The organism is Rhizobium sp. WSM409, from assembly GCF_057653825.1.
This window is the reverse complement of sequence record NZ_CM172794.1, coordinates 2,970,694-3,027,483: the sequence shown is the minus strand read 5'-3', so window position 1 is coordinate 3,027,483 and position 56,790 is coordinate 2,970,694. Positions and strand designations below refer to the sequence as shown.

Sequence of the window (56,790 nt, the reverse complement as noted above, 5' to 3'; positions counted from 1 at the left end):
GCATTTTCAGCGCGTCAACGGCGGAATTGTCCGGCAGCGGAAAGACGTAGGTGCCTTCGACCCAACCCTGGCTCGGATTCTGGAAGCGCTGCGTCACCTTCACCCTGGCGATCGGGCCGGAGACATCGATGGCGACATCGGTCTTCAGCCGCGGCGCTTCGACATAGAAGCCAGGCTCCTTCGACGGAAAGAGCAGCGAGCCGCTATTGACGTCGTTCGGCCGGACAAGCGCTGCGAGCTGTGCGGATGCCTGCGGCTCGGCGGCGCGGGCGGCGGAGGCAAGCGCCAGCATCGCGGCGATGCAGGCTGCAAAGGCGGTGACGGCAACAAGGACTGAAACGGAAATTCGGCGCGCACGAATGCGCCCTATGATAAACTCATCTTCCAGAAACATTGGCATACCCTCAATAACCAATTTCGGATGCCGGATGATGCGGCTTCGATCTCGGCGCGCTCGCGACCGAATTGCGGCGTGGCGCGGCATTTGTTGCGGCTTATTCGTGGCAATGGCCGAATTCGACGATGCCACTGATTTCAGGGTATAAATCCGGATGGCTTCAGAGTTTGATTCAAGATCTGCGCATGGCGTTTCGACCGCGTGACGCAAGCCTCTCCGAAGCGGACGGCATGCCAGGCTGGTGGCGCGGCGAACCGATCAATAAGAATCATGCCATCATGACGCCTTTCCGCTTGAAATGCCGTCATACATTGGACATAGAGCTAACCGCAGAACTCCGGTCCCGGCTTTCTGCCCGTTTCAACCATTAGGACCGTTATCATGGCTTTCCTTGCCGATGCTCTTTCCCGTGTGAAGCCTTCAGCCACCATCGCCGTCTCCCAGAAAGCGCGCGAGCTGAAAGCAAAAGGACGTGACGTCATCGGCCTCGGCGCGGGTGAGCCGGATTTCGATACGCCGGATAATATCAAGACGGCCGCCATCGACGCGATCAACCGCGGCGAAACGAAGTATACCCCGGTTTCCGGCATTCCCGAGCTGCGCAAGGCGATCGCCGCCAAGTTCAAGCGCGAGAACGGCCTCGACTATTCCTGGGAGCAGACGATCGTCGGCACCGGCGGCAAGCAGATCCTTTTCAACGCCTTCATGGCAACGCTGAACCCCGGCGACGAAGTCGTCATCCCGGCGCCTTACTGGGTTTCCTATCCTGAGATGGTGGCGCTGTGCGGCGGCACGCCGGTTTTCGTTTCGGCCACCCAGGAGCATAACTTCAAGCTCCAGGCGTCCGATCTCGAAAAGGCGATCACGCCGAAGACCAAGTGGTTCATCTTCAACTCGCCGTCCAACCCGACGGGGGCGGCCTATACGCAGGCCGAGCTGAAAGCGCTGACGGACGTGCTGATGAAGCATCCGCAGGTCTGGGTGTTAACCGACGACATGTACGAGCACCTGACCTATGGCGACTTCAAGTTCGTCACGCCTGTGGAAGTCGAGCCGAAGCTCTACGACCGCACGCTGACGATGAATGGCGTCTCCAAGGCCTATGCGATGACCGGTTGGCGTATCGGCTATGCGGCCGGCCCGATCCAGCTCATCAAGGCCATGGACATGATCCAGGGGCAGCAGACCTCGGGTGCGACGTCGATCGCCCAGTGGGCGGCTGTCGAAGCGCTGAACGGCACGCAGGACTTCATACCTGCGAACAAGAAGATCTTCGAAGGCCGTCGCGATCTCGTCGTTTCGATGCTGAACCAGGCCAAGGGCATTGTCTGCCCGGTGCCGGAAGGCGCCTTCTATGTCTATCCGTCCTGCGCCGGCCTGATCGGCAAGACGGCTCCGTCGGGCAAGGTCATCGAGACGGACGAGGATTTCGTTTCCGAGCTTCTGGAAACGGAAGGCGTTGCCGTCGTTCACGGTTCGGCCTTCGGTCTCGGCCCGAATTTCCGCATCTCCTACGCGACTTCGGAAGAGCAGCTCGAGGAAGCCTGCCGCCGCATCCAGCGCTTCTGCGGCGCCTGCAAGTAAGCGGGTTTTCAAAAACACCAATCGAAGGCCTGCCGGCGACGGCGGGCCTTTTTTGTTGGCGGCGTTGACGATGTGGCTGCATGTAGCTACATTTTCCGTCATGAAGACCGTTTCGATCCGTGATGCGAAGAACCGCCTGACCGAACTCGCCCGTGAGGTCGAGGAAGGTGAAACCATTGTCGTGACACGCAACGGTCGGCCGGTGTTCGATCTCGTGCCGCATCAAAAACGCGGCGGTTTGAACCTGGAGGCCGGCGAAGCCTATCTTCGTTCCAAGGGTATCACGCGGACGGAGATGTATATCGCCGACGACTTCGACGATCCTTTGCCGGAAGATTTTCTTCTCAAACCGCTGCCGTGATCATGCGTGTGCTACTCGACACGCATATGATCATCGCAATCGTCCAACGAAAGTTGACCGACCGTTTTCCTGATGTCCAACGCGTGCTTTTGCACGCTACGACCAAAGGTTTCGTCAGCGTCGCGAGCCTTTGGGAAATCGCGATCAAGACACGACTTGGCAAGTTGCAGCCGGGACTAACCCTGGACGTTATTCCAGCCTACCTGCAGGGCACGGGGCTGACGATCCTGCCCATCGATATCGCGCACGTCATCACCGCCGCCGACCCCGAACCGGAGACGCGCGATCCCTTCGATCGCTTGCTGCTCGCTCAGTGCAAGGTCGAGGGACTGCAGCTTGCGACAGTCGACCGACTGCTCGTCGATCATCCATTGGCGCTGCGGCTCTAAGTTCACGTTCCGATTCAATATGCTCCTCATCTGAATCCGCTTTGCCTCGCAAGTCGTTGAATTCCGATTCAAAACGTGACGCAGAGTGACGGTCCGGCGGGTGATCTGCGGTTGCGGGTTGGCATCAAACCAACTAGATATCCGGCATTAAGTCTAAGTTGCCGCTTCGGGAGGCCGGGATTTTGCAGCAGAGTGCCGTCATCGTCTGTTCGGATGTCAACATGCTGCCGGCCGCCTGCTGCACCCTGCTTTCCGTCAAGCGCAATCTCTCAGGTCCTGCGGTGGAATTTCTGCTTCTCGGCATCGACCTCAAGCCGAACGAGATCGCCGAGGTCAGAAATTTCGCGCGTCTGCACGGCATGACAATCAAGGTGCTGCCCTACAATACGCCGGATACGCTGCAGGCGCGGGGCCGCTGGTCGGGCGCGACGCTGGCGCGGCTCTACATGGATCTGTACATTCCCGATCATGTCGAGCGGCTGCTCTATCTCGATGCCGATGTGCTTGCGGTTGCGCCGGTCGACGACCTCTTCGCCATGGATTTGCAGGGCAAGGCGCTTGCCGCCATAGACGATTATGTCATGGCCTTTCCCGAGAAGGCCGGTGCACGGCAGCGGAAGATCGGCATGCGCGAGGGTGGTCGTTATTTCAATGCCGGCGTGCTGCTGTTCGACTGGTCAGCCTGCCGGGCGAGGGGGCTTTTTGCCAGGACACGGGAGATTTTCGAGGAGCGGTCGTATCTTTTCGAGAATAACGACCAGGATGCGCTGAACGTCACTTTCGATGGCGACTGGCTGGTGCTCGACCCGCGCTGGAACACGCAGACCGGCCTCCTGCCTTTCGTCGGCCAGCCGGCGATCATCCATTTCACCGGCCGGAAAAAACCGTGGCAGGCGACTGTGCCGTGGGTGCATCGCCGGATGGCCAAGCGTTATGTCGAGGATCTCGCCAATACGCCGTGGGCTTCCTTCTGCAGGCAGCCGTCGATGACGGGCCGGATGGCGGGGTTCCTTTCGCATTTGGGAAAGCGGATCGGCGGGCTGGCGCGGCTGGCACGAACACGCGCTTATTTCAGCAACAGCTAGTCGGGCGGCAGAGCGCATCGTCCTTGGAAAGTGCATGTGAGCCGATATGGAAGCAATCCCCAGCGACACGCAGACCATGGCCGCCTCGGATAGCGGCTTCAATTCTCCGACGCCGGAGGCGTGGAAAGCGCTGTTGTCGCACTATTCCCACATTGTGCTGGTGGCCAACAGCGAGGCCGTCGATTTCAAACGGCTGCGAAGCGAATTGCCGGAGACGGCGCTCTACGTCTTCTTCAACAATGTCTATAAGGTGCTCGACGAGCCCTTCGCCGGCCATGCGGTGCTGTTTGCCCGCAGCGGCGTGATGGGCGCCAATATCGTCCACCGGCGCGAGGCGGCGGAAGTCCTACGCTTTTTTGCCGGCGACGATTTTTTGGGCGTCGTCAACATTCGAGTCTCTCCGGAGGAAAACTTCAGCGAGGAGGGCCGCTTCGAAGGCGCTGAAACCCGTCACCTTGATCTGACGAAAATGCTCGTCGATCTCTATCCGGTGGGCAAGATCGCGACGAGTGGTTTTGCGGTGGCGCTGTGGCTCGCCGAGCTGCAACTGCCGGGCAAGATCCTGCTTGCCGGTTTTTCGGCGAAGAGGAGCGAGAAGTGGAAGGTCTTCGACGTGCACGACTGGACGTTCGAGCAGATTTTCCTGCGTCTCTTTGCACGGATGGGCACGATATCGATGATGGGCGGTGTGGATGCCAGCCCCTATGCGGCAATTGCCAGACGGTTTCCACAGGTGCCGCCGATCGAGATCGCGATGACGGCGGCCGAAGTCCTGTCGGAACGGCTCCACAACGCAAATAGCCAGATCGACAGGCTCATGTCCGTCACCAAATCCATCCGCGCCATCGAGGGTTTCTTCCGGCGCTTCAAGCCGAAAACCCGCAAGCAGCGTTTCCTCGAAAAGTCGAAGGAATGACTGTCGAAAGCTCTCCTCAAAAGGTGGGCTGTCAGGCTGCTCTGTGAGTTGACGTTACGCGTGCGGATAACTGCTCTCCGTCCCCTGTCGGGAAGACGAAGCCTTCAAAGCCCCAGCGCGGTCAGCATGACGAAGGTGGCGAAGAGGATGAAATGCGTCATGCCCTCGATGGCGTTGGTCTCGCCGTCGTTGAGGTTGATCGCCGCGGCAATCAGCGTGATAGCCACCATCACCGTCTGTACCGGGGTCATCGCCATGATGAAGGGCTGGCCGGTATAGAGCGCGATCACCTCCATGACGGGCACCGTCAGGATGACCGTCGACAGCGAGGCGCCCATGGCGATATTGACCGTCGCCTGCATGCGGTTCCTGAGTGCCGCCCTCAACGCGGTCAGGATTTCGGGGGCGGCCGAAATCGCTGCGACGACCACGGCGGTGACGGCGATCGGCGCACCGCTGTCGCGCAGGCCTTCGGTCATGAAGGCGGCCATGAACTCTGCGAGCAGGCCGATGATGACGACGCCGACGAGAATGGTGGCGATCGAGATCGCCGCCGACTCGTCGGGGCCATGCTCGTCCGGACTTTCTTTCTTCCGTTCGGAGCGCGGATAGCTGTAACTGAAGAAATAGCTGTGCTGGCCGACCTGCATGCGCAGAAAGAGGCCATAAAGCGCGATCATTGCGACGATGGTGAAGGCGGAATAATAGTGCCATTTGTCGCTGGGCACGAATTCCGGCACGATCATCGAAATGCCCATGGCGGTGAGGATCATCACGCCATAGGTCTTGCCGGAATTGTCGTTATAGGGCTGTTCGCCGTGCTTGAGACCGCCGAGCAGGGCGGCCAGGCCGAGAATGCCGTTGATATCCAGCATCAAGGCCGAATAGATCGTGTCGCGCACCAGCGTCGGCGAGCTTTCGCCGCTCATCATGATGGCGAGGATGATGACTTCGACGGCGACGGCCGAGAGCGTCAGGATCATCGTGCCATAGGGATCGCCGACCTTGACGGCGATCAGCTCGGCATGATGGGCAACGCGGATCGAGGCGAGCACGATCGTGCCGACCAGGCCAGCGGCGGCAATCAGCGCGACGCCGCGCCCCATCCCGATCACCGCGTGTTCCAAGAGATAGGCGATCGCTGCAACGACAAGTGCGGCGACCAGAAACTTTTCCTCTTTAAAGCGTGACGCGATCCTCAAGCCTTAGCTCCTGTCCCGATTCATGCGTTCTATCTAAGTCACTGATTTCGCCTATCAAGCAAGTGCTGGTCGAGTGCCATTTGCAGTCTTCGGCGTTTAATGGAATACTGAACCTCATCGGGGCCGGAAAGCAGATCGCGGCGTCCTCGAATTCTCGTCAAGCGGCCGCGATGATCCGGATCTTTTCCGGAAGCGTGCGAATGCGCAACAAGAAGATGAGGAGACGGATGCATGATCAAGGTGGTCTACGAAGTCGTGCCGCATGACGGCGGCTGGGCCTACAGGCTGGGAGGTGTCTATTCCGAGGCATTCCCGACCCATGCCGACGCGCTTGAAGCTGCGCGCATCGTCGCGGCCGAACAGCAGGTCGGCGGCGATTCCGCCGAGATCAGTTGGCAGGACGAGAACGGCAAGTGGCATGAGGAATATGCCGAAGGCGGCGACAGGCCGGAAACCGAGGTGGTGGACGGCCAGTGGAAGGATCGCCCGGCCGAGGCCTCGCAAGGCATCGGCAGCTAACTATCTCCCGCCACTGCCCGTGCGACGATCGCATCGACGAATTCGCGCTTATGCGCAGTATAGCCGTCGCCGTCCATCCGGAATTCGGCCGCCAGTCTGCGTTTGAGAGCGGCATAATCGGCCGCCGCCAGTGGATGTGCGATGAGATAATCCCGGAAAGCCAGCCTGTTTCGATGCGTGCCGTTGCCGGAAGGGCAAAGGTAGACCCGTTCTGCCGGCACCGAACCTTTCGATAGAAACGCCCAGACCTCGTCGTCATAGCGATTGCCGCGTGGCTCGTAGCCTTCGGCCAGAAGCACGCCTGTGGCGTCCTCGATGTGCTCGAGGCCGGGAAGAACGATGTCGATATCGATGAGCGGCTTGGCGATCATGCCCGGTATGGATGTGCTGCCGATGTGATCGATGAAAAGCGCCTGCGGCAGCAAGGCCAGCAACCTGTTGCGGATTCGCCGGAAGGATTGCGGCCATTGCGGATCGTTGGGTACGAGTTCAACCGGATTGTGTATTCTCATTTCCCGTCCCGCTCGAGCGCCGCCCGTCCGATAGGATGCGCTCAGAACGCTCCGCTATTCTGTAGTTTGCGCATGATTCTTTCCGAAAATCGATTTCGATTTTCGCGGTCACGCACTGGTCGAATATCGATGATAGTCCTGCAGGCCCTTGACCAGCGCGTCGAAAGTGGCGCGGCAGCGCGGCGAAGTCTTCAAGCTCTCATGCATCGCCACCCACGTGCCGAGCGGAATGGCGAAGGCATCGGGCAGGACGTGCACCAGGTCAGGGTTCCCCCGGGCAAGTCCGATCTGGCAGAGACCGATGCCGACGCCGGCGCGGATCGCCGAGAGTTGGGCAAGATTGCTGTCGGTCCGGTAAGAGAATTTGATGTCAGGCACTGCATAGCGTTTCATCGCCATGCGCACATAGGCCGTCTGCCGGTCGAAGCCGATGAGCCGGTGGTTTGTGAGGTCAGCCAGGGTTTGCGGAATGCCGTGTCGTTCGAGATAGCGGCGATGAGCATGAAAGCCGAGGGGGATATCGCCGATGCGGCGCACGACGAGTGCAGCCTGCTGCGGTTCGGCCATGCGCACGGCAATATCGGCCTCGCGATTCATCAGGTCCTCGATCATATCGGATGCCGAGAGCTCGATCTGCAGTTCGGGATAGGTCTCCTGTAGCGGTCCGAGAATCGCCGGCAGCACTTCGACGGCGATGACCTCGCTGGCGCTGACCCTGACCGTTCCTGCCACGTGCTCGCGCTGGCCGGATGCGGTACGCAAAAGCGCGGCCGCGGTTGCAGCCAGCGTCTCGGCATAGGGCTTCAGCGCCAGTGCGGCGTCGGTCGGCAGCAGGCCGTTCGGTGAGCGGGTGAAGAGTTCGGCGCCGATCGCCAGTTCCAGTGCATCGACATGGCGGCCTATGGTCGGCTGCGTCAGCCCCAGTTCGCGGGCGGCGGCCGAAAGCGACCCCTGCTGAAGCACGGTCAGAAAACTGCGGTAGAAATCCCAGCTCGGTTCCACGCTCATATATTTTTGTATAATAGATACATTTCTTTCGTCAATTTCGTTTATGCCATTCTGATGGCATGATCCTCTCATCCGATCGAAGGAGATGATTATCATGAGCAGCGAAATGAAGACGACCGCCCTCGTTCTCGGCGCGACCGGCGGTATCGGCAGCGCGGTTGCCCGCAAGCTGCTTGCGCGCGGCTGGAGCATCCGGGCGCTCAACCGTGACGTCGCCAAGGCGTCGAGGAGCGAGCCGGCGTTCGAATGGGTGCAGGGCGATGCGATGAATGCCGGTGACGTCCTGAGGGCGGCCGAAGGCGTCAGCCTGATCGTCCATGCCGTCAATCCGCCCGGCTACCGCGACTGGGAAACACTGGTGCTGCCGATGCTCGACAATACCATCGCGGCTGCTCGCGCTGTCGGCGTGCGCATCGTGCTGCCGGGCAACGTCTATAATTTCGGTCCCGACGCCCTGCCGGCGCCGACGGAAGAAAGCCCGCAGCATCCGGTAACGAAGAAGGGGGCGATCCGGGTCGAAATGGAGAAGCGGCTGAAGGCGGCGTCACAGTCCGGTGCCGGCGTCATCATTGTCAGGGCGGGGGATTTCTTCGGCCCAGGCACGACGGCCAATAGCTGGTTTTCGTCTGGCCTCGTGACCCCAGGCAAGCCGGTCGGCACGATCAGGAACCCAGGTCGGCGCGGTGTCGGTCATCAATGGACCTACCTGCCAGACATGGCGGAAACCATCGCCCAGCTCATCGAGCGGGCCGATCTGCTGCCGGACTTCGCCGTCTATCACATGGAGGGCTTCTGGGATGCGGATGGCATGCAGATGGCCGAAGCGATCAAGCGCATTGCCGGCGGCAAGGCGAAGATCGGTGGCTTTCCCTGGTGGATCGTGCCGTTTGCCGCTCCTTTCGTTCCTGTGATGCGGGAGATCAAGGAGATGCGCTATCTCTGGAAGGTGCCGCTGCGGATGCGGAACGCCAGGCTTACGGCTGAACTCGGCAGGGAACCGCAGACACCGATCGACGAGGCGGTTCGGGCCTCGCTCGTGGCGCTTGGCTGCCTGCCCGAACTGCATCGCGAGACGACCGCTGCCTTGATCAGGCAGTTGCCTGAGAGCGCGGGTTAGGTCTGAAGTTCGGCCAGGGCGATCCGGGCGACCGTCAACGCCGTCTCGGCCTGCTGAATGTTCGGATCGCCGAGGAACCAGGCAGCGGAAAGGCCAGAATAGGCGGCGATCCATTGCAAAAGCCGCTTCGGCTCCAGCTTCGCCTCCGCCGAGACGACGGCGAGCTGGTGGCGGAAACGGGCGGGATCGGTGATGGTCGGCAGTTCCTCGTTGGCGAAGATATTGGCGAAATCGAAGCCTCGCTCGCCGTGGAGCCGCTTGGGATCGATCGCCAGCCAGCCGCGCGCCTCGAAATCGAGGATATTGTCGTGGTGGATGTCGCCGTGGAGGATGGTGAGATCACGCTGATCGGCAAGGAGGACGTTGGCTATCGCCGAGCAATCGGCAAGCGTGCCGCCATGCTTGCCTGCTGCCGGCTCCAGATCACGGAACCAACGGGTAAGGGAGATGGGATCGGGAAGCGGTTTTTCTCGCGGCGCATGCAGCCGGGCCGCGGTGCGGCAGAGGATGCGGCTTGCCTCATCGTCCGCGCCGTTCATCGCCATGGCAAGCAGCGAGCGTTTTCCCGTCGCCCTTTCGAGCAGCACGGCATCGCCTTCATGGGCATAGACATAGGCTGCGCCGTCACCGTCCCACCACTGCATCAGAAGCGCGCCGTATCGTTCGTCGATATCGGCCGCCACTTTCAGCATGGCAGGTCTGTCCTGCCAGAGGACCGGCAGCAGGCGGCTGGAATGGGTGATGATGGGCTCGCCGTCTGATATCAGCGACCAGCGATCAAGATAGGGAGCAAACATGGCGGCACCCTACAAAAACGCGTCGAAGATGGAAATCCCGCCTTTCGGCGGGATTTGCGTTCGCGTGAAGGTCAGGCGACCTTTTCGAGAATGGGATAGTCGATATAGCCCTTGCCGGTGCCGCCATAGAAAGTCGACTGGTCGGGCGTGTTGAGCGGCAGATTGTGTACCAGGCGCTCGACGAGATCGGGATTGGCGATGAAGGGCTTGCCGAAGGCGACGAGATCGGCGCGACCGCTTTCGACGGCGTCGATCGCCAGATTGCGATCGTAGCCGTTGTTGACCATCCAGTCGGCCTTACCGCCGGCCTTTTCATAGGTCTGGCGCAGCGCTTTGTAATCGAAGGCGGGATTGTCGCCCTGCTTGTAGTCGCGGTCGCCGCCGGTCTGGCCTTCGATGACATGGATATAGGCGAGATCGTATTTGGCCAGTCCTTCGACGACATTTGCGAAGGTCGCTTGCGGATTGGAATCGTAGCTTTCGCCTGATGGCGTCACCGGCGAGATGCGGATTGCAGTGCGGCCGGCGCCGATTTCCTTGACCACGGCATCGACGACTTCGAAGGTCAGACGGGTACGATTTTCGATCGAGCCGCCATATTGGTCTGTGCGGTCGTTGATACCGTCGCGGATGAACTGGTCGAGCAGATAGCCGTTGGCGCCGTGGATCTCGACACCGTCGAAGCCGGCGTCGATCGCCGCCCGGGCAGCCTTGCGGTAATCCTCGATGATGCCGGGGATTTCGGCGGTTTCGAGCGCGCGCGGCTCGGAGGTGTCGGCAAAGCTGCCGGTGCCGTCGGCATTGACCAGATAGGTCTTGGCCTTGGCGATGCGGTTGGTCGAGGAAACCGGTTTGCCGTCGTTCGGCTGCAGCGTCGTGTGCGAGATACGGCCGACATGCCACATCTGGACGACGATCTTGCCGCCGGCTGCGTGAACGGCGTCGGTCACGCGCTTCCAGCCGTCGAGAGCCTCTTTGCTGTAGAGACCAGGCACGTTAGCATAACCCTGGCCCTGATGGGTGATCGCGGTTGCTTCGGTGATGATCAGGCCTGATGTGGCGCGCTGGCGGTAATATTCGACGTTGAGGTCGTTGGGGATTGCGCCCGGCGAGCGGTTACGGGTGAGTGGCGCCATGACGATGCGGTTCTTGACGGATATGTCGCCGACTTTCGTGGGTTCGAAAAGCTTGGCCATGATGGTCCTTTCTTTTGCGGGAGGATCACTCGGCAGGGGCGAGGGCAGCCCGGCCCCTGGCGGAGAGATAGGTGAGCGCCGTCGCCCCGAGGCCGATCAGGGCCATCAAGGCCGCGGCGAGCGGAACGCGGGTCAGATCGAAGCCGGCGTCGATGACCAAGCCACCCACCCATGCGCCGAGCGCATTGCCGGTGTTGAAGGCGCCGATGTTGATCGTCGAGACGAGGTTCGGGGCGTCCTTGCCGAAGCCGACGACGCCGACTTGCAGCGCCGGTACGGCGGCAAAGCTTGCCATCGCCCAGAGGAAGAGGGTGATTTCAGCCGGGATGAAGAAGCGGCTCGTATAGCTGAAGGCGATCGAAGTGATGGCGATCGCGGCAAAGACCCCGGCTAGCGTCGCGCCGAGCCGCCAATCGGCAAGCTTGCCGCCGACGAGGTTGCCGATGGTCAGCCCGAGGCCGATCAGGAACAGCGTCCAGGTGACGCCTTCCGGCGAAACGCCGGTGACGTCGCGCAGCAGCGGCGCGATATAGGTGAAGAGGGTGAACATAGAGGCGGCGAAGAAGACGGTGGTGGAGAGTGCTAACCACAGACCGCCATTCCTGAGTGCCGCAATCTCGCGCAGGATGCTGCCGTTTTCTTGCTGCTTGTCCCTGGGCAGGATGGCGATCAGGCCTGATATGGTGAAGATACCGATGACGGTGACGACGCCGAAGGTGGCGCGCCAGCCATAGGCCTGACCGATCGCGGTGCCGAGCGGCACGCCGAGAACGTTGGCGAGCGTCAGGCCAGTGAACATCAGCGCGACGGCTCGGGCCTTGCGGTCTTCGGCGACGAGGCCGGCGGCGACCACCGAGCCGATGCCGAAGAAGGCGCCGTGGCAGAGTGCTGTCACGACACGGGCGATCATCAGCACCCAGTAGTCGCTCGCCAGAGCGCACAGCAGGTTGCCGGCGATGAAGAAGGCCATCAGCGCAATCAGGGCGGTACGGCGCTTCAACTTCGCGGTCGAAATCGCCATCACAGGGGCGCCGATCGCGACCGCCAGGGCATAACCGGTCACCAGCCATCCGGCCTGCGGGATGCTGACCGAGAGATCGGCGGCGACCTCCGGCAACAGACCCATGATGACGAATTCAGTGGTGCCTATCGCAAATGAGCTCAAGGCAAGAACGAGGAGGGCGAGGGGCATTCTAAAGATCCTGCGTCAGTTGCTTGAGGAAGACGGCGATGGTTTCCTCGTTGCGCTTGTAAAAGATCCACTGGCCGACGCGTTTGGTGGTGACGAGGCCGGCGCGATGCAGCGTGCCGAGATGGGCCGAGACAGTCGACTGCGACAGGCCGCAGCGCTCGAACTGGCTGGCGCAGACGCCCATTTCGAAAGGATGCTCCTGCGAGGGGAAATGCTCCTCGGGATTTTTCAGCCAGTTGAGAATGTCCATCCGGGCGGGATGGGCGAGCGCCTTAATAATTTCGTCTTTGTCCATCGTCGTTTGCCGAATTATAAATCGTGTCTGACCGATATATCGATCGTCAGCCTTCGATATGCAAATCACGGAGGCGTGAGGCTGCGGTGTTTAGTGGGTGCGCAAATTTTAGGCAAAAAAAGAGGGCCACCGGAAAACCAGGGCCCTTGTAATTGTGAAGGTCAAAAACCTCCAGAGGGGAACAGCTAATGCGGTGGTACTGGGAGAGAAACCACAAGATGCATCAGCTGAGAGAGATATGGTGCTTCCTTGAGCAGGTTTCAATGCTTTTTTGTGCATGTCTGCTATGCGTCGCACAATTTTTTTGCGGTGCGGCATTTATCGAGGGAGCAAGGGCAAAAAAAGAGGGCCACTGGAAAACCAGGGCCCTTATAAGTGTGAAGGTCAAAAACCTCCAGAGGGGAACAGCTAATGCGGTGGAACTGGGAGGAAAAGCCACCATGTGCATCAGCTATGTGCGATATGGTGGTTTAATGGGCAAACGGCAACCCTCATTTGTGCATGCCAGTCATGCGTGTTCTGCATAGTCGGCAATTCATCAATAAAACCAAGCTTAAAAGTTCCAGTTTCTGGCCTTGCTGACGATGAAATCGCGGAAGGCTTTCAGCTTGGCGGCGTTCTTGATCTCGTCGGGATAGCAGAAATAGGTGTCGAAGGAGGGTACGTCGGCATTGATCGCCAGCTGAATCAGGCCGGGGTCGCGGCCGACGATGTAATCCGGCAGGCAGGCGACGCCGATGCCGAGCAGGGCGGCGCGCTTGATCGAGGTCTGGCTGTTGATCTGCAGATGCGGAATACGCTTGTTGTCGGACGAGCGGCCGGCGACCTCAAGCCAGTTGACATCGAGCAGGTAACTCGGCGCCGGCTCACCGAAAGTGATGATGCGGTGATTGTCGAGATCCTCGACCTTCTGCGGCTCGCCGTGGCGGTTGATGTAGGACGGGGCCGCATAGACATGCATGTGCACGGTGAAGAGCTTGCGCTGGATGAGGTCGGACTGTTGCGGCTGGCGCAGGCGGATCGCGCAGTCGGCATGACGCATGTTCACATCCACTTCCTCATTGTCGAGGATCAGCTGGATCTGCACATCGGGATAAAGCTGCAGGAATTCCTGGATCTTGTCGGTCAGCCAGCCCTGGCCGAGACCGACCGTCGTGGTGACGCGCAGTTTGCCAGACGGAGTTTCCGTCGTTTCTGTAAGCTGCATCTTCACGGTTTCGAGCTTCAGCAGCACGTCATGGGCGGTGCGGTAAAGCAACTCGCCCTGTTCTGTCAGAATCAGGCCGCGCGCATGGCGGTGAAACAGCTTGGTGCCGACATCGTGCTCCAGCGCGCTGACCTGGCGGCTGATGGCGGATTGGGACAGATGCAGTTTATCCGCCGCATGCGTGAACGAACCCGCCTCGGCAGCTGCGTGAAAAATACGCAGCTTGTCCCAATCCAATGGCATTCCCCCACCCCTCATGCCGATCTTACTCCGCGGCCACGGCGACGGGCATGTGGCCCGTCAGATATCGCTCGGCTTCAAGCGCTGCCATGCACCCCAGGCCGGCAGCAGTGATCGCCTGGCGGAACGTATCATCCGTCACGTCGCCCGCGGCATAGACACCGTCCAGGCTGGTTGCAGTCGAATCCGGCGCGGTCCAGAGATAACCATTGTCCTTCAGCTTCAGCTTGTCCTTGAAGAGCTCGGTTGCCGGCGCATGGCCGATGGCGACGAAGACGCCATCGATCACCATGTCGGTGATCGTGCCGGTTCTGACGTCGCGCAGGCGCGCGCCGGATACGGATTGCGGCAGCGGCGGCTTGGCCGGCGTTCCTGTTATTTCGGCCACTTCGGTATTCCACAGAACCTTGACATTGTCCTTGGAGAACAGGCGCTCCTGCAGGATCTTCTCGGCTCGGAAGAAGTCGCGGCGGTGCACTAATGTGACCGACTTGGCGATGTTGGAGAGATAGAGCGCCTCCTCGACGGCGCTGTTGCCGCCGCCAACCACGATCACATCCTTGTTGCGATAGAAGAAACCGTCGCAAGTGGCGCAGGCCGAAACGCCGAAGCCCTGGAAATGCTGCTCGCTCTCGATGCCGAGCCACTTGGCCTTGGCGCCGGTGGCGATAATCAGCGTATCGGCGGTCCAGACCTGGCCGCTGTCGGTGCGGGCAACGAAAGGACGCTGATTCATGTCGACTTCGGTCACGAGGTCGTTGACGATCTCGGCGCCGACATGTTTTGCCTGCTGCAGCATCTGTTCCATCAACCAGGGACCCTGGATCGGATCGGCAAAGCCCGGATAGTTCTCGACATCGGTGGTGATCATCAACTGGCCGCCCTGTTCGAGACCGGCGATCAAAACCGGTTTCAGCATGGCGCGCGCGGCATAGACCGCGGCAGTATAGCCTGCAGGTCCGGAACCGATGATGAGCACCTTGGTGTGGCGGGCGGGCATGTCATTTCCTTTCGACTGGCAGAAGGGCGGCGGCTAAGTAGCGATTGCGGCCGTTTCGCGTCCCTGCGCCATTTATGAACGTCCAATGCTTTTATTCAAGGGCAGCCTTGCGTTACCAACAAGGCAAATCGCCCGGATATGCAAGAATCCGTCATCGGCGTGAAACTTTCTTGCGTATTCCGCGGCTTTATATAGAAGCTCCCCGCGGAGAATTAAAGAAAGGCAATGATGTGGGTCGTGCGGAACTCGACGTCATCGACATAAAGATCCTCCGGGAGCTGCAGGCCGACGGCCGCATGACCAATGTGGAGCTTGCCGATCGCGTCGGCATCTCGGCGCCGCCTTGCCTGCGCCGGGTGCGCAAGCTCGAGGAAGCCGGCATTATCGAGGGCTACCACGCGATGCTGAACAGCCCGAAGCTCGGCTTCGACCTCGTCGCTTTTTGTATGGTCGGCCTCAAGCACCAGTCGGAAGGCAATCTCAAGGCCTTCGCCGCCGCCACCACCGAATGGCCGCTGGTGCGGCAGGCCTGGATGGTCTCCGGCGACAGCGATTTCCTGTTGCATTGCGTGGCGGAGAACCTTACCCGCTTTCAGGATTTCGTCATCGAGGTGCTGACGGCGAACGAACATGTCGATACCGTGCGCACCATGCTGACGATCAGGCAGGTGAAGAAGCTGGGACTGGTAGAAGTCTAAGACCACTTCGACAGAGTAAACGTCATCGCCAACTACTTGCGCGAAATATAGCCGGCCCGATTGATGCCGTGGCGCTGGAGCTTGTCGTAAAACGTCTTTCTCGGAATGCCGAGCGCCTCGATGGTACGGCGCACGTCGCCGTCATTGGCCGACAGCGCGTCGCGAATGATTTCCGCCTCGTAGCGTTCCAGCCGTTCCGGAAGTGTCTCGCCTGTCGGATGCGGAGGGACCGCTGCCGCTCCGCCGCCTTCTACGCCAAGCACCACGCGCTCGGCATAATGTGAGAGCTCGCGGACATTGCCCGGCCATGTATGCGAGGCGAGATGCCGCCGCACTTCAGGTGAACGCGGCGGCACATCGCGACGGAAGCGCTCCGCGGCGCGAGCGGCGAAGTGGGAAAACAGCAGCGGAATATCGTCGCGGCGTTCTCTCAGCGGCGGAATGGAGATCGTCACGACATTCAGCCTGTAATAGAGATCCTCGCGAAAATCGCCGCGCACCGCGGGATCCCCGAGGTCGATCTTGGCAGCCGCGACGACGCGAAGATCGACAGGACGCACCTCGTTGGTGCCGAGCGGCGTGATTTCGCGCATCTCCAGCACTCTCAGCATCTTGACCTGCGTGGCGGCCGGCATGCTTTCGATCTCGTCGAGGAACAGCGTGCCGCCGCTTGCATGTTCGATGCGGCCCGTGCGGCGCTTCTGGGCACCGGTGAAGGCGCCGGCCTCGTGACCGAACAGTTCGCTTTCGATGACGGTTTCGGGCAGGGCGCCACAGTTCAGCGCCACGAAATTGCCCTTCCGGCGGTGGCTCCACTGATGCAGGAGCTGGGCAACCACTTCCTTGCCGCTGCCCGTTTCGCCGGCGACGAGCACGTCCACATCGGTATCGGCGATGTGGCGAAGAATGTTTCTGAGGTTTTCCATGACAGGCGTCTGGCCGATCAGCGGCAAATTCTCCTGCGCATCTTCGGCTGCCTTCCGCAGCATGCGGTTTTCCAGAACAAGCCGCCGCTTCTCGCTTGCGCGACGCACGCTCTGCACGAGCCGATCGGCTGCGAAGGGCTTGGCGATGAAATCATAGGCGCCGTCCTGGATCGCCTGAACGGCCATGGGAATATCGCCGTGGCCGGTCATCAGGATCACCGGCAAGTCGACATCCATACCTTGCAGCGTGGCGAAGAGTTGCAGTCCGTCGATCTCCGGCATGCGGATATCGGTGACGACGGGGCCGGCAAAGTCCGCCGGCAGGTCCGCCAGCGCGGCTTTCGCACCGTCATAGGCGGATACGGAAAATCCGGCGAGTTCGAGCGTCTGCGCGGTGGCACGGCGTAGATCCTTGTCGTCGTCGATCAGCGCAACGGGCATCAGTGTGTCCATGACCTCAAGCCTTCCTCAGCTGAACGATGAACCGGGTTCCACCGCTGTCGCTTGCAACCTCCATCCGGCCGCCATAGTCGCCGACGATATCCTTTGAGATGACGAGGCCAAGGCCGAGGCCGCTTTCCTTCGAGGTGTTGAATGGCGTGAACAAGCCTTTGCGGATCTCCGGCGGAATGCCGGGGCCGTTGTCGGCGACCGTCACCGTTACCATCCCCGCATCGGTTGATGTTCTGATCTCGACGCGACCCTCTCCGGCCTTCGGTGCCACCGCCTCCAGGGCATTCTGAAGCAGGTTGATGAGCACCTGCTCGAGGCGGATCCGGTTTCCCATCACCTGCAGTTCGTCGGGCGGCAGGTCGATGTCGAGCGTATCCATGCGGCCGGCAAACCGGCTGCGCAACAACATCACCGCCCCCTCGATGACGTCCTTCAATCCGGTTGGTTCGGCGCTGCCCCGGCCTTTGCGGGCAAAGGTCTTCAGCTCCTCGGTGATCGAACCTATGCGCTCCGTGAGCGCCGCGATGCTTTCGAGATTTTCGCCGGCAGGCGCCGTCTGGCCGCGATCGAGGAAGGTGCGGGCATTATCGGCATAGGCACGGATGGTCGCCACCGGCTGGTTGATCTCATGGGCAACGCCGGCGGCCACCTGACCCAGGATGGCCAACCGGTTGGCCTGCACCAGATCCTGTTGCACCGCCTGCAATTTCTGCTCCGTGCTCTTGTGGCCGATGATTTCAGCCTGCAGCCGATCCCGCGCCTGGCTGAGATCCAGTGTGCGCTCGCTCACACGCCGTTCCAGTTCCTCCCGCGCTTGCTGTTCTCGAGAGATCCGCAGGGTGATCGCATGGCGGCGGCGCAACAGGAAGGCTGCTCCGGCCAGCAGCGGCAGGAGTATGAGCAATGCCAGCATGCGGGATTCGCGAATTCCCGCATCGACGGATGGCCCGAGCGCCACGAGATGCTGCAACTGCCATCCAGTTGCGGGAACCGGCATCCCGACATCGAGAAACCTGGTTTTCCCTGCATCGCCGGGCATGACGATCTCAACGACATCAAGGCTGTCGCCGAGGTTCCTGATGGGGTCGAGCGGTAGAGGCTGAAGCGGCGCAGCGCCGAATTGAAGGCTTTCGCGGATCGCTGTCAGCCGGTCTTCGGCGATCCGGCCGATCGTCATGAACCGCCATGACGGAAGACTGGTTATGAGGACAATGCCGCGCTCGTCAACGACGTAGGACGGGGTCCCCGAGGCGTTCCAATCCGCCTCGACATCGTCGAATTCGACCTTGACTACAACGACACCCAGCAAGCCGTTGCTGCCCGAAATCCGCTGGGAGATATAGAGACCCGGTTTCTTGCTGACCGTGCCTAGCGCAAAGTGCTCGGCCTGTCCTCGTTCGACGGCCCCCTGAAAATACTCCCGGAAGCGGTAATCATTGCCGACGAAGCTCGTCGGTTCGCGCCAGTTGCTGGCCGAAACCGCCATGCCGTCCTTGTCGATGACATAGATGACGGCGGCCTTGGTGCCCGTTGCCAGCATTTCCAGCTTCTGACTGAGTCGGTCGAACGTGCCGACATCGCTACCTGCCAGTGCCGCGGCGATTGCGGTATCTTGCGACAGCACGAAGGGAAGCGCCCGGTATTTTTCAAGAACCGTGCGCAGCAACGCCGCATTCAGCCTCGCATCCATGCGGGCCTGTTCCTCGAGGGCGGCCTCCGCCCGGTGCCGGCCGATCTCGCCGCTGGTCCACAGGCTTGCGACGACAGCGACGAGGGCGAGCGCGGCATAGGCCCACCACATCCGGCGGATGCGGTGTTGCACGGGTAGGGAAGGCCACAATTTCTGCGACACGGACATGGCGGATCTGTGCATTTTTCTGCACGAAACGCAAATGGATTTGTGCGGATTTCCGCATTTTTTAATTAGTTATCAGCAGTCCTGTAAATTTTTCCTTAATAAATTCAACATGTTGGGTGGTGGCGTAAAACTGGCACGCCGATTGCGAAGGAGGTGGCAACAACGGCTGAGCTGTTGGACTTGAAGCGAACGGCTCGGGAGGCCGGAGTGTGTTCCGGACGAGCCATTAGGAGGACATCATGATCGCAGCACCACTCGATGCAGTCGCAGACAGCAAGGGCAAGAAGCCCTTTTATAGCCATCTTTACGTTCAGGTTCTCGCGGCTATCGCCGCGGGTATCCTTCTCGGCCATTTCTATCCTGAATTCGGCACCCAGCTGAAGCCGCTCGGCGATGCCTTTATCAAGCTCGTCAAGATGATCATCGCCCCCGTCATCTTCCTGACGGTTGCGACCGGCATTGCCGGCATGAGCGACCTGCAGAAGGTCGGCCGCGTCGCCGGTAAGGCGATGCTCTACTTCCTGACATTCTCGACATTGGCGCTCATCATTGGCCTGATCGTCGCCAATGTCGTCCAGCCCGGCGCCGGCATGAACATCGATCCTGCCTCGCTGGATCCGGCCGCCGTCGCCGGCTACGCTGCAAAGGCGCATGAGCAGAGCATCGTCGGTTTCCTGACCAACATCATCCCGACGACGATCGTCGGCGCCTTTGCCGATGGCGATATTCTGCAGGTGCTGTTCTTCTCGGTGCTCTTCGGCATCGCGCTCGCCATGGTCGGCGAAAAGAGCGAACCGGTCGTCAATTTCCTCAATGCCCTGACGGCGCCCGTGTTCAAGCTCGTCGCCATCCTGATGAAGGCTGCCCCGATCGGTGCCTTCGGCGCCATGGCATTCACCATCGGCAAGTACGGCGTCGGATCGATTGCCAATCTCGCCATGCTGATCGGCACCTTCTACCTCACCTCTCTGCTCTTCGTCCTCGTAGTCCTTGGTGCTGTTGCCCGTTACAACGGCTTCTCGATCGTGGCGCTGCTGCGCTACATCAAGGAAGAACTGCTGCTGGTCCTCGGCACCTCGTCTTCGGAGGCAGCACTTCCGGGGCTGATGAACAAGATGGAAAAGGCCGGCTGCAAGCGCTCGGTCGTCGGCCTCGTCATTCCGACAGGCTATTCCTTTAACCTCGACGGCACCAACATCTACATGACGCTGGCGGCCCTGTTCATTGCCCAGGCAACCGGCATCCATCTCTCCTGGGGTGATCAGATCCTGCTGCTCTTGGTGGCGATGCTGAGCTCCAAGGGTGCCGCAGGCATCACCGGCGCCGGCTTCATCACGCTTGCCGCGACGCTCTCCGTCGTTCCCTCCGTGCCGGTCGCCGGCATGGCGCTCATCCTCGGCATCGACCGATTCATGTCGGAATGCCGGGCGCTGACCAACCTCGTCGGCAATGCCGTGGCGACGATCGTCGTGGCACGTTGGGAAAATGAGCTGGATACGGCGCAGCTTGCTGCGGCGCTGGGCGGCCAGACTGGCGAGAGTGCTCCCGCTGCCGGGCTTCAGCCGGCTGAATAACTGACCGAACTGTCCGCAGTCCTAAAATTCTTGCAACGGCCCGTCATCCAACGGGCCGTTTCTCTTTTCTACCTCAGCTGCGATTGTCGCCGAGAAGGCTGTTGTAAATGGCGCCGATCGCGCTCGCTTCCTTCTCCAGCGCGAAATTCGCTCTGACATGCCGCAGCGCATTCTCGCCATGGGCGAGCGCCAGCGCGGGATCTGCGATATAGGGCGCGATTGCCCGCGTCAGCGCCTCGCCATCGCCGGCGGCGACGACCGAACCCGTCTCGCCCGTGACGAGGAGCTCGGCATAGGCACCCGCATCCGATGCCACCACCGCGGTGCGCGAGGCCATGGCTTCGAGCGGCGTCAGGCCGAAGCCTTCATTGCGGGAAGGGGCGACGTAAAGCGTCAGGCGGCGATACCAGACCTTGATGTCAGGCACTTCGCCGAGGAAGAGGATACGGTCGCTGAGCCCGGCGGCCGCGACATCCGCCTTAAGTTTGTCGCCAAATGCTGTGTGTTCGGCCGTCACCCGGCCGGAGACGATCGCCGTCCACTCAGTATGCTGCGGCAGCAGATCGACCATCGCCCTGACGAAAAGATCGGTGCCTTTCTGATGGCGCACACGGCCGAAGCAGCCGACGAGATGGCGGCCGGGCAGGCCGGTGGCGGCGATGCCGTCCTCTGCAGTTTCCGGCGGATGGAACAGGGCAAGGTCGACTCCGTGCTGGATCACCGTGTGCGGCACCTCGAGGAACGAGCCGGATCGATCGCTGGTCGCGATGACAGCGTCCATGCGACGGATCAGCCATTTCGTATAGGCGGTGTGCCGGCGTTGCGCGGCCGAGGTGAAGAGAAGCTTCAGCGGCATGCGCAACAGATGGCGCAGCAGGATGCCGACAGCCATCTCGTTGTTGCGGCGAGCGTGCCAGACACGCTGGCGCCGGCGCGCCGGTGGGCGCCAGAGGCCGAGGAGCTGCCGTCCCTTAAGTTTCGGCAGGCCGTCCGGCAGGCCGGGGCCGAGTGTCGCGATCTTGATACCGAGCCGGATCTGGCATGGGATGAGCTGAACGATAGTTGACGTGACGCCGGAGAGCCGGCGCTTGAAATTGGGCGCAATGATCTCGACGTCACGGATATCAGGCAAGGGAGGGGTCTCGCGGCTGGCGGGCGATCAGCCCCAGGAAACCTGGAGGATTTCGTAGGCCTTGGAGCCACCCGGCGCATTGACCTCGATGGAATCGCCGACTTCCTTTCCGATCAGCGCGCGGGCGATCGGCGAGGAGATGGAGATGCGGCCGGCCTTGACGTCGGCTTCCTGGTCGCCGACGATCTGATAGGTCTTTTCTTCGTCGGTGTCCTCGTCGATGAGCTTCACCTTGGCGCCGAACTTGATCTTGTCGCCCGACATCTTGGTGAGGTCGATGACCTCGGCGCGCGCCGTCAAGTCTTCCAGCTCACTGATGCGGCCTTCATTATGGCTCTGGGCTTCCTTGGCGGCGTGGTATTCGGCGTTTTCGGAAAGGTCGCCATGGGCACGGGCTTCGGCGATCGCCTCGATGATTCGGGGACGCTCCTCCTGCTGACGCCAGCGCAGCTCTTCCTGCAGCTTGACGAAACCGCCCGGTGTCATCGGTACCTTTTCAACCATTTTTCTGTCCTTCAATCCTTGTATCCGCATAATCAGCGGCGAACACAAAAGAAAACAGGTCCCGAAGGGGAGCTTCGGAACCGTGCCACAATCTTAGTCGGACGCTTATAGCAGATCGCCAAGCCCGATTTCCAGAAAATTCGCATGAAAGAAACGCGGCCTGCTCCAACAGCCGGTGATGCAGCTTGAAAATGGGCAGAAATCGGATCGCTCCGATTGACTTCAGGCGCAGGAACATATAGTGAACATACTAATGAAGAAGTCGCTAACAGAACGCTTGGCCATCCTTTCCGATGCCGCGAAATATGACGCTTCCTGCGCTTCCAGCGGCACGGTGAAACGTGATTCCCGCGCAAGTGGCGGGCTCGGTTCGACCGAGGGATCCGGCATCTGTCATGCCTATGCCCCGGACGGGCGGTGCATTTCGCTTTTGAAAATACTGCTGACCAATTTCTGCATCTACGACTGCGCCTATTGCGTCAATCGCTCGTCGAGCAATGTCGAACGGGCGCGCTTTACGCCCGAGGAGGTCATCTGGCTGACGCTGGAATTCTATCGCCGCAACTATATCGAGGGCCTGTTCCTTTCCTCCGGCATTATCCGTTCGTCCGATTACACAATGGAAGAGATGGTTCGCATCGTCCGCGAACTGCGTGTGACGCATAACTTCCGCGGCTATATCCATCTGAAGTCGATCCCTGAAGCATCGCCGCGTCTGATCGAGGAAGCGGGGCTTCATGCCGACAGGCTGTCGCTGAATATCGAGCTGCCGACCGATCACGGCATCACCCGTTTCGCGCCGGAAAAGAAGCCTGCCAATATCCGGCGATCGATGGGGGATCTGAGGCTGAAGATCGAGGCCGCCGGCGAACCGACGCTGCAGACGAAGAAGCGTCAGCGTTTCGTGCCGGCCGGCCAGAGCACACAGATGATCGTCGGCGCCGATGGTGCGAACGATGCGACGATCCTTGCGACCAGTGGCCGGCTTTACAGCAGCTACGGGCTGAGGCGCGTCTACTATTCCGCCTTCAGCCCGATCCCGGACTCGTCGAAAAACCTGCCGCTGATCAAGCCGCCGCTGATGCGGGAACACCGGCTCTACCAGGCTGACTGGCTCTATCGATTCTACGGTTTCGGCATCGACGAGATCACCGCGAACCAGGCGGATGGCATGCTTGATCTCACCCTCGACCCCAAACTTGCCTGGGCGCTCGCCAACCGGGCCGAGTTCCCCGTCGATATCAACAAGGCCGAGCGTGAACGGTTGCTGCGTGTGCCCGGCCTCGGCACCAAGACAGTCAAAGCGATCGTTTCGGCCCGTCGTTTTCGCCGCCTTCGGTTGGACGATCTTTCGCGGCTCGGCATTTCGATCAAGAAAGTCCAATCCTTCATCTCGGCGGACGGCTGGTCGCCGCGGCGATTGATCGAGCGCCCCGACCTTCGCGCCATGTTCGAACCGAAACCCGAACAATTGTCGTTGCTGTGATGCGCCGGGTCGTGCTTTCAGGACGCGGGGAGCTTGCCGAATGGCGTGACGCCGCGCGCGCTTTCGCGGCTGCCGGCATCCTGCCGGAAGAGATCGAGTGGCGCGAAAAACGCGCTGAGCCGGGTTTTGCGTTTCAACACGACGCCATGCCGCCTCCGTCTGCCGCAGCACGCAAGCCGATGACGGTGCCGCCCGCCTTCCTCGAGCTCGCGGAGACAGTTCTCTGCCATTCCGACCCGGCGCGCTTTTCCCTGCTTTACCGGCTGCTCTGGCGGCTGCAGCTGGACCGGCAACTGCTTGAAGTGGCCTCCGACGAGGATGTCGCCCGTGCCAGGCTGATGGCGAAAAACGTTCGACGCGACGCGCACAAGATGACGGCCTTCGTCCGCTTCAAGGAGGTTGGTGCGGTGTCGGCGGGCCGTCGAAAATTCCTCGCCTGGTTCGAGCCAGATCACCATATCGTCGGGCGCACAGCGCCCTTCTTCCAACGGCGCTTCACCGACATGGACTGGCTGATCGCGACGCCCAAGGGATCGGCCGCCTGGGACGGCGAGCGGCTGACGATGAGCGACGAACCGTGTGAAAAACCCAATCTCACAGATGCTACCGATGACCTCTGGCGCACTTACTACGCCAGCATTTTCAATCCGGCGCGGTTGAAGTTGAAGGCGATGCAGGCGGAGATGCCGAAAAAATACTGGAAGAACCTGCCGGAAGCCGATCTCATCCCTGGGCTGATTGCATCGGCGGAGAGCAAGGTGCGGGCCATGGCCGCCCGGGAGGCGACCCAATCGTTGCCCTTTCACGATCGCCTGCAGGAAGCCGCGCGCAGCATTCCAGCTGAACCCGAAGCGCCGGCGGGCACGCTGGAAGCACTGGGCGCGGAAGCTGCCGCCTGCACCCGCTGTCCGCTTCATGCGAAGGCGACGCAAACCGTATTCGGGGAGGGGCCGCGCGATGCCGAGGTGATGTTCGTCGGCGAACAGCCGGGCGACCAGGAGGATATATCAGGGCGCCCCTTCGTCGGTCCCGCCGGCAGGCTTCTCGATCAAGTGATCAGTGAAGCGGGCATCGACCGCTCAACGCTTTACGTCACTAATGCCGTCAAGCATTTCAAATATGAGCCGCGCGGCAAACGTCGCATCCATCAGAAGCCCAATATGGGTGAGGTGAAGCACTGCCGCTGGTGGCTCAATCTGGAGATGGCGCTGATCAAGCCGAAGCTGGTGGTTGCGATGGGGGCGACGGCGCTTTCGGCGCTGACCGACACGAAACAGCGGCTGCAGGACGTCAGGGGGAAAGCGATCGCGATCGACGAGAGGCGAACGCTCTTCGTAACGGTGCATCCATCCTATCTGCTGCGTATTCCCGACGAGCGGCTGAAAGCGGAGGAACTGGCACGATTTCGCGAAGATATGCTGACAGTTCAGCGCCTTATGCTGGCAGCTGCATAAACTGATTCAGAAGCCTCCGGCGATGCCCAATGGCAAGGCAGGTGCCATCGCTGATCGAGCGATGGCGTTCCGTATCTCAGGCGAAGTAGCTCTGCAACGGCCGCACTTCCAGATTGCCGGCTTTCAGCGCCTTGATCGCCTGGGCGGCGGCCTCGGCGCCTGCCATCGTCGTGTAGTAAGGCACCTTCTGCATCAGCGTCGCACGGCGCAACGACTTGGAGTCCGAGATCGCCTTGTTGCCATCGGTGGTGTTGATGACGAGCTGGACCTGGCGGTTGCGGATTGCGTCCTCGATGTGCGGACGGCCTTCGAGCACCTTGTTGATCTTCGTGGCGGTGATGCCGTTTTCGCCGAGGAAGCGGGCGGTGCCGCCGGTTGCCAGCACTTTGAAGCCCTGCTCGACGAGGATGTGGATCGCCGGCAGCACGCGCGGCTTGTCCGCGTCGCGGACGGAGACAAAGACCGTCCCGTCACGCGGCAGCTCGACGCCGGCGCCGAGCTGCGACTTGGCGAAGGCCAGCGCAAAATCGGTATCGAGGCCGATGACTTCACCGGTCGAGCGCATTTCCGGGCCGAGCAGCGTGTCGACGCCGGGGAAGCGGGCGAAGGGGAAGACGGCTTCCTTGACGGCGATGTGCTTCAGCTTGCGCGGATCGGGCTTCTCGCCGTAGGCGGCGAAGGTGGCATCGAGTTTCTCGCCGGCCATGACGCGGGCGGCGATCTTGGCGATCGGCGCGCCGATGGTCTTTGCGACGAAGGGCACGGTGCGCGAGGCGCGCGGATTGACTTCGAGCACGTAGACGACATCGTCCTTGATGGCGAACTGGACGTTCATCAGGCCGCCGACATTGAGGGCTTTGGCCATCGCCTTGGCCTGGCGCTCCAGCTCGTCTAGCATCTCGTTGGAGAGCGTGCGCGGCGGCAGCGAGCAGGCGCTGTCGCCGGAATGGATGCCGGCTTCCTCGATATGCTCCATGATGCCGGCGACATAGACGTCGGTGCCGTCCGAGAGGCAGTCGACATCGACTTCGATGGCGTGGCTGAGGTAGCTGTCGAAGAGCAGCGGGTTCTTGCCGAGCAGGGTGTTGATCTGGCCGGTCTTGTCGTTGGGGTAGCGCTGCTTGATATCCTCAGGTACCAGTTCAGGCACGGTATCGAGCAGGTAGCTCTGCAATTGTCCTTCCGAATGCAGGATCTGCATGGCGCGGCCGCCGAGCACGTAAGAGGGACGCACGACCAGCGGGAAGCCGATTTCGGTGGCGACCATGCGGGCCTGCTCAACCGAATAGGCGATGCCGTTGTTCGGCTGGTTGAGGTCGAGCTTCATCAACAGCTTCTGGAAGCGGTCGCGGTCCTCGGCAAGGTCGATCATGTCAGGCGCGGTACCGAGGATCGGGATGCCGTTCTTTTCCAGCGCCTCGGCAAGCTTCAGCGGCGTCTGGCCGCCGAACTGGACGATGACGCCGACGACTTCGCCCTTTTCCTGTTCTGCCCGCAGGATCTCGATCACGTCCTCGGCCGTCAGTGGCTCGAAATAGAGGCGGTCCGAGGTATCGTAGTCGGTCGAAACGGTTTCCGGGTTGCAGTTGATCATGATCGCTTCATAACCCGCATCCTTCAAGGCGAAGGCAGCGTGGCAGCAGCAATAATCGAACTCGATGCCCTGGCCGATGCGGTTCGGGCCACCGCCGAGGATGACAACCTTCTTGCGGTCGGAGACTTCAGCCTCGGAGCGGGCGGCGCCGACGAAAGGCGTCTCATAGGTCGAATACATGTAGGCGGTCGGCGAGGCGAATTCGGCCGCACAGGTGTCGATGCGCTTGAAGACGGGGCGGACATTCAGCTTGTTACGGAATTCGGCGACTTCCTTCGGGCGCTTGCCGGTCAGCGTCGCCAGGCGCGCGTCGGAGAAGCCCATGGCCTTCAGCATGCGCAGGTTTGTGGCATCCTGCGGCAGGCCGTGCTCGCGGATGCGGGCCTCCATCTCGACGATCGCCTTCAGTTCAGCGATGAACCAGGGATCGATCTTGCAGCCTTCGTGGACTTCAGCTTCGCTCATGCCCTGGCGTAGCGCCTGGGCGACCATGCGCAGGCGATCGGGCGTCGGTGTGCCGATTGCGGCGCGGATAGCGTTCTGGCTGGATTCGCCCTCTTCGAAGCCGGGGATCTCGATCTCGTCGAGGCCCGTCAGGCCGGTTTCCAAGCCACGCAGTGCCTTCTGCAGCGATTCGGCAAAGGTGCGGCCGATCGCCATGACTTCACCGACCGATTTCATCGCGGTCGTCAGCACCGGCGAGGCGCCGGGGAATTTCTCGAAGGCGAAACGCGGGATCTTGGTGACGACGTAGTCGATCGACGGTTCGAAGGAGGCAGGCGTTGCGCCGCCGGTGATGTCGTTATCCAGTTCGTCGAGCGTATAGCCGATCGCCAGCTTGGCGGCGATCTTGGCGATCGGGAAACCGGTGGCCTTGGAGGCGAGCGCCGACGAGCGCGAAACACGCGGGTTCATTTCGATGACGACGAGACGGCCGTCCTTCGGATTGACGGCGAACTGGACGTTCGAGCCGCCGGTCTCGACCCCAATCTCGCGCAGCACCGCGATCGAGGCGTTGCGCATGATCTGGTATTCCTTGTCCGTCAGCGTCAGCGCCGGCGCGACGGTGATCGAATCGCCAGTATGGACGCCCATCGGGTCGATGTTCTCGATCGAGCAGATGATGATGCAGTTGTCCGCCTTGTCGCGGACGACCTCCATTTCATATTCCTTCCAACCTAGCACCGATTCTTCGACCAGCACTTCGGTGGTCGGCGAGGCATCGAGGCCGCCGCCGACGATCTCGAAGAATTCCGAGCGGTTGTAGGCGATGCCGCCGCCAGTGCCGCCGAGCGTGAAGGAGGGACGGATGATGGCGGGCAGGCCGACATGGTCGATCGCCTGGGCGGCAATTGCCATGGCATGGCTCATGTAACGCTGCTTGCGGTCGCTCTCGCCGAGGTTCCACTGGTTTTCCAGCTCGTCCAGCGCCTTGTCGAGGTCGGATCCGGAGAGGCTTTCGCGCAGCTTGATGCGCTCGGCCTCGTGCGTCTTGCGGTCGAGGTCCTTGATGTCGGTGGCGTTCGCCAGCATCGAGCGCGGGGTTTCGAGGCCGATACGGGCCATCGCCTCGCGAAACAGCGCGCGGTCCTCGGCCATGTCGATGGCGGCGGGCTTGGCGCCGATCATCTCGACATTGTAGCGGTCGAGCACGCCCATGCGCTTCAGCGAAAGCGCCGTGTTCAGCGCCGTCTGGCCGCCCATGGTCGGCAGCAGCGCATCCGGGCGCTCCTTGGCTATGATCTTGGCGACGACTTCGGGGGTAATCGGCTCGACATAGGTGGCGTCGGCAAGACCCGGATCGGTCATGATCGTCGCCGGGTTGGAGTTGACGAGGATGACGCGGTAGCCTTCCTCCTTCAGCGCCTTGCAGGCTTGGGTGCCGGAATAGTCGAACTCGCAAGCCTGGCCGATGACGATCGGTCCCGCGCCGATGATAAGGATCGATTTGATGTCTTGGCGCTTCGGCATGGGTGCTTCCGTTTTCTGGCTGCGCAGAAAACCGGCCAGGGTGGGAGATCACCGGGTCGGGTCGCGCATGCTGGGTCTTTTCAGGCTAGAAGCGGCTTATAGGCAAATGTATTTGCAAACGGAACCCCATAAATCGCGGAATCGACAGGAATCCAACACGGCGCGAAGGGCTATTTCCCGTCAGACACGACCGCCACCCGGATTTCGCCGCCGCCCTGCTTCCGGAAGAGCGTAAACGGGAGTCCTGTCAAGCGCTTGGCGCGCCTTCTTTACGTGAAGCGGCGGCGCACTTCCCCGGCATAGCTACGGCTGACCGGGATTGCCTTGCCGTCGCGGGTGAGGATCAGCAGCCTGCCATTGTCGCGCTTCAAGCTTTCGACATGGGCGTCGGCCACCCAGTGCGAGCGATGGACGCGAAGGCCCGGCGTCGCGGCGGTTTCCCTAAGCGCATCGGCGAAACGTAAGAGCACCAGTTCGCGCCCGCGGCTGGTCACCACCTCGGTATAGTGGTCCTGAACGGAAAGGCGCAGCAGCGAGCCACGATTCTCAGGCTTCAGCCGGTCGAGGATCGAGGCGCCGGGGCTGGTTTCCTGAGGCGCTGCGGCTTCGGCGATTTTCTGGCTCATCGCCATGTAGGTCAAAAGGCAGAAGAGGGCGCAGAGCGGTACCGCAAAAAGCGCGCGCTGCAGGCCGCTTTCGAGCGTGGTCGCTTCGCCGGTGAAGACATAGTCGACGAGGCCGATGGCAAAACCGATCGGCAGGGCGGCTATGAGCGAACCCGCCATCATCCGGGCGAACATGGAAACGATCAATCCCCGCAGCAGTCTTTCGGCCGCAACCGCGCAGAGGATGGCGATCACCCAGGCAAGGGCATGCAGGCTCAGCCAATAGGCGAGGCGTTCGCCGAAGGCCATGTTTTCCATCGTGCCGTAGGGGCCGGTGACGGCAAAGAGCAGGACGATCGCGGCAAAGGTTCCCCAGAAACGCCGGGAGTGGAGAAAGACCTGCAATTCGCGAAGCGTGGATTGCAAGAAGAGGTGAATCACGAAGTTTTCCTGCCGTTCGCGCGGTTCGGATTGAGGCAGATGCAGTCTTGGCGGAAAGAGCGATCGAATTCAACCGGATGCCGCTGATGACCCTCGAACCGCTCCTCGATGCCCCGTTCGCCGTTCAGATCCATGTCGCCGCTGTTACACCGGCGGCACTTCTCGGCGCCTATATCCTGCTGCGCCCCAAGGGCACGCCGCTGCACCGGCTGCTCGGCAGGATCTGGATGGCGCTGATGGTCATGACGGCGATATCGAGCTTCTTCATTCATGAGCTCGATCTCTTCTACGGGTTCAGTACGATCCATCTTCTGTCGATCGCAACGCTGGTCGGCAGCTGGAACGCGATCGCGGCGGCCCGCCGCGGCGATATCCGTCTGCACAAGCGCATCGTCGCCGGCCTTTATTTCGGCGGCATCGTCCTTGCCGGCCTGTTCACTTTCGTGCCTGGCCGGATCATGCATGCGGTCATCTTCACCGGCGCGGAATGGCCGGCTGTCCTTGCTGCGGCGGTGATCGGCTCGATCCTGATCGCAATCGCGCTGCGTCGCCGACGCGGGCGCCTGATTGCCCGATGAAGTCGCTGGAATTCCGGCGGCCGACGGATATATAACTCCTTGAGCGCAAGCACAGGCATTGCCGGGGAGAGCGAAGATGGAATGGAAAGGCCGGCGTCAGTCCGACAATATCGAGGATCGCCGCAGCGATCCGACCGGCGGCGGTTTCGGCCGCGGCGGCGGCTTCAACTTTCCTTCCGGCGGCGGTGTTCGCCGCGCCGGTGGCGGCCTCAGCATCGGCACGATCGTCTTCCTCATCGTCATCTATTTAATCTTCAAGATGATGGGCATTGATCTGCTGCAGATGCTCGATACCGGCGGCACGACAAGCGGTCCTGGCTACGAGCAGAGCCAGTCAGGCGGAACACGCACGCCCGCCAACGACGAGATGACCGCATTCATGCGCACCGTCCTTGCCGAGACCGAGGATACCTGGAAGGGCATCTTCCAGGCGCAGGGCCAAAATTACGAAGAGCCGCGTCTCGTGCTGTTCTCGGGCTCGACGGCATCGGCCTGCGGCTCCGCATCATCTGCAACAGGCCCGTTCTACTGCCCGAGCGACCACAAGGTCTATCTCGATACCGAATTCTTCCAGGAGCTTTCCGACCGCTTCGGCGCGTCGGGTGATTTCGCCGAGGCCTATGTCGTAGCTCATGAGGTCGGCCATCACGTGCAGAACCTGCTCGGCATCCTGCCGAAGTTCAACCAGGCCCGCCAGCGCATGAGCGAGGCGGACGCCAACAAGATGTCGGTGCGCGTCGAGCTGCAGGCCGATTGCTTTGCCGGCATCTGGGGCAAATATACCCAGCAGAAGGGCCTACTTGAGTCAGGCGATCTGGAGGAAGCGCTGAACGCAGCCCAGCAGATTGGTGACGATTCGCTGCAGAAGCGGTCACAGGGTTACGTCGTCCCGGAAAGCTTCAACCACGGTACCTCGGAGCAGCGGGTCAGATGGTTCAAGCGCGGTTTCGACAGCGGCCAGCTGTCGGCCTGCGATACGTTCTCCGGCCCAATTTGAGGAGAGAGGAGGGGCGCGCACGGCACAAAGCCCATCGCTGCCCCTTCCATCCCTTGCTTACTTCTCGCTGTCCATATGCTGCAGCATATGCTCGGGATAACGCCCACCCACGGCCGCGTCTTTCGGCACGGCGTGTTCGATGATGGCGAAATCTTCTGGCGACAGGTCGATGGCGCGTGAGCCGAGCGCCTCGGTCAGCCGGTCGCGGCGGCGGGCGCCGATGATCGGGACGATGTCCTTGCCCTTGGCGGCGACCCAGGCGATGGCGATCTGGGCGACCGAGACGCTCTTTGCCTGGGCGATCTCGCGCAGCTTCTCCACCAGAGCGAGGTTCTGCTCGATATTGCCTTCCTGGAAGCGCGGGCTGTAGGCGCGAAAATCGCCGGCCGTCCCACCCTGGCCCTTTTGCCAGTGGCCGCTGATCAGGCCGCGCGAGAGCACGCCGTAGGCGGTGATCGAAATGCCGAGTTCGCGTGTCGTCGGCAGGATCTTCTTCTCAATGCCGCGCGAGATCAGCGAATATTCGATCTGCAGGTCGACGATCGGGGCGACAGTGGCGGCGCGGCGGATCGTGTCGGCGCCGACTTCCGACAGGCCGATATGCCTGACATAACCTGCCTTGACCATGTCGGCGATGGCGCCGACCGTGTCCTCGATCGGCACGTTCGGATCGAGGCGAGCGGGGCGGTAGATGTCGATATAGTCGACGCCGAGGCGCTGCAGCGTATAGCTGAGGAAGTTCTTCACCGCGACCGGGCGGGCGTCGATGCCGCTCCAGCCGCCGACGGGATCGCGCAGGCCGCCGAATTTGACGCTGATGACGGCGTTTTCGCGCCTGCGACCCTTCAATGCCTCGCCGATCAGCATTTCGTTATGGCCCATCCCGTAGAAATCGCCGGTGTCGAGCAGGTTGATGCCGGCATCGAGCGCGGCATGGATCGTCGCGATGCTTTCTGCGCGATCGGAGGGGCCGTACATGCCCGACATGCCCATGCAGCCGAGGCCGATGGCCGAGACATCGGGTCCGGTCTTTCCCAAACGATAGGTCTGCATTGTCTTCTCCTTCATTTGCGCCGCGCGGCCGGATCGGGCATCCGCGCCGAGTGGCGTTGCCGGACGCCGTTCTACCGCTTTCGCATTCGGGCGATAATTGGACAGCATCGAACAGGCTGTGCGGGGAAATGCACAATGACCGGTCTTGTCTTCTGATCTGGATGCCGTCGCGGCGATTGCAAGGGAACGCATCGCCCGGCGATCCGCTGGGCGGCTGGCGATTTTCGGAAGCTGGAACAACAGCGTGCGCCCACCGGTTGAGGCCTCCCATAAATTTCCCGTTGAACATTATCAAAAACTTTGAAATGTTCACGGATTGTTTCGGTTTCTTTTCTGAGCTATGTCACTTTCTCGGCGACGAGATCGTCTTTTCAGAACCAACCGCTGTAGAGATGCCTCATGCTTGACCCGAAATTCGTTCGCCGCGGCCTTTTCCTGGTCTTCATCATCCTTTTCCTCGACATTATCGGCATCGCCATCATCATGCCGGTGCTGCCCGCCTATCTGGAGCAGCTGACCGGTGGCAGCGTCAGCGATGCGGCGATCGACGGCGGCTGGCTGATGCTGGTCTATGCCGGCATGCAATTCCTGTTCGCGCCGCTGCTCGGAAACCTGTCCGACCGTTTCGGCCGCCGGCCGATCCTTTTGCTTTCGGTGCTAACCTTCGCGATCGATAATTTCATCTGCGGCATCGCCACCAGCTTCTGGATGCTGTTCGTCGGCCGTGTGCTTGCCGGCATCAGCGGCGGCAGTTTCGCCACCTGCTCAGCCTATATTGCCGATATCAGCACGGAGGAGAACCGGGCGAAGAATTTCGGGCTGATCGGTATCGCCTTCGGCGTCGGTTTCACCATCGGCCCTGTCGTCGGCGGTGTCCTCGGCGAATTCGGCCCGCGTGTGCCATTCCTCGGCGCGGCCGCGCTATCGCTTGTCAATTTCATCGCCGCCTGCTTCCTGCTGCCGGAGACGCTGGAGGCGAAGAACCGCCGCCGGTTCGAGTGGAAACGCGCCAACCCGCTCGGCGCTTTGCGCCAGATGCGCCATTATCCCGGCATCGGCTGGGTCAGCCTCGTTATGTTTCTGTTCTTCCTGGCGCATGCCGTCTATCCCTCGGTCTGGGCGTTCGTCTCGACCTATCGCTACGGCTGGAGCGAGGGGCAGATTGGCCTGTCGCTCGGCATTTATGGCATCGGCGCCGCGCTCGTCATGGGGCTGGTCCTGCCGCGGATCGTGCCGGTGCTCGGCGAGTGGAAAACCGCTCTTCTCGGTCTCTGCTTTTCAGCTGCAGGATTGACCGGCTATGCCTTCGCCTGGGAGGGCTGGGTGGTTTACGTCGTCATCGTCGCGACCGTCATCGAAAACGTCGCCGACCCGCCGCTGCGCAGCATCGCCGCCGGCATGGTGCCGCCTTCGGCGCAGGGTGAGCTGCAGGGCGCGCTTACCAGCCTCAGCAGCATCACCACCATTGTCGGGCCGCTGATCTTCACCCAGATGTTTTCCTATTTCACGCGGCCTGAGGCGCCTGTCACTTTTGCCGGCGCACCCTATCTTGCCGCCGCGCTGTTCATCCTGGTGGCCGCCGGTGTGTTCCTGCTGCGGGTCCGGGCCCGTGAGCCGGCCGAGGCGCTGGAAGCGGCCGGTTGATCGATCAGAAACGCTGATGCGATGATGAATTTTTCATCATCTGCCTCATTTGGGGTAGTTCTTTGCAGGGCTTTGATCTAAGCCCGGATGATATTTCGCCGCAAGCTGCGGCGACGCATATTTCAATCACAGGACTGGTGTCATGGACACGCCGATCGACGCGCGCAGGCTTGCGCCGACAAACGATAATCGTTGGGGCGCACATTTCCGTGCCACGCTGGCGCTCGGCATTCCGCTGATCGGCGCGCAGCTTGCCCAGCTCGGCATCAACACCACCGATGTGATGATCGTCGGCCGCCTCGGCGCCGAGCATCTGGCGGCAATGGTGCTTGCGGCGCAGTTCCTGTTCACGATCCTGATCTTCGGCTCGGGCTTTGCCATCGCCGTCATTCCGATGGTGGCGCAGGCCTATGGCCGCGGCGACCTCGTCTCGGTGCGACGGTCGCTGCGCATGGGCCTGTGGGTGGTGATCGCATACTGGGTCATCATGCAGCCGGCCTTCTTCAATTCGGAGCAGGTCCTCCTCTTCGCACAGCAGAAGCCCGAGGTGGCCAAGCTCGCCCACGGCTACATCATGATCGGCCAGTTCGGCGTGCTGCCGGCGCTGCTCTTCAACGTCATGCGCTCGCTCGTCAGCGCCATCGGCAAGGCTGGCATCATCCTCAACGTCACCATCGCCACGCTGGTGATGAACGCGATCTTCGCCTATATCCTCGTTCTCGGCCATTTCGGCTTTCCGGCGATGGGGCTCGAGGGCGCGGCGATCGTTTCGGTCGCCGTGCAGACGGCCGGCTTCCTCTTCATCCTGGCTTTCGTGCAGCGGCGCGAAGAGACGCGGCGCTACGAGATCTTCGTGCGGTTCTGGAAACCCGACTGGCACGCGCTGCTGGAGGTCATCCGGCTCGGTTTCCCGATCAGCGTCACCATCCTTGCCGAGGTCAGCCTGTTCACGGTGGCTTCGCTGCTGATGGGCTATATCGGCACCATCGAGCTTGCGGCTCATGGCATTGCCCTGCAATGGGCCTCGATCGCATTCATGATTCCGCTCGGCCTCAGCCAGGCGGCAACGGTGCGCGTCGGTGTCGCCCACGGGCAGGGCGATTATCAGGGGCTGGTGCGCGCTTCGATCACCGTGCTCATCCTCGCCTGCGCCATTTCGGCGGTGGGCAGCGTGCTCTTTGCCTCCATGCCGCAATTCCTCGGCAGCTGGTTCCTCGACGTCAACTCGCCCGAGGCGCCTGAGGTACTTGCCTATGCCGGGCCGTTGATCGTCGTTGCCGGGCTTTTCCAGCTTGTCGACGGGCTGCAGGTGATCGCCAATGGATTGCTGCGTGGCCTCAAGGACGCACGCGTGCCGATGATCATGGCGTTGATCGCCTATTGGCCGATCGGCTTCTTCCTCGCCTGGGCCTTTGCCTTCCCGCTGGGTTTCGGTGGCATCGGCATCTGGTTCGGCTTTCTCGTCGGGCTGGCGGCCGCCGCCGTCATGCTCTGCGCGCGCTTCTACCTTCTCCTTCGCCGGGAGGCGGAACTGGCCCACGCCTGAGCCGGCCGCCTCCGCCTTTAGGCCGCGACAGGCTTGTAGCCGGCGATATCGGCGTGAATGCCGAGACGCGCAAACATTTCCTGCGGATCGAAATTGGCGGCCCTGTGGGCCGCAGCGACGGCGGCCCGCGCGCGCTCGACGACTTCGGTATTTTCCCATTCGGCAATCGTGACGAAATTGAATTCGCCCGGACCGGCGACCTGCTCCAGCACCCTGTGATCAATGAAACCGTCCTGCGCCTCCAACACCTTGTGGGTCATCATCACTTTGACGAGAAATTCCTCGCGTGCCGCCGCCGGCACGATGAACTTGTCTACACGAAAGAAAGCTCCGCTCATCCAGTTTTCTCCTGCATCAGATGTCTGCAGGCAGATCTGTAATTCCTCAAGTTAAGCTGAGGTCAATAGGCGGATAAAGAAAAAGGCCCGCCTGGGCGAACCTTTGGGCTACTGACAAAGCGGCCAACTCCTCTTTCGTCATGCTCGGGCTTGTCCCGAGCATCTGCCTTCGGTCGATATGTGGCAGATCCTCGGCACAGGGCCGAGGATGACGAAGAGTGAGGTTTGTCAACAAGTCAAAGGCCAACCTTGGCGGTCGGAAATCGCTAGAAATCAGCGTTCGGCGAGCGCCGGTTCGCCCTTCTTCTCGCGCACCATGTTGATGAAGCGGCGGAAGAGGTAGTGGCTGTCCTGCGGACCGGGAGAGGCTTCCGGATGGTGCTGGACGGAGAAGACCTGCTTGCCGAGGACGCGCAGGCCGCAATTGGTGCCGTCGAAAAGCGAAATATGAGTCTCTTCAACGCCATCCGGCAGCGACTTCGAGTCGACCGCGAAGCCGTGGTTCATCGAGACGATCTCGACCTTGCCGGTCGTATGGTCCTTGACGGGGTGGTTGGCGCCGTGATGGCCCTGATGCATCTTCTCGGTCTTCGCGCCGAGTGCCAGGCCCAGCATCTGGTGGCCGAGGCAGATGCCGAAGACCGGGATATCGGTCTTGATCAGTGTCTTGATCACAGGCACGGCATAGTCGCCGGTTGCCGCCGGATCGCCCGGGCCGTTCGACAGGAAGATGCCGTCCGGCTGCATGGCGAGCACGTCTTCGGCGCTCGTTGCGGCCGGCACGACAGTCACTTTGCAGTCGAGGCCGGCAAACAGGCGCAGGATGTTGCGCTTGACGCCGTAATCGAGGCAGACGACGTGGTATTTCGCGTCTGTCGCCTTGAGTTCACCGTAACCTTCATTCCACACCCACGGCGTTTCGGTCCATTGCGAGGACTGGCCCGACGAGGCGATCTTGGCGAGGTCGAGACCTTCAAGGCCGCTCCAGGCTTTAGCCTCGGCCTTCAGCGTCTCGATGTCGAAGACACCGTTCGGATCGTGGGCGATGACCGCGTTCGGAGCGCCGTTCTCACGGATCCAGGCGGTCAGCGCGCGCGTGTCGATGCCGCAGAGACCGATGACGCCGCGGGCCTTCAGCCATTGGTCGAGGTGCTTGGCGGCGCGGTAGTTCGAGGGCTCAGTGATGTCGGCCTTGAAGATGACGCCGACGGCGCCGTGGCGGGCGGCAGGCGTCAGGTCCTCGATGTCTTCATCATTGGTGCCGATATTGCCGATATGCGGGAAGGTGAAGGTGACGATCTGGCCGAGATAGGAGGGGTCCGTCAGGATCTCCTCATAGCCGGTAAGCGCCGTGTTGAAGACCACCTCGGCCGGCACCTTGCCGGTGGCGCCGATGCCCTTGCCTTCGATGACCGTGCCGTCGGCAAGAACGAGCAGGGCGGTCGGCTTTTCGATTGTCCAGGGTGCTGTCGCGGTCATCTTCATCCCGTTTCCGGCAGGTGGGCGCGTTGTCGCGCTCGTCGCCATTTGATTTCGCAGGCGTGTGGACACGGCAATGCCGCGCGCTTCAGGCCTGATCACGAATTTTGGTGCAGGTGGCGGTAAATAGCCACGCAATCGCTTAGCGTCAATCTTTGTAGCCGAGATCGCGGCCGTTTTCCTGCGCTTTATCGCGCTGACCGCGCAATTTATTTGATCCGCCGCATCAGCGTGGTTTATGAAGCGGCATCAAAACAGGAGTGAAGACCATGCTGCGCGATCAACTCGCCACCCAGCTGAAAGAGGCGATGAAGGCCAAGAATGCGGAGCGGCTTTCCACCGTCCGGCTGATTCAGGCCGCGGTCAAGGACCGCGATATCGCCAACCGCGGCACCGGTAAGGAGCAGGCGAGCGACGACGAGATCCTGCAGATTCTCGCCAAAATGGTGAAGCAGCGTGACGAATCGGCAAAGATCTACGAGGAGAATTCCCGGCCGGAGCTTGCCGCCAAGGAGCGCGCCGAAATCATCGTCATCCAGGATTTCATGCCGAAGCAGCTTTCGGACGGCGAAGTGCGCGCCAATGTCTCGGCGATCATCGCCGAGACCGGTGCCGCGGGCGCCAAGGACATGGGCAAGGTAATGGCGGCGCTGAAGGAGCGTTATGCCGGCCAGATGGATTTCGCCAAGGCATCGGCGACCGTCAAGGAACTGTTGAACGGATAAGCCTCAGATAACCCGTCTTGCCTGCGGTTCGTCACGGACCGCAGGCCCGAGCACCGCTTCGGCGGCGGCATCGATGATGGCGAATTTCGCCGCCTGATAATTCCAATATTCGCGGATGAAATGGGCCGACAGCCAGAAGTCGCCCTTGCGGGAGGGGTCGGTCCAGCCGATACTCTCCATGGTCGCTGCCTGCATCAGAAGCCGCTTCAGATGGGTGTTGGAGATCATGAACTGTTCGCGGATTTCCCTGAGCGACAGAGGGCCAAGCACGACGCGGTCCGCCGTCCTTGGAAATTCGGGAAGGCGCGAGATCAGGTAGTCCATCACCAGCCCGCCGGAATTTGCCCAGTTGAAGAGGTTGAAGGTGGCGCCCGGATTACGCACCGCTTCACTTCCTATGATCGCCCTCGCAATCGGTGGCTGGATCGCTGCCATCATCGCCGAGGGGTTGGCGGTGATCTTATCGGCGCGCTCACCGCCGTCGAGGCTGTCGAGGATCATCATATGGGCTACGAGCCATCGGGTGAAATGCTGCTCGGCGATTTCGGTGGGCTCGAGGTAGCGTGTGCGCTTATCGGGGCCGGGAACCGGTCGCAGGAAGCGATAGGCCAGCATTTCCTGCATGAAGGCCGCGGCCGTGTTGCGGCTGGCGATGTTGTTCCTGACCGCAAAATCGATGAAGCGGCCGGAATAGAGGCCGCCGCTCTTCCCGTCGTCGGAATAACCGTAGTGAAGCGCAAAGCCGGCATGGGCCATCAGCCAGCGCTGCTGCGCGGCGAAGATCGAAGCGATGCGCGGGCTCTCGCGATAGATGGCGAGCATCTGATCGGCGCAATGGAGGATGGCAGCGAGAAAGCGATCGTCTGCTGCAAGATTATCCGCGGTAAAAGCCATTTGGAGAGGTCCAGGGAGTTCGGCGCATACATCTTTCATGCAAGCGCCGCCTGTCAACGATTTTATCGATAAGCGGTTAATTTTAAAGGGAGAGTTGTCGCAGGAGAGCCAAAAATTTAAGAAGGCAGGAGCTGGGGGCGCTCCTGCCTTCTTGCTCTTTGCGTCCACCGGCACGCAGGGCCGAAGCCCAAGCCGGAGGGTATTTGCAAAGGCACCCTTGCGAAGCGGCGCCGGGGGTAGGGATGGTGCTTCGCTCGGGGATCGCTTTGTTGAGATCGAACCTATTGCGGCGCGGCGGCTTATTCAAATTACAAAAAAATAATAATTGCCGGAATCGGCGGTTTGGGAGGCGTCGAAGCGGACCCTCGGGAGGTGGCGCTAGGGATGATGAGAAGCAATCATCTGAGGGGATAATCTTTTGTTTCCAAAAGATTTTCTCTCAACTCTGTTAGAGGTCGCCGCTCCTGCTCAAGCTTTTCTGACGGCAGAATTCCGGCTCCGAAGGGACAATAATGTCGCACCCTGTCGCAGGGGGCGATAACGCGTTGTTGATTGGATAACCGGAGGCGGCAATGATGGCCGCATAGCCTGTGAATAGCGGGTTTTCATGACAAGTTTCATGGCGTGGAGCGGCAAAGCAGCTTATATGAAGGCTGATCAAGAGGTATAAATGCGCTTTTCCAACACCTTTCTCGATGATATTCGCGACCGCGTTCCGATTTCGAACGTGATTGCGCGTCGCGTCAGCTGGGACAAGCGCAAGACAAACGTGTCGCGCGGCGATTACTGGGCCTGCTGCCCGTTCCACGGCGAGAAATCGCCGAGCTTCCATTGCGAGGACCGAAAGGGCCGCTATCACTGCTTCGGCTGCGGCGTCACCGGCGACCATTTCCGCTTTCTCACCGAGCTGGAGGGCCTGAGTTTCCCCGAGGCGGTGCAGCAGATCGCCGATATGGCCGGCGTGCCGATGCCACTGGCCGATCCTGTGATGGAGAAGCGCGAGAAAGAGCGCGGCTCGCTGATCGACGTCATGGAAATGGCGACGCAATTTTTCCAGGATCAGCTGCAGACGTCGAATGGGGCGAGGGCGCGCGCCTATCTGCGCGACCGCGGATTGACGGGGCGCACCATCGAGACCTTCCGTCTCGGCTATGCACCCGACAGCCGCAATGCGCTCAAGGAATTCCTCGCCGGCAAGGGTGTCTCCAAGGATCAGATCGAGGCCTGCGGTCTGGTTGTCCATGAAAACGTGCCGGTTTCCTACGATCGTTTCCGCGACCGCATCATGTTCCCGATCCTGTCGTCGCGGGAAAAGGTGATCGCTTTCGGCGGCCGCGCCATGTCGGCTGACGCGCCGGCGAAATATCTGAACTCCAACGAGACGGAGCTCTTCCACAAGGGCAATGTCCTTTACAATTTCGCCCGTGCGCGGCGCGCGATCCAGGGACCGGGCCGCGGCGACCCTCAGGACGATAATGCGACCGGCACCATTATTGCCGTCGAAGGCTATATGGACGTGATCGCGCTGCATCAGGCGGGCATCGAGAATGCCGTCGCGCCGCTCGGCACGGCGCTCACCGAAAACCAGCTCGAGTTGCTGTGGAAGATGGTGCCGCAGCCGATGCTCTGCTTCGACGGCGACGGCGCCGGCATCCGCGCGGCCAATCGCGCCGCCGAACTGGCGCTGCCGCATCTGAAGCCCGGGCGTTCTGTTCGCTTCGCGCTTCTGCCCGACGGCAAGGATCCCGACGATCTCGTGCGCGATGACGGGCGCGCGCCTTTCGACAAGGTAATGAGCCAGGCAAAGCCGCTCTCCGAGATGCTGTGGAGCCGGGAGGTCAACACCGGCAAGTTCGACACGCCGGAGGCGCGCGCCGAGCTCGAGGCGCGGCTGAAGCAACTGGTCGCCGTCATCGCAGACGAGAATGTGCGTCGCCACTACCAGCAGGATATTCGCGATCGGCTGAACGCCTTCTTCCAGCCGCAGTTCCAGAACCGCAACAATGGCGATCGCCGCGGCGGCTTCAACGGCAATGGCAATTACCGGACGGGCCGCGACAATGCGGGCAAGGCAGGGCCGAAAAGCCCCAGCGTCATTTCAGAAAGGCTCGCCCGCTCAGGCCCCGTGCGCGGCCACCAGAACAATACGGCGCTGCGCGAATGCGTGCTGGCGCTGACCGTCGTCAATCACCCTTCGCTGATGATCGACGATTATGACGAAATAGCCGCGATTGAATATGACAGCCGCGAGCTGCAGCGGCTCTGGTCGGCGATGCTGGGAGCAGCCGCGGCCGTCGCCGGCCCGCATCTGACGCGCGAATATCTGACCGAAAGACTGGAATTCGAAGGCTTCGGCCCGCTCATCAAGAGCCTCGACCAACAGGTGCGCAATGCCCGGCTGTGGATCGCGACCGAGGAGGCGGCGATGGAAGATGCGCGTGAGGGATACCGCCAGGCGCTGGCCTCCCACAAGCGAGCGAAGGCGCTACGCCGGCAGAAGATCGAGCTCGAGCGCGAGATCGCGCTGGCAACCGAAGCCGGCGACGGCGAGGCGATCGTTCAACTGATGCGCGCGCAGCAGGAAGTGCATTTTGAAGGGGTGCGCCTTGAGAACCAGGAGGCCATCATCGATGGCTTCGGCGTGCTTTCCGGCCGCGTCAAAGGAGCGGCGAACCACTGATGTCGCTGACCGAACGAAACGAACCGGGCTTTTCGGCTTCCGGCGCGCTGTTTTCTTCCGGCCGCTCGCCGCTCGATATCCTCAAGCAAGTCTACGGCTATTCCTCCTTCCGCGGCAAGCAGCAGCAGGTGGTCGAGCATATGGTCTCCGGCGGCGATGCGGTCGTGCTCTTTCCCACGGGCGCCGGCAAATCCCTGTGTTTCCAGATCCCGGCACTCTGCCGCGACGGCGTCGGCATCGTCGTTTCGCCGCTGATTGCGCTGATGCGCGATCAGGTGGAGGCGATGAAGCAGCTCGGCATCCGCGCCGCAGCACTTAATTCCTCGCTGTCGCGCGAGGAGTTCGTCGAGGTTCGCCGCGCGCTTTCGGCAGGCCAGCTCGACCTTCTCTACGTGACGCCCGAGCGCATTTTGACCGATGGTTTCCGCGAGCTGATCGCCAACGAGAAGATCGCGCTGTTTGCCATCGACGAGGCCCATTGCGTCTCGCAATGGGGCCATGATTTCCGACCGGAATATCGCGAACTCGGCCGGCTCGGCGAGCAATATCCCGGTGTGCCCAGGGTGGCGCTGACGGCGACGGCCGATCCGCATACGCGTGACGACATGATCGAGCGGCTGGGTTTGGATACAGCCCGGATCTTCACCACCAGCTTTGACCGACCGAATATTGCCTACGAGATCGTCGAGCGTGACCAGCCGCGCCAACAGCTGTTGCGGTTCCTGTCCGGCCACAAGGGCGACAGTGGCATCGTCTATTGCCTGTCGCGCGCCAAGGTCGAGGATACCGCCGAATGGCTGAACGGGCAGGGCATCCGCGCGCGCGCCTATCATGCCGGCATGGACAGGGCGGTTCGTGACGCCAATCAGGATGCCTTCCTGAAAGAAGAGAACCTTTGCCTGGTCGCCACCGTCGCCTTCGGCATGGGCATCGACAAACCGAACGTGCGTTATGTCGCCCATCTCGACCTGCCGGGTTCGGTGGAAGCCTATTATCAGGAGACAGGCCGCGCCGGACGCGACGGCCTGCCGTCTGAGGTCTGGATGGCCTATGGCATGGCCGACGTCATCCAGCGCGGCCGGATGATCGACGAGGGCAGTGCCGCCGCCGAGATCAAGCGGGTCGAGCGCGCCAAGCTCAACGCATTGCTGGCGATCTGCGAGACCGCCTCCTGCCGCCGCCAGGCAATCCTTGCCCATTTCGGCGAGGCGCATGCCGGACAATGCGGCAATTGCGACACCTGCCTGAAGCCGGTCGAGACCTGGGAGGGCACGGAGGCGGCGATCAAGGCGCTGGCGGCGGTCTACCGCACCGGCGAGCGTTTCGGCGCTGGCCATGTCGTCGATGTCCTCCTCGGCAACGTCAACGAAAAGACCGAACGTTTCGGCCATGCCGAAATGCCGGTCTTTGGCGCCGGCAAGGATATTCCAGCGCGCGTCTGGCAGTCGGTCTTCCGCCAGTTGCTCGCCATGGGATTGATCCGCGTCGACCACGAGGCCTTCGGGGCGCTGAAGCTCGAGCCGGAGGCGCGCTCCGTCTTCAAGCACGAGCGGCAGGTGTTCTTCCGCAAGGACCGGCCGGCCTCGGAACGGCGCACGAAGAAGGCGGAGCGCAGCGAGCGCAAATCGGGATTATCGGGCGCCGACGGCAGTCTCTTCGAGGCGCTCAGGGCCGAGCGCATGGCGATTGCGAAATCGCTCGGCGTGCCGCCCTATGTCGTCTTTCCCGATACGACGCTGATCGCCTTTGCCACGGAGAAGCCACGCAGCCGCAAGGAATTGCTCGCCATATCAGGCGTCGGGCAGGCGAAGCTCGAACGCTACGGCGATGCCTTTTTGGAGATCATCCTGGCGCAGGACAACGGCTGAGCGGACTGGTCTGATCCTTGAGATCGGGCGAGGGGGCATGGTAGATGCTTGCCTCTAAAGGAGGAGCGCCGATGGCCCAGAATATCTACGACCGACCGGAATTCTTCGCCGGATATAGCGGCATGAGACGATCCGTTCACGGGCTCGACGGAGCATCCGAATGGCCGGCGGTGCGCGCCTTGCTGCCCGATCTTTCCGGCAAGCGTGTTGTCGATCTCGGTTGCGGCTTCGGCTGGTTTTCGCGTTTTGCCGTGAGCCAGGGTGCTGCAAGCGTGCTGGCGCTCGACATCTCGGAAAAGATGATCGCCAGAGCGAGGGCAGATATGACTGAAGCAGCGATCACCTACGAGATCGCCGATCTCGAGCATCTCAGGCTTGCTCAAGCCTCCTTCGATTTCGCCTATAGCTCGCTGGCGCTGCATTATATCGAGGGTTTCGCCGGTCTCGCCGCGACCGTCTATCGCGCGCTTTTGCCGGGATCGCAATTCGTCTTCACCATCGAACATCCGATCTTCATGGCGCCGACCAATCCCGCCTGGGCAACCGATGCCGAGGGGCGGCGTATCTGGCCGCTCGACCGCTATTCCGTCGAAGGTCCGCGCACCACCGACTGGCTCGCCAAGGGTGTCGTCAAACAGCATCGCAAGCTCGGCACGACGCTCAACACCTTGATCGCGGCCGGTTTTGCCATTCGCCATGTCGAGGAGTGGAGCCCGAACGAAGATGAGCTCCAAGACAATCCAGACTGGGCGGAGGAGATGGACCGGCCGATGTTCCTGCTGATCTCGGTCCAGCGCTGAGAAGACAAGCCGGCGGCAATATGCTAACCCGGCGGTAGCGCATCGGCCCGAAAATCGGAATCGATTTTTGGAAAGCACGATGCGCAGATTAAAAGTGTAACAGCGTCCTTTGCGCGTCTGATAAGACGCGCGGCGCTGTAGGGAAATCTCTGGGAAAGGCCGTCCATGACCTCGCAATTTCTCTCCCATCTCAGCAACGAGATTTCGGCGCTGAAGGATGCCGGTCTCTACAAATCCGAGCGCGTCATCAGCTCCAAGCAGGCGGGCGAGATCGCGATTTCCACCGGCGAGCGGGTGCTGAATTTCTGCGCCAACAACTATCTCGGCCTTGCCGACAACGAGGAACTGGCCGAGGCCGGCAAGCAGGCGCTCGACCGATACGGCTATGGCATGGCCTCGGTGCGTTTCATCTGCGGCACGCAGGAAGAGCATAAGCAGCTCGAGACGCGCATCTCCTCCTTCCTCGGCATGGAAGACACGATCCTCTATTCATCCTGCTTCGACGCCAATGGCGGCCTGTTCGAGACGCTGCTGTCGGAAGAGGACGCGATCATCTCCGACGCGCTGAACCACGCCTCGATCATCGACGGCGTCAGGCTTTCGAAGGCCAAGCGCTTCCGCTACGCCAACAACGATATGGCAGCGCTCGAAGAAGAGCTGAAGAAGGCCGAAGGCAGCCGCTTCAAGTTGGTCGCCACCGACGGTGTCTTCTCGATGGACGGGATCATCGCCAATCTCGGCGGCGTCTGCGATCTTGCCGAGAAATACGGCGCGATGGTCATGGTCGATGACAGCCATGCTGTCGGCTTCGTCGGCAAGAACGGCCGTGGGTCGCCGGAATATTGCGGCGTCGAGGGCCGGATCGACATCATCACCGGCACGCTCGGCAAAGCGCTCGGCGGCGCCTCGGGCGGTTATACTTCGGCGAAGGCCGAGGTTGTGGAGTGGCTGCGGCAGCGCTCGCGGCCCTATCTGTTCTCGAATACGCTGGCGCCCGTTATCGCCGCCGCCTCGCTCAAGGTGTTCGACCTCATCGAAGACGGCGATACCCTGCGCAAGCGGCTTTCGGACAATGCCGATCTCTTCCGCAGCGAAATGACCAAGCTCGGCTTCACGCTCGCCGGCGAAGGCCATCCGATCATCCCCGTCATGCTTGGCGATGCCAAACTCGCCCAGGATATGGCAAGCCTGATGCTGAAGAAGGGGATCTATGTGATCGGCTTTTCCTTCCCCGTCGTGCCGAAAGGCCAGGCCCGCATCCGCACGCAGATGTCGGCGGCGCATTCGCGAGTGGATGTGGAGCGGGCGATCGCGGCCTTTGCCGAGGCAGGGCGGGAACTGGGTGTGATCTGAGTTTGACGGCGTGCCGTGTCGCCCCCTCATCCGCCCTACGGGCACCTTCTCCCCGCTGGGGAGAAGAGGGGATAGCAAAGTCGGGCGCCAAGTAAGGGTGGATATTGTCGATGTCGAACATGATGAAGGCGCTGGTCAAAGCAAAACCCGAGGTCGGGCTTTGGATGGAGAATGTGCCGATGCCCGAGGTCGGGCCGAACGACGTGCTTATCCGGGTGAAGAAATCGGCGATCTGCGGCACTGACGTCCATATCTGGAACTGGGACCAGTGGGCGCAGAAGACCATTCCGGTGCCGATGGTGGTTGGCCATGAATTCTCCGGCGAGATCGCCGAGATCGGTTCGGCGGTCACCCGCTATCATATCGGCGAGCGGGTCTCCGGCGAGGGGCATATCGTCTGCGGCAAGTGCCGCAACTGCCGGGCGGGCAGGGGGCATCTCTGCCGCAACACGCTCGGTGTCGGCGTCAACCGCCCGGGTTCGTTCGGTGAGTTCGTCTGCATTCCGGAAAGCAATGTCGTGCCGATCCCGGATGATATTTCCGACGAGATCGCCGCGATCTTCGATCCGTTCGGCAATGCCGTGCACACCGCGCTTTCCTTCGATCTCGTCGGTGAGGACGTGCTCGTCACCGGCGCCGGGCCGATCGGCATCATGGGCGCGCTCGTCGCCAAACGATCCGGCGCCCGCAAGGTCGTCATCACCGATATCAATCCGCACCGGCTGGAGCTGGCGCGCAAGCTCGGCATCGACCACGTCGTCGACGCATCGAAGGAAAACCTCGCCGACGTGATGAAGGCGATCGGCATGACGGAGGGTTTCGACGTCGGGCTCGAAATGTCGGGGGCCGCACCTGCCTTCCGCGACATGATCGACAAGATGAACAATGGCGGCAAGATCGCCATCCTCGGCATCGCGCCGGCGGGCTTCGAAATCGACTGGAACAAGGTGATCTTCAAGATGCTCAATCTCAAGGGCATCTACGGCCGCGAGATGTTCGAGACCTGGTACAAGATGATCGCCTTCGTCCAAGGCGGCCTCGATCTCGCGCCCATCATCACCCACCGGATCGGCATCGACGATTTCCGCGACGGCTTCGAGGCGATGCGGTCGGGCAATTCCGGCAAGGTTGTGATGGACTGGATGTGAGGAGACGACATGCTCTATGAAGGAAGCTGCCATTGCGGCAACGTGGCTTTCGAGGTCGAAGGCGAATTCACCGAGGCGCTCGACTGCAATTGTTCGCTTTGCCGCAGGCGCGGCGGACTTCTCGCCTTCGTGCCGCGCGAGAAGCTGGTGCTGAAAACGCCGGAGGACAATGTCTCGACCTATACTTTCAACCGGCATGTCATCCGGCATCACTTCTGCGCCAATTGCGGCATCGCACCGTTCGGCGAGGCTGTGGGTCCGAACGGCGCGGCAATGGCTTCTATCAATCTGCGCTGCATTCCCGCGGTCGATATCGGCGCGCTGACGGTGAAGGCGTATGACGGCGCGGCGCGTTAGCCGATATCCGTCAGGCAATGGCGAACAGATCCTCGGCGCAACTGCGAAAGTGGTGGAAACGACTGGTGCGGCGGGCAAAATATTTGCTGCCCTTGTCTTTTGTTCGCCGCATCTTAAATAAGGGTTCGCAATCGCTGCCGCGGTTCAAAGCCTGTGGATAAGGCTTTTTCCGTATTTTTGTGGGCTTTTTTTCCGGAAAAGCTTGACGAGAACAAAAAATGTGGGAATCACCGTTCGACTTGTTGAATGGTGAACTGGGTCAAGGCGGATCGCGCAACCATGGCCGGAAATCCAAGAGCAAGAAAGCTTTGCTGTCCGGTGCCGGTAATCGTGGTTAATCAGGCTTTAAATGTCATCCCGTTAGGTGGGCAAAGGTGATTCGAGGGCGGCGCGTGCGGCGCGTCAGGCCCTGAGACAGCCCGTTCACCGTAGCGAGATTGGATAGCGTCAGGAAGGCGACGATATAAATGGCAACCAAGGTCAAAGAGAACGAAGACGCGGAAGTCGAACGCGACGGCGCAAGCGACGGCCCTCTTCTCGATCTTTCCGACGACGCGGTCAAGAAGATGATCAAAGCCGCCAAGAAGCGCGGCTATGTGACCATGGACGAGCTCAACGCAGTCCTGCCGTCCGAAGAAGTGACGTCCGAGCAGATCGAAGACACGATGTCGATGCTGTCCGACATGGGCATCAACGTCATCGAGGACGAGGAAGCCGAGGAAGCCGGTGCTTCCGGCAGCAGCGATGACGATGACGCCGGCAGCGACGAGGAGAGCGAAGGCGGCGAACTCGCGCCTTCGAGCGGCACGGCGCTGGCGGCCGCCAAGAAGAAAGAACCGACCGACCGTACCGACGATCCGGTTCGCATGTACCTGCGCGAGATGGGCTCGGTCGAGCTTCTGTCCCGCGAGGGCGAAATCGCGATTGCCAAGCGCATCGAGGCCGGCCGCGAGACGATGATCGCGGGCCTCTGTGAGAGCCCGCTGACCTTCCAGGCGCTGATCATCTGGCGCGACGAACTCAACGAAGGCACGACGCTGCTGCGCGAGATCATCGATCTCGAAACGACCTATTCCGGCCCTGAAGCCAAGGCTGCGCCGCAGTTCCAGAGCCCGGAGAAGATCGAAGCCGATCGCAAGTTAGCAGAAGAGAAGGAAAAGACCCGCCGCGCCCGCTCCGGCGACGACGACATCACCGATGTCGGCGGCGAAGGCCTGCCTGCCGAGGAGGAGGAAGAGGACGAGGACGAATCCAACCTTTCGCTGGCGGCAATGGAAGCCGAGCTTCGCCCGCAGGTGATGGAGACGCTGGATACGATCGCCGAGACCTACAAGAAGCTGCGCAAGCTGCAGGACCAGCAGGTCGAGCAGCGCCTGTCGGCTTCCGGCACGCTGTCCACCGCCCAGGAGCGCCGTTACAAGGAACTCAAAGATGAGCTGATCAAGGCCGTCAAATCTCTGTCCTTGAACCAGAACCGCATCGACGCCCTGGTCGAGCAGCTCTACGACATCAACAAGCGCCTCGTTTCCAACGAGGGCCGCCTGCTGCGTCTGGCCGAATCCTACGGCGTCAAGCGCGACTCTTTCCTGGAGCAGTATCAGGGCGCCGAACTTGATCCGAACTGGATGAAGTCGATCGGCAATCTGGCCGCCCGCGGCTGGAAGGAATTCGCCAGGGGCGAAAACACGACGATCCGCGACATCCGCCAGGAAATCCAGAATCTGGCGACCGAGACTGGTATCTCGATCTCGGAATTCCGCCGCATCGTGCATATGGTGCAGAAGGGCGAGCGCGAAGCGCGCATCGCCAAGAAGGAAATGGTCGAAGCGAACCTTCGCCTGGTCATCTCCATCGCCAAGAAGTATACGAACCGCGGCCTGCAGTTCCTCGACCTCATTCAGGAAGGCAATATCGGCCTGATGAAAGCGGTCGACAAGTTCGAATACCGCCGCGGCTACAAGTTCTCGACCTATGCGACATGGTGGATCCGTCAGGCGATCACCCGTTCGATCGCCGACCAGGCTCGCACGATCCGCATTCCGGTGCACATGATCGAGACGATCAACAAGATCGTCCGGACATCGCGCCAGATGCTGCACGAGATCGGCCGCGAGCCGACGCCGGAAGAACTGGCCGAAAAGCTGGCCATGCCGCTCGAAAAGGTCCGCAAGGTCCTGAAGATCGCCAAGGAGCCGATCTCGCTCGAAACCCCTGTTGGTGACGAAGAGGATTCGCATCTCGGCGACTTCATCGAGGACAAGAACGCGCTGCTGCCGATCGACGCCGCCATCCAGGCGAACCTGCGCGAAACGACGACCCGTGTTCTCGCCTCGCTGACGCCGCGCGAAGAGCGTGTGCTGCGCATGCGCTTCGGCATCGGCATGAACACGGATCACACACTCGAAGAAGTCGGCCAGCAGTTCTCGGTCACCCGCGAACGTATCCGCCAGATCGAGGCGAAGGCGCTGCGCAAGCTGAAGCATCCGAGCCGCTCCAGAAAGCTGAGAAGCTTCCTCGACAGCTAAGGCTTCGGCCACGTCGTTCTGATTGGAAAAGCCGGGCTTCGCGCCCGGCTTTTGCTTTTCGTGATTAATACCAATGATCCCCGGTGTCTTTCTTGTCCCTCTATGGTGACAAGCCTATAATCCGGCCACGGGGGAAGGCATCGATCGCAACGCGCGACCGAGGGTCGCCGTGTGACTGCGTGAACTAATCCTCCGCTAGATCCGGGTGATTTCAGGCCTGACGGGCCTAAAATCTGAATCCGGATCCACATCAAAGAAATAGAGCATGACGTCGTCCGAAAACCGCTGACACTTTTCGGCATCATGCTCTGGGAGGTGCGACATGACCACTTACATTCTTTTGATCAATTGGACGGATCAGGGCATCCGCAATGTGCGCGACTCGGCAAAACGGCTCGATGCGGCGAAGAAATTGCTCGCCAGCGTCGGCGGCTCCTTCAACCAGTTCTTTCTGACGATGGGCGGGCACGACATGGTCGCCGTCTGCGAGGCGCCAGATGACGCCGTCATGGCGCATTTTACCCTTTCGCTGGCGATGGGCGGCAATGTCCGCACGGAGACGCTGAAGGCATTCCCGGAGGCCGCCTACCGGGATCTCATCGGCTCGCTCGGGTAGCCGGAAACGGCGATTGTCGATCTTGAAGGTTGCGGAGCATTGGCTGCGCTGGCAGTGTCGCGGCGTGCTTCAATTTCCGCGGCAGGCTGCGGCCCGACTTTTCGGCAAGCTCATGATGAAAGCGCTCCTCAGTTTCATGATCGTCATCGATCGTCCGACCGCCGCTTGCTGACCGATGGAACTGGCGGCGGGCAAATGGGATGACGGGATCCAGCGGGGCGCTGCGGCGTCGTTCGCGCTGCATGCCATCGCGATCCTGCTCCTTCTGCTGCTGTTGCCGAAGGCCGAGCCGCCGTTGCCGTTGCCGGATGACGGTCTCTCGGTGGAGATCGTCCCGCAGGCCGCGGAATCGCTGAAAATGCCCGAGCCCGCCAAGACGCCTTCGCCGGAACAGGCAAAGCCTGAGGCGGCAAAACCCGAAGCCGAGCCGGCGGCGCCGGTTGCAAATAATCCGCCTGCTGCGGCAATGCCTTCAGCGGCACCGATCACTTTGCCGGTGCCAAAGCCGATGGAATTCGTCGAGGCAAGACAGCTGTTTTCCGACAAGGTCCTTGCCGATCCGCGCAGCCGCCGCGCCCGCGAGGCGCTGCGTGGTCTTGCCGGCAGTGAGCGCAATCTGCAGCTCTGTGACCTCGAGGCGCTGGAGCAGGTGCGCCGGGCGCAGCCGGCCATGGCGCCCGATACGCTTGCGCCCTATGCGATGGCGGCGGAGAAGGTCAGTGGCAATAGCGTCGAGGTGAAGGGCGGCGCCTTCCGCAGCAAACGCAAGTGGTACAACATCCAGTTCAAATGTGAGCTTGATGCCGGCTCCGGCAAGGTCGTGTCCTTCGCCTTTCTCGTCGGTGACGCCATTCCGCAAGATGAATGGCAGGAGCACAATCTGGTGGCCGACGATGGAGCGGCCGACCAATAACCCTCATCGCTGCTCGATCACGCGGTTTTTTTCTTTTGTGGCTTGATGCTGCCGGCTTTAGAGGCCACATCGCTGCTGTGACAGAAGAAGACGTAGAGCCGGCGGAAGCGCAGCACGAAACGGGAAAGCAGCGGCCTGAAATCCGCTGGGGCGTCGTCGCGTCCGTTGTTGCGCACATTCCTATCATTGCTCTTCTCATCTTTGGGCTGCCGAAGATCGAGCCGAAACCTGTCGAAGACGAGACTGTGAAGGTGGAGCTCGTCCCGCCGCCGGAGGAGAAGAAGCCGGAGCCCAAGGAAAAGCCACCGGAGCCGAAGCCGCCGGAAGAGGTGAAGAAGGAACCGCCTCCACCGCCACCTCCGCCGCCACCACCTCCGCCGCCTCCGCCTCCGCCGGCCAGTAAGACTCCCGAGCAAGCTAAGCCGAGGCCTATGCCGACTCTGAGCCCTGTCATCGAGTTTGGCGACAGGAATAGCGGCCCCGAAAAGTCGCTGGCGGGAAATTCTCCTCAGGGCGAAACCAAACCCGCAACAACTCCGCCGCAGCACGATGCCGAACCGGCGCAGATGCCGACAAAGACTGCTGCAGAAAAACCAAAAACTGAGGAGCCTCCGTCAAAACCGGTGCCGGACGACGTGATGCTTCCTGAGGTCGCGACGACTGACGTTTCCCCAGAGCGAAATGGGCCACCGACAGACGTCTCTGGCGAAGCCAATACAAGCATCGAGGAGGCCAAGCGGCCGGAGCAGCAGACGGCTGCGAAACCGAAAGTGATAGCTAAGGACGATCTGCCCAAGGCAAAAACTCTGTTTTCACGGACGGAAGATGGCAGTTTGTTTGCGCAAACTGCGGTCAGTGGTCTTCCGCGCAAAGAGCGAGTGGCCACGCTTTGCACCACCGAGCTTCAGGGCCAACTCGTTCACGGTTCGCCGCCTTATTTCCCGTCCGCATTGCCTAGTTTTGGATTGCGAACCGGTACCATCCTTGATGTAAGAGATGCCGCCTTTGGCACAGTTAAGGGCTGGTACCAGGTTCGTTTCCGCTGCGAGGTGGATGAGGAAGCGACGAAAGTCGTGTCGTTTGCCCACGAAGTTGGTGGATTGATCCCCCGCAGTCAGTATGCGAAATATGAAATTCGTGACTAGTCCTCGTGATCCTGGATTGCGTCTCACCGGCAACAGCCACGCGCAAGCAACCCTGCCTAGCTTCCTCCCATGGCCGTGATGATCCGGTGAAGAAGAGGACAATGATATGTCGAACGAAATCGAGCGTTTCTTTGAGCGTCAGGACGAAGCCGTCAGCGCGCTGTTCCTGGAAAACAAAGGCGACGAGCTGACCGATATTCTGGTGGCTGCTCTGGAAGAGGCTTTCGAAATTCTTCTCGAAGCCGCGCCCGCCGAAACCGTTCATTGAGGTCGGAGAAGGCGTCGAGCACCGATATGCGCTGACTGATCGTGCCGCTTGCGCTGTCCCACCCTGTCGGGATAATGCGGCTGCATCAATGGCCTAGATATCATGTCGATTTTCCAAGAGGATCAACCGCCGTCGGCGGGCGCGCTTGATGCCCGTCTGGCCGGCTACCGGTTCGAACGCGATGCGCTCGGCCGTTCCGCCGCGAGCGTCTTCCGGCTGGAAGCTCTCGGATTGCCGACGCTTTACTTGAAGGTCGAACAAGCCGGTCCTTTTGGCGAACTCGCTGACGAAGCAGCGAGGCTTCGCTGGCTCCAGACTTCCGGCCTGCCCTGTCCTGATGTCATTGCAGAGGACAGCGACGGTGTGCACAACCGGCTGCTGATCAGCGCGCTACCCGGGAGTGATCTCACCAGCGCATCGGCGCTGACGCCGCCTGCGCGGGTCGAACTGCTGGCTATAGCCCTTCTTGACCTGCATCGCTTGCCGATCGCATCCTGCCCGTTCGATCATCGGCTGGAGAGGCGTGTCGCGGCGGCAAAAGCGCGGATGCAGGCCGGCATCGTCGATGAGACCGATTTCGATGAGACGCGGGTTGGAAAGAGTGCCGAGGCTCTGTTTGCCGAACTCGAAAGCGGGAAGCCCAGTCGCGAGGATCTCGTCGTTATCCATGGTGATGCCTGCCTGCCGAATTTCGTCGCGTCGGAAGAGGGATTTTCGGGTTATATCGACTGCAGTCGTCTCGGCGTCGCCGACCGCTATCAGGATATCGCGCTCGCCTGCCGCAGCATCGCCCACAATTTCGGCGAGGCGCTGGTGCAGCCCTTCCTTGATCGCTACGGCATGCCGGCCACGGATCCGGCAAGGCTCGCTTACTACCAGCTGCTCGACGAGTTCTTCTAAGCAGCCGGTTTGGCCGCAATGATTGCGTCATCTCGCTGTGGCTGGCAGAGTGTCCGGCGATCGGACCTGCGGGCAGACAATGGCGAAAAATCAGTTCAGGATGCTGCGCTCGGCGCTGGCAGGCGTCGAAGCGGTAGAAGCGGAAACGCATCACAGCTTTGCGCGGCATACGCATGAGCAGTTCGGCATCGGTTTGATTTCCGCCGGGGCGCAGTCGTCGCTCAGCGGCCGCGGCATGGTGGAGGCAGAGGCCGGCGACATCATCACGGTCAATCCGAACGAAGTGCATGACGGCGCGCCGATCGGCGAGGGGCGGTCGTGGCGCATCCTCTATTTCGATCCCGCCATCGTCAGCGGTCTGTCACGAGAGATCACCGAAAGCGGGGTAGGGCGATCGGAAATCCCGCATCCCGTTATCCGCAATGCGGCGATCGCCGCCCGCTTCGAAATGCTGTTTGGCGCGGTGACCGGCGGCGGGACGGCGGAGGGGTTGCTCTGCGACGAACTGCTTCTGCAACTCGTCGCCGATGTTATGCGGGAGCGCTCTGGTACCGAAGAGCGGCCACTGGTGCCGGCGTCGATCCGCGCGGCTCGAAACCTGATCGACGACGATCCGCTTGCCGCCGTCTCGCTTGACGATCTCTCCAGGGAAAGCGGGCTCAGCCGTTTCCAGGTGCTGCGCGGTTTTGCCAAGGCGACCGGATTGACGCCGCATGCCTATCTCGTCCAGGCCCGCATCCATATCGCCCGACGAATGATCGCTCAGGGCATGCCGCTTGCGGAAGCGGCCTTTGCCAGCGGCTTTGCCGACCAGAGCCACATGACGCGGGTCTTCGTGCGCAAATACGGCCTGTCGCCGCGTCTCTATGCCGGCGCCTTTCTCTGAGCGGCTGCTTTGCACCTGCAATTTCGTTCAAGACCCCGACAGGCTCCTGCTGTTTTCTCGGCGCATGCAACAGGAGACGCTGAATGTCGAGGCAGGTTCAAGGTTATGTCTATCTGGCGCTGGCGATGCTGACGGTCGGAAGCACTGTGATCGCAAGCAAGCTGATCGCTTCGGGCCTGCCGCCGTTCAGCGCCACCGCATTGCGCTTCGCTATCGCCTTTCCTGTCCTTCTCCTGCTAATGCGGGCGACCGGCGCGCGGCTGCCGAGGTTTTCCCGGCATGACCGCCTCATCCTCATCATTCAGGCCGGGGCCGGCAGTGTTGGTTACACGACGCTGCTGATCTCCGGCCTCAGCCTGACCTCGGCGGCCGATGCCGGCGTCATTATCGGCACGCTGCCGGTGGTGTCGGCAGCAATCTCCATCCTGCTGCTGCGCGAACGGCCGCAGCGTGCCCTGCTTCTCGCCGTGGCGCTTGCGACATCAGGCGTGCTGTCGATCGCCTTCACGCCGGATGCGGCCGGCGGATCATTGGCCGGCAATGCGCTGATCTTCTGCGCCGTCGTCTGCGAAGGGCTGTTCATCCTGCTGAATAAAAAGCTGAAGACGGAGGTTGCGCCGCTTACCCTGTCGACGCTGATGGCCGGCATCGGCTTCATCGTTGCCGCCATCCCGGCTATTTTCGAAGCGCCTTTCGCAGATGGCATTTCAGCAAGCGCTGTCGCCGCCGTCGTCTATTATGCGCTGGTGCCGACCGTCGGCGGATTTCTGCTGTGGTATGCGGGGGCAGAAAGAGTGAGCGGCACGGAGGCCGCGCTCTTCACGGCGCTGGCGCCGGTTTCCGCCGTCATGCTTGCCGTCATCATCCTTGGCGAGCCGGTCGGGCTCAGCCAGATCGCCGGCATCGCCTGCGTACTTGCGGCCGTGCTCGGGCTTGCCTTTGCCGGGAGCCGTTCATTGAAACCTGCCGGGGGAAGATAGACCATGCAGTTCAGCCATTCCCGTGCCATGTGGCAGGCCTTTCCGGAGCTTCGCGCCGGCGCGCTCCATTCCGAAGGCATCCATGCGGATGCCGATGTCGAGGCGGCGATCGCAAGCTTCAGCGCAATCGCCGAGGCCCGGCTGGCCAAAGCGCAGGAAGGCGAATTCCCCGAAATCCAGGCCTGGCGGCGCGGCTTTTCCCGCATGGGCCTGAAGCCGACGCAATATCGCTGCGCTTCCGAGGCGCTACTGCGCCGCTTCCGCCAGGAACATGCGCTGCCGCGCCTGCATCCGCTCATCGATCTCTGCAATTCGATTTCGCTCGCCTTCGCCATTCCGATCGCCGTCTTCGACACTGAAAAGATCGCTGGCGATCTCGAGGTCCGGCGAGCCAAGGGTGACGAGACCTATCTGACTTTCGCCGGCGAAAGCGAGCATCCGGAGACGAACGAAGTGATCTTTGCAGACGCGGAGGACAGGGCACATGCACGGCGCTGGACGAACCGGCAGAGCGGGCTTTCGGCGGTGCGGGAGACGACGCACTCGGTGCTGATCGTTGTCGAGGCCCTGCACGTCTCCGCCGGCGACGACATCGCCAGGCTGGTCGAAACAGTTGCGGATGCGCTTGCGCGACACTGGCCGGCGGCGCCGAAAACGGCGATGCTGAGCTTTGTATCGCCGCGTTTCGAGTTCTAAGGGCGCGCAGCATTTCAGGGAAAGCTGCGTTCGAGGCCTTGGGCTGGCGGCATGCCCGCCCTATCTCCATGCGATCGATATCTCCTGGAGACGAACCCCATGTCAGATAAGTCGTTCAAGATTCCGGGGCCGGATCATCCGATCACCGTCGAGCACAATCCCTCCCGCGTCGTCGTCACGCTCGGCGGCAAGACGATTGCCGATACGCACGATGCGCTGACGCTGTGCGAGGCCTCCTATCCGCCGGTGCAATATATTCCGCGCAAGGATGTGGACATGTCGCTGCTTCAACGCACCGACCATAGCAGCCATTGCCCCTATAAGGGCGACGCCTCCTATTACAGCATCATTCCGGGCGGGGAGCGCTCGAAGAATGCCGTCTGGACCTACGAGGCGCCGAATGCCGCGGTCAGCAACATCAAGGATCATCTCGCCTTCTATCCCGACCGCGTCGACGGTATCGAGGAAATGGCCTCTCCGGAAGCCGGCGCCTTTTGACGGTGCGCACGACCTGAAACCCGTTCCGGCGGAACATGTTGTCCGCCGGTCCGTTAGGGTTATCTAGCGGGGGATATGCCGTGCCGAAATTCTACTTTCAACTTTTCGATCGTGATGGCGCCGGGACGACCGAGACGGCCTATGATTTTGAATCCATCGAAGCCGCGAAAGCGGAGGCGCGGCGCGTGTT

53 protein-coding genes (2 of these 53 cut by a window edge) are annotated in these 56,790 nt (G+C 61.4%); 33 read left to right on the top strand and 20 right to left on the bottom strand.

The window, feature by feature from the left end:
- Positions 1-394, bottom strand: the start of a protein-coding gene (locus AC25BC_RS15160) for a marine proteobacterial sortase target protein (RefSeq protein ID WP_128438215.1). 1,982 nt of this gene lie to the left of the window's left edge; 394 of the gene's 2,376 nt are visible here — the first part of the coding sequence; its start codon is at positions 392-394; its stop codon lies beyond the left edge, outside the window.
- A gap of 384 nt (positions 395-778) precedes the next feature.
- Between AC25BC_RS15160 and AC25BC_RS15155 the strand changes: the two genes are divergently transcribed.
- The 5 genes from AC25BC_RS15155 to AC25BC_RS15135 all read left to right on the top strand — a co-directional run bounded on the left by AC25BC_RS15155 (position 779) and on the right by AC25BC_RS15135 (position 4,732).
- On the top strand, positions 779-1,981 hold the full coding sequence (locus tag AC25BC_RS15155; RefSeq protein ID WP_128438214.1) for a pyridoxal phosphate-dependent aminotransferase: 1,203 nt from the start codon (positions 779-781) through the stop codon (positions 1,979-1,981).
- 100 nt (positions 1,982-2,081) lie between these two features.
- The gene (locus tag AC25BC_RS15150; RefSeq protein WP_011652922.1) at positions 2,082-2,342 is read left to right on the top strand and encodes a type II toxin-antitoxin system Phd/YefM family antitoxin; all 261 of its coding nucleotides are present in this window, start codon (positions 2,082-2,084) and stop codon (positions 2,340-2,342) included.
- Between the two features lie 2 nt (positions 2,343-2,344).
- A complete protein-coding gene (locus AC25BC_RS15145) occupies positions 2,345-2,731 on the top strand; it encodes a type II toxin-antitoxin system VapC family toxin (protein ID WP_113545279.1) in 387 nt (128 codons plus the stop codon).
- 182 nt (positions 2,732-2,913) lie between these two features.
- Positions 2,914-3,816, top strand: a complete 903-nt coding sequence (locus AC25BC_RS15140; RefSeq protein ID WP_128438213.1) for a glycosyltransferase family 8 protein — start codon at positions 2,914-2,916, stop codon at positions 3,814-3,816.
- A gap of 46 nt (positions 3,817-3,862) precedes the next feature.
- Complete coding sequence (locus AC25BC_RS15135; protein WP_113545278.1) at positions 3,863-4,732, top strand: 3-deoxy-manno-octulosonate cytidylyltransferase; 870 nt, start codon at positions 3,863-3,865, stop codon at positions 4,730-4,732.
- Between the two features lie 104 nt (positions 4,733-4,836).
- On the opposite strand, the gene AC25BC_RS15130 is transcribed toward AC25BC_RS15135, so the two are convergent.
- Entirely contained in the window at positions 4,837-5,934 is a 1,098-nt protein-coding gene (locus tag AC25BC_RS15130; RefSeq protein WP_113545277.1) for a calcium:cation antiporter, read from the bottom strand.
- A gap of 231 nt (positions 5,935-6,165) precedes the next feature.
- On the opposite strand from AC25BC_RS15130, the gene AC25BC_RS15125 reads away from it, so the two are divergent.
- Positions 6,166-6,453 (top strand): DUF2188 domain-containing protein, encoded by a 288-nt coding sequence (locus AC25BC_RS15125; protein ID WP_012758413.1) that lies wholly within the window; start codon positions 6,166-6,168, stop codon positions 6,451-6,453.
- Here AC25BC_RS15125 and AC25BC_RS15120 read toward each other — a convergent pair.
- Both AC25BC_RS15120 and AC25BC_RS15115 read right to left on the bottom strand, forming a co-directional pair.
- Positions 6,450-6,965 carry a GrpB family protein gene (locus tag AC25BC_RS15120; RefSeq protein WP_128405951.1) on the bottom strand — a complete coding sequence of 172 codons (516 nt, stop codon included), beginning with the start codon at positions 6,963-6,965 and terminating at the stop codon, positions 6,450-6,452. The two genes, AC25BC_RS15125 and AC25BC_RS15120, sit on opposite strands and share 4 nt — an antisense overlap.
- Before the next feature lie 108 nt (positions 6,966-7,073).
- Entirely contained in the window at positions 7,074-7,973 is a 900-nt protein-coding gene (locus AC25BC_RS15115; RefSeq protein WP_128438212.1) for a LysR family transcriptional regulator, read from the bottom strand.
- Positions 7,974-8,067: 94 nt separating this feature from the next.
- Here AC25BC_RS15115 and AC25BC_RS15110 point away from each other — a divergent pair, with 94 nt between their 5' ends.
- Entirely contained in the window at positions 8,068-9,090 is a 1,023-nt protein-coding gene (locus AC25BC_RS15110; protein ID WP_012758410.1) for an NAD(P)H-binding protein, read from the top strand.
- On the opposite strand, the gene AC25BC_RS15105 is transcribed toward AC25BC_RS15110, so the two are convergent.
- From AC25BC_RS15105 to trxB, 6 genes are all read right to left on the bottom strand, one after another.
- Entirely contained in the window at positions 9,087-9,887 is an 801-nt protein-coding gene (locus tag AC25BC_RS15105) for an aminoglycoside phosphotransferase family protein (protein WP_128438211.1), read from the bottom strand. The genes AC25BC_RS15110 and AC25BC_RS15105 overlap by 4 nt on opposite strands.
- A gap of 71 nt (positions 9,888-9,958) precedes the next feature.
- Positions 9,959-11,083: an alkene reductase gene (locus AC25BC_RS15100; protein ID WP_012758408.1), complete on the bottom strand. Its 1,125-nt coding sequence runs from the start codon at positions 11,081-11,083 to the stop codon at positions 9,959-9,961.
- A gap of 25 nt (positions 11,084-11,108) precedes the next feature.
- Complete coding sequence (locus AC25BC_RS15095) at positions 11,109-12,275, bottom strand: MFS transporter (protein WP_012758407.1); 1,167 nt, start codon at positions 12,273-12,275, stop codon at positions 11,109-11,111.
- A gap of 1 nt (position 12,276) precedes the next feature.
- On the bottom strand, positions 12,277-12,570 hold the full coding sequence (locus AC25BC_RS15090; RefSeq protein WP_012758406.1) for an ArsR/SmtB family transcription factor: 294 nt from the start codon (positions 12,568-12,570) through the stop codon (positions 12,277-12,279).
- Positions 12,571-13,123: 553 nt separating this feature from the next.
- Positions 13,124-14,020, bottom strand: a complete 897-nt coding sequence (locus tag AC25BC_RS15085) for a LysR family transcriptional regulator VtlR (RefSeq protein WP_003561253.1) — start codon at positions 14,018-14,020, stop codon at positions 13,124-13,126.
- A gap of 22 nt (positions 14,021-14,042) precedes the next feature.
- Positions 14,043-15,017 carry a thioredoxin-disulfide reductase gene (trxB, locus tag AC25BC_RS15080; RefSeq protein WP_128438210.1) on the bottom strand — a complete coding sequence of 325 codons (975 nt, stop codon included), beginning with the start codon at positions 15,015-15,017 and terminating at the stop codon, positions 14,043-14,045.
- A gap of 230 nt (positions 15,018-15,247) precedes the next feature.
- Between trxB and AC25BC_RS15075 the strand changes: the two genes are divergently transcribed.
- A complete protein-coding gene (locus AC25BC_RS15075; RefSeq protein WP_017994786.1) occupies positions 15,248-15,715 on the top strand; it encodes an Lrp/AsnC family transcriptional regulator in 468 nt (155 codons plus the stop codon).
- A 32-nt stretch (positions 15,716-15,747) separates the two neighbouring features.
- Here AC25BC_RS15075 and AC25BC_RS15070 read toward each other — a convergent pair whose 3' ends face one another.
- A complete protein-coding gene (locus AC25BC_RS15070) occupies positions 15,748-17,094 on the bottom strand; it encodes a sigma-54-dependent transcriptional regulator (protein WP_012758402.1) in 1,347 nt (448 codons plus the stop codon).
- Between the two features lie 4 nt (positions 17,095-17,098).
- Positions 17,099-18,967 (bottom strand): sensor histidine kinase, encoded by a 1,869-nt coding sequence (locus tag AC25BC_RS15065; protein ID WP_012758401.1) that lies wholly within the window; start codon positions 18,965-18,967, stop codon positions 17,099-17,101.
- A 224-nt stretch (positions 18,968-19,191) separates the two neighbouring features.
- Between AC25BC_RS15065 and AC25BC_RS15060 the strand changes: the two genes are divergently transcribed.
- Entirely contained in the window at positions 19,192-20,526 is a 1,335-nt protein-coding gene (locus tag AC25BC_RS15060; protein ID WP_012758400.1) for a dicarboxylate/amino acid:cation symporter, read from the top strand.
- Positions 20,527-20,599: 73 nt separating this feature from the next.
- Here AC25BC_RS15060 and AC25BC_RS15055 read toward each other — a convergent pair whose 3' ends face one another.
- Complete coding sequence (locus AC25BC_RS15055; RefSeq protein WP_012758399.1) at positions 20,600-21,658, bottom strand: glycosyltransferase family 4 protein; 1,059 nt, start codon at positions 21,656-21,658, stop codon at positions 20,600-20,602.
- 27 nt (positions 21,659-21,685) lie between these two features.
- Positions 21,686-22,162: a transcription elongation factor GreA gene (gene greA, locus AC25BC_RS15050; protein WP_012758398.1), complete on the bottom strand. Its 477-nt coding sequence runs from the start codon at positions 22,160-22,162 to the stop codon at positions 21,686-21,688.
- Positions 22,163-22,415: 253 nt separating this feature from the next.
- Here greA and AC25BC_RS15045 point away from each other — a divergent pair, with 253 nt between their 5' ends.
- Both AC25BC_RS15045 and AC25BC_RS15040 read left to right on the top strand, forming a co-directional pair.
- A complete protein-coding gene (locus tag AC25BC_RS15045) occupies positions 22,416-23,648 on the top strand; it encodes a putative DNA modification/repair radical SAM protein (RefSeq protein WP_017994782.1) in 1,233 nt (410 codons plus the stop codon).
- Positions 23,648-25,102 (top strand): UdgX family uracil-DNA binding protein, encoded by a 1,455-nt coding sequence (locus AC25BC_RS15040; RefSeq protein ID WP_012758396.1) that lies wholly within the window; start codon positions 23,648-23,650, stop codon positions 25,100-25,102. Before AC25BC_RS15045 ends, AC25BC_RS15040 begins: the two co-directional genes overlap by 1 nt.
- A 76-nt stretch (positions 25,103-25,178) precedes the next feature.
- Here AC25BC_RS15040 and carB read toward each other — a convergent pair whose 3' ends face one another.
- Together carB and AC25BC_RS15030 are read right to left on the bottom strand one after the other, a co-directional pair.
- The gene (gene carB / locus AC25BC_RS15035) at positions 25,179-28,667 is read right to left on the bottom strand and encodes a carbamoyl-phosphate synthase large subunit (RefSeq protein ID WP_012758395.1); all 3,489 of its coding nucleotides are present in this window, start codon (positions 28,665-28,667) and stop codon (positions 25,179-25,181) included.
- Between the two features lie 269 nt (positions 28,668-28,936).
- The gene (locus AC25BC_RS15030; RefSeq protein ID WP_012758394.1) at positions 28,937-29,713 is read right to left on the bottom strand and encodes a LytTR family DNA-binding domain-containing protein; all 777 of its coding nucleotides are present in this window, start codon (positions 29,711-29,713) and stop codon (positions 28,937-28,939) included.
- 47 nt (positions 29,714-29,760) lie between these two features.
- Here AC25BC_RS15030 and AC25BC_RS15025 point away from each other — a divergent pair, with 47 nt between their 5' ends.
- Together AC25BC_RS15025 and ypfJ are read left to right on the top strand one after the other, a co-directional pair.
- The gene (locus tag AC25BC_RS15025; RefSeq protein WP_041935560.1) at positions 29,761-30,291 is read left to right on the top strand and encodes a DUF2306 domain-containing protein; all 531 of its coding nucleotides are present in this window, start codon (positions 29,761-29,763) and stop codon (positions 30,289-30,291) included.
- Positions 30,292-30,367: 76 nt separating this feature from the next.
- A complete protein-coding gene (ypfJ, locus tag AC25BC_RS15020) occupies positions 30,368-31,288 on the top strand; it encodes a KPN_02809 family neutral zinc metallopeptidase (RefSeq protein WP_012758392.1) in 921 nt (306 codons plus the stop codon).
- A gap of 57 nt (positions 31,289-31,345) precedes the next feature.
- Here the strand turns inward: ypfJ and AC25BC_RS15015 are convergent, their stop codons facing one another.
- Positions 31,346-32,341 (bottom strand): aldo/keto reductase, encoded by a 996-nt coding sequence (locus AC25BC_RS15015; RefSeq protein WP_012758391.1) that lies wholly within the window; start codon positions 32,339-32,341, stop codon positions 31,346-31,348.
- Between the two features lie 399 nt (positions 32,342-32,740).
- Between AC25BC_RS15015 and AC25BC_RS15010 the strand changes: the two genes are divergently transcribed.
- Positions 32,741-33,985 carry a TCR/Tet family MFS transporter gene (locus AC25BC_RS15010; protein ID WP_012758390.1) on the top strand — a complete coding sequence of 415 codons (1,245 nt, stop codon included), beginning with the start codon at positions 32,741-32,743 and terminating at the stop codon, positions 33,983-33,985.
- A gap of 142 nt (positions 33,986-34,127) precedes the next feature.
- Complete coding sequence (locus AC25BC_RS15005) at positions 34,128-35,531, top strand: MATE family efflux transporter (protein WP_012758389.1); 1,404 nt, start codon at positions 34,128-34,130, stop codon at positions 35,529-35,531.
- Between the two features lie 17 nt (positions 35,532-35,548).
- On the opposite strand, the gene AC25BC_RS15000 is transcribed toward AC25BC_RS15005, so the two are convergent.
- Entirely contained in the window at positions 35,549-35,869 is a 321-nt protein-coding gene (locus AC25BC_RS15000) for an antibiotic biosynthesis monooxygenase family protein (RefSeq protein WP_012758388.1), read from the bottom strand.
- Positions 35,870-36,142: 273 nt separating this feature from the next.
- Positions 36,143-37,348 carry a glutamine-hydrolyzing carbamoyl-phosphate synthase small subunit gene (carA, locus tag AC25BC_RS14995; protein ID WP_011652894.1) on the bottom strand — a complete coding sequence of 402 codons (1,206 nt, stop codon included), beginning with the start codon at positions 37,346-37,348 and terminating at the stop codon, positions 36,143-36,145.
- 269 nt (positions 37,349-37,617) lie between these two features.
- Here carA and AC25BC_RS14990 point away from each other — a divergent pair, with 269 nt between their 5' ends.
- Positions 37,618-38,073: a GatB/YqeY domain-containing protein gene (locus AC25BC_RS14990; RefSeq protein ID WP_012758386.1), complete on the top strand. Its 456-nt coding sequence runs from the start codon at positions 37,618-37,620 to the stop codon at positions 38,071-38,073.
- Between the two features lie 3 nt (positions 38,074-38,076).
- Here the strand turns inward: AC25BC_RS14990 and AC25BC_RS14985 are convergent, their stop codons facing one another.
- The gene (locus AC25BC_RS14985; protein WP_128438209.1) at positions 38,077-38,967 is read right to left on the bottom strand and encodes a hypothetical protein; all 891 of its coding nucleotides are present in this window, start codon (positions 38,965-38,967) and stop codon (positions 38,077-38,079) included.
- Between the two features lie 670 nt (positions 38,968-39,637).
- Between AC25BC_RS14985 and dnaG the strand changes: the two genes are divergently transcribed.
- The 17 genes from dnaG to AC25BC_RS14900 all read left to right on the top strand — a co-directional run.
- Positions 39,638-41,647: a DNA primase gene (gene dnaG / locus AC25BC_RS14980; protein ID WP_012758384.1), complete on the top strand. Its 2,010-nt coding sequence runs from the start codon at positions 39,638-39,640 to the stop codon at positions 41,645-41,647.
- A complete protein-coding gene (gene recQ, locus AC25BC_RS14975) occupies positions 41,647-43,515 on the top strand; it encodes a DNA helicase RecQ (protein WP_012758383.1) in 1,869 nt (622 codons plus the stop codon). Before dnaG ends, recQ begins: the two co-directional genes overlap by 1 nt.
- A gap of 71 nt (positions 43,516-43,586) precedes the next feature.
- Positions 43,587-44,315: a class I SAM-dependent methyltransferase gene (locus AC25BC_RS14970; RefSeq protein WP_012758382.1), complete on the top strand. Its 729-nt coding sequence runs from the start codon at positions 43,587-43,589 to the stop codon at positions 44,313-44,315.
- A gap of 165 nt (positions 44,316-44,480) precedes the next feature.
- Complete coding sequence (locus AC25BC_RS14965) at positions 44,481-45,668, top strand: glycine C-acetyltransferase (RefSeq protein WP_012758381.1); 1,188 nt, start codon at positions 44,481-44,483, stop codon at positions 45,666-45,668.
- 110 nt (positions 45,669-45,778) lie between these two features.
- The gene (gene tdh / locus AC25BC_RS14960) at positions 45,779-46,816 is read left to right on the top strand and encodes an L-threonine 3-dehydrogenase (protein WP_012758380.1); all 1,038 of its coding nucleotides are present in this window, start codon (positions 45,779-45,781) and stop codon (positions 46,814-46,816) included.
- 9 nt (positions 46,817-46,825) lie between these two features.
- The gene (locus AC25BC_RS14955; RefSeq protein ID WP_003561203.1) at positions 46,826-47,173 is read left to right on the top strand and encodes a GFA family protein; all 348 of its coding nucleotides are present in this window, start codon (positions 46,826-46,828) and stop codon (positions 47,171-47,173) included.
- A 467-nt stretch (positions 47,174-47,640) separates the two neighbouring features.
- Positions 47,641-49,698: an RNA polymerase sigma factor RpoD gene (gene rpoD / locus AC25BC_RS14950; protein ID WP_003561200.1), complete on the top strand. Its 2,058-nt coding sequence runs from the start codon at positions 47,641-47,643 to the stop codon at positions 49,696-49,698.
- Between the two features lie 322 nt (positions 49,699-50,020).
- Positions 50,021-50,314 carry a GYD domain-containing protein gene (locus AC25BC_RS14945; RefSeq protein WP_012758379.1) on the top strand — a complete coding sequence of 98 codons (294 nt, stop codon included), beginning with the start codon at positions 50,021-50,023 and terminating at the stop codon, positions 50,312-50,314.
- A gap of 175 nt (positions 50,315-50,489) precedes the next feature.
- Positions 50,490-51,227 carry a DUF930 domain-containing protein gene (locus AC25BC_RS14940; RefSeq protein ID WP_128438208.1) on the top strand — a complete coding sequence of 246 codons (738 nt, stop codon included), beginning with the start codon at positions 50,490-50,492 and terminating at the stop codon, positions 51,225-51,227.
- A gap of 35 nt (positions 51,228-51,262) precedes the next feature.
- The gene (locus tag AC25BC_RS14935; RefSeq protein WP_041935559.1) at positions 51,263-52,372 is read left to right on the top strand and encodes a DUF930 domain-containing protein; all 1,110 of its coding nucleotides are present in this window, start codon (positions 51,263-51,265) and stop codon (positions 52,370-52,372) included.
- A gap of 106 nt (positions 52,373-52,478) precedes the next feature.
- On the top strand, positions 52,479-52,640 hold the full coding sequence (locus AC25BC_RS14930) for a hypothetical protein (protein WP_012758376.1): 162 nt from the start codon (positions 52,479-52,481) through the stop codon (positions 52,638-52,640).
- 102 nt (positions 52,641-52,742) lie between these two features.
- Positions 52,743-53,540, top strand: a complete 798-nt coding sequence (locus AC25BC_RS14925; RefSeq protein WP_012758375.1) for an APH(3')-II family aminoglycoside O-phosphotransferase — start codon at positions 52,743-52,745, stop codon at positions 53,538-53,540.
- A gap of 79 nt (positions 53,541-53,619) precedes the next feature.
- Positions 53,620-54,426: an AraC family transcriptional regulator gene (locus AC25BC_RS14920; RefSeq protein WP_012758374.1), complete on the top strand. Its 807-nt coding sequence runs from the start codon at positions 53,620-53,622 to the stop codon at positions 54,424-54,426.
- An 83-nt stretch (positions 54,427-54,509) separates the two neighbouring features.
- Complete coding sequence (locus tag AC25BC_RS14915) at positions 54,510-55,406, top strand: DMT family transporter (RefSeq protein ID WP_012758373.1); 897 nt, start codon at positions 54,510-54,512, stop codon at positions 55,404-55,406.
- A gap of 3 nt (positions 55,407-55,409) precedes the next feature.
- Positions 55,410-56,102 (top strand): B3/B4 domain-containing protein, encoded by a 693-nt coding sequence (locus AC25BC_RS14910; protein WP_012758372.1) that lies wholly within the window; start codon positions 55,410-55,412, stop codon positions 56,100-56,102.
- A 99-nt stretch (positions 56,103-56,201) separates the two neighbouring features.
- Positions 56,202-56,600, top strand: a complete 399-nt coding sequence (locus AC25BC_RS14905; RefSeq protein WP_012758371.1) for a DUF427 domain-containing protein — start codon at positions 56,202-56,204, stop codon at positions 56,598-56,600.
- A gap of 80 nt (positions 56,601-56,680) precedes the next feature.
- Positions 56,681-56,790: the start of a DUF6894 family protein gene (locus tag AC25BC_RS14900; RefSeq protein WP_012758370.1), read on the top strand. The gene runs 124 nt beyond the window's last position; 110 of the gene's 234 nt are visible here — the first part of the coding sequence; its start codon is at positions 56,681-56,683; the stop codon falls past the right edge of the window.

What these genes read in the sequence shown, in the direction of transcription:
- AC25BC_RS15155 (WP_128438214.1), top strand. Translation starts at nt 779, where the DNA reads ATGGCTTTCCTTGCCGATGCTCTTTCCCGTGTGAAGCCTTCAGCCACC.
- AC25BC_RS15150 (WP_011652922.1), top strand. Translation starts at nt 2,082, where the DNA reads ATGAAGACCGTTTCGATCCGTGATGCGAAGAACCGCCTGACCGAACTC.
- AC25BC_RS15145 (WP_113545279.1), top strand. Translation starts at nt 2,345, where the DNA reads ATGCGTGTGCTACTCGACACGCATATGATCATCGCAATCGTCCAACGA.
- AC25BC_RS15135 (WP_113545278.1), top strand. Translation starts at nt 3,863, where the DNA reads ATGGAAGCAATCCCCAGCGACACGCAGACCATGGCCGCCTCGGATAGC.
- AC25BC_RS15125 (WP_012758413.1), top strand. Translation starts at nt 6,166, where the DNA reads ATGATCAAGGTGGTCTACGAAGTCGTGCCGCATGACGGCGGCTGGGCC.
- AC25BC_RS15120 (WP_128405951.1), bottom strand. Translation starts at nt 6,965, where the DNA reads ATGAGAATACACAATCCGGTTGAACTCGTACCCAACGATCCGCAATGG.
- AC25BC_RS15115 (WP_128438212.1), bottom strand. Translation starts at nt 7,973, where the DNA reads ATGAGCGTGGAACCGAGCTGGGATTTCTACCGCAGTTTTCTGACCGTG.
- AC25BC_RS15110 (WP_012758410.1), top strand. Translation starts at nt 8,068, where the DNA reads ATGAGCAGCGAAATGAAGACGACCGCCCTCGTTCTCGGCGCGACCGGC.
- AC25BC_RS15105 (WP_128438211.1), bottom strand. Translation starts at nt 9,887, where the DNA reads ATGTTTGCTCCCTATCTTGATCGCTGGTCGCTGATATCAGACGGCGAG.
- AC25BC_RS15100 (WP_012758408.1), bottom strand. Translation starts at nt 11,083, where the DNA reads ATGGCCAAGCTTTTCGAACCCACGAAAGTCGGCGACATATCCGTCAAG.
- AC25BC_RS15095 (WP_012758407.1), bottom strand. Translation starts at nt 12,275, where the DNA reads ATGCCCCTCGCCCTCCTCGTTCTTGCCTTGAGCTCATTTGCGATAGGC.
- AC25BC_RS15090 (WP_012758406.1), bottom strand. Translation starts at nt 12,570, where the DNA reads ATGGACAAAGACGAAATTATTAAGGCGCTCGCCCATCCCGCCCGGATG.
- AC25BC_RS15085 (WP_003561253.1), bottom strand. Translation starts at nt 14,020, where the DNA reads ATGCCATTGGATTGGGACAAGCTGCGTATTTTTCACGCAGCTGCCGAG.
- trxB (WP_128438210.1), bottom strand. Translation starts at nt 15,017, where the DNA reads ATGCCCGCCCGCCACACCAAGGTGCTCATCATCGGTTCCGGACCTGCA.
- AC25BC_RS15070 (WP_012758402.1), bottom strand. Translation starts at nt 17,094, where the DNA reads ATGGACACACTGATGCCCGTTGCGCTGATCGACGACGACAAGGATCTA.
- AC25BC_RS15065 (WP_012758401.1), bottom strand. Translation starts at nt 18,967, where the DNA reads ATGCACAGATCCGCCATGTCCGTGTCGCAGAAATTGTGGCCTTCCCTA.
- AC25BC_RS15060 (WP_012758400.1), top strand. Translation starts at nt 19,192, where the DNA reads ATGATCGCAGCACCACTCGATGCAGTCGCAGACAGCAAGGGCAAGAAG.
- greA (WP_012758398.1), bottom strand. Translation starts at nt 22,162, where the DNA reads ATGGTTGAAAAGGTACCGATGACACCGGGCGGTTTCGTCAAGCTGCAG.
- AC25BC_RS15045 (WP_017994782.1), top strand. Translation starts at nt 22,416, where the DNA reads ATGAAGAAGTCGCTAACAGAACGCTTGGCCATCCTTTCCGATGCCGCG.
- AC25BC_RS15040 (WP_012758396.1), top strand. Translation starts at nt 23,648, where the DNA reads ATGCGCCGGGTCGTGCTTTCAGGACGCGGGGAGCTTGCCGAATGGCGT.
- carB (WP_012758395.1), bottom strand. Translation starts at nt 28,667, where the DNA reads ATGCCGAAGCGCCAAGACATCAAATCGATCCTTATCATCGGCGCGGGA.
- ypfJ (WP_012758392.1), top strand. Translation starts at nt 30,368, where the DNA reads ATGGAATGGAAAGGCCGGCGTCAGTCCGACAATATCGAGGATCGCCGC.
- AC25BC_RS15015 (WP_012758391.1), bottom strand. Translation starts at nt 32,341, where the DNA reads ATGCAGACCTATCGTTTGGGAAAGACCGGACCCGATGTCTCGGCCATC.
- AC25BC_RS15010 (WP_012758390.1), top strand. Translation starts at nt 32,741, where the DNA reads ATGCTTGACCCGAAATTCGTTCGCCGCGGCCTTTTCCTGGTCTTCATC.
- AC25BC_RS15005 (WP_012758389.1), top strand. Translation starts at nt 34,128, where the DNA reads ATGGACACGCCGATCGACGCGCGCAGGCTTGCGCCGACAAACGATAAT.
- AC25BC_RS15000 (WP_012758388.1), bottom strand. Translation starts at nt 35,869, where the DNA reads ATGAGCGGAGCTTTCTTTCGTGTAGACAAGTTCATCGTGCCGGCGGCG.
- carA (WP_011652894.1), bottom strand. Translation starts at nt 37,348, where the DNA reads ATGACCGCGACAGCACCCTGGACAATCGAAAAGCCGACCGCCCTGCTC.
- AC25BC_RS14990 (WP_012758386.1), top strand. Translation starts at nt 37,618, where the DNA reads ATGCTGCGCGATCAACTCGCCACCCAGCTGAAAGAGGCGATGAAGGCC.
- AC25BC_RS14985 (WP_128438209.1), bottom strand. Translation starts at nt 38,967, where the DNA reads ATGGCTTTTACCGCGGATAATCTTGCAGCAGACGATCGCTTTCTCGCT.
- dnaG (WP_012758384.1), top strand. Translation starts at nt 39,638, where the DNA reads ATGCGCTTTTCCAACACCTTTCTCGATGATATTCGCGACCGCGTTCCG.
- recQ (WP_012758383.1), top strand. Translation starts at nt 41,647, where the DNA reads ATGTCGCTGACCGAACGAAACGAACCGGGCTTTTCGGCTTCCGGCGCG.
- AC25BC_RS14970 (WP_012758382.1), top strand. Translation starts at nt 43,587, where the DNA reads ATGGCCCAGAATATCTACGACCGACCGGAATTCTTCGCCGGATATAGC.
- AC25BC_RS14965 (WP_012758381.1), top strand. Translation starts at nt 44,481, where the DNA reads ATGACCTCGCAATTTCTCTCCCATCTCAGCAACGAGATTTCGGCGCTG.
- tdh (WP_012758380.1), top strand. Translation starts at nt 45,779, where the DNA reads ATGTCGAACATGATGAAGGCGCTGGTCAAAGCAAAACCCGAGGTCGGG.
- AC25BC_RS14955 (WP_003561203.1), top strand. Translation starts at nt 46,826, where the DNA reads ATGCTCTATGAAGGAAGCTGCCATTGCGGCAACGTGGCTTTCGAGGTC.
- rpoD (WP_003561200.1), top strand. Translation starts at nt 47,641, where the DNA reads ATGGCAACCAAGGTCAAAGAGAACGAAGACGCGGAAGTCGAACGCGAC.
- AC25BC_RS14945 (WP_012758379.1), top strand. Translation starts at nt 50,021, where the DNA reads ATGACCACTTACATTCTTTTGATCAATTGGACGGATCAGGGCATCCGC.
- AC25BC_RS14940 (WP_128438208.1), top strand. Translation starts at nt 50,490, where the DNA reads ATGGAACTGGCGGCGGGCAAATGGGATGACGGGATCCAGCGGGGCGCT.
- AC25BC_RS14930 (WP_012758376.1), top strand. Translation starts at nt 52,479, where the DNA reads ATGTCGAACGAAATCGAGCGTTTCTTTGAGCGTCAGGACGAAGCCGTC.
- AC25BC_RS14925 (WP_012758375.1), top strand. Translation starts at nt 52,743, where the DNA reads ATGTCGATTTTCCAAGAGGATCAACCGCCGTCGGCGGGCGCGCTTGAT.
- AC25BC_RS14920 (WP_012758374.1), top strand. Translation starts at nt 53,620, where the DNA reads ATGGCGAAAAATCAGTTCAGGATGCTGCGCTCGGCGCTGGCAGGCGTC.
- AC25BC_RS14915 (WP_012758373.1), top strand. Translation starts at nt 54,510, where the DNA reads ATGTCGAGGCAGGTTCAAGGTTATGTCTATCTGGCGCTGGCGATGCTG.
- AC25BC_RS14910 (WP_012758372.1), top strand. Translation starts at nt 55,410, where the DNA reads ATGCAGTTCAGCCATTCCCGTGCCATGTGGCAGGCCTTTCCGGAGCTT.
- AC25BC_RS14905 (WP_012758371.1), top strand. Translation starts at nt 56,202, where the DNA reads ATGTCAGATAAGTCGTTCAAGATTCCGGGGCCGGATCATCCGATCACC.